The organism is Actinomycetospora sp. NBRC 106378, assembly GCF_030269685.1.
Classification (GTDB): domain Bacteria; phylum Actinomycetota; class Actinomycetes; order Mycobacteriales; family Pseudonocardiaceae; genus Actinomycetospora.
In genome coordinates, this window is the sequence record NZ_BSTT01000006.1 from 1 (window position 1) to 56,059 (window position 56,059).

Annotated in this window: 58 protein-coding genes (1 of these 58 cut by a window edge); 34 read left to right on the top strand and 24 right to left on the bottom strand. The window is 72.9% G+C overall.

What is annotated here, in order from left to right; genetic code table 11:
* Positions 1–128 precede the first annotated feature (128 nt).
* Both QSK00_RS15045 and QSK00_RS15050 read right to left on the bottom strand, forming a co-directional pair.
* On the bottom strand, positions 129–923 hold the full coding sequence (locus QSK00_RS15045) for an enoyl-CoA hydratase/isomerase family protein (RefSeq protein ID WP_285591903.1): 795 nt from the start codon (positions 921–923) through the stop codon (positions 129–131).
* Complete coding sequence (locus QSK00_RS15050) at positions 920–2,188, bottom strand: cytochrome P450 (protein ID WP_285591904.1); 1,269 nt, start codon at positions 2,186–2,188, stop codon at positions 920–922. The genes QSK00_RS15045 and QSK00_RS15050 overlap by 4 nt, the downstream gene beginning before the upstream one ends.
* A gap of 69 nt (positions 2,189–2,257) precedes the next feature.
* Here QSK00_RS15050 and QSK00_RS15055 point away from each other — a divergent pair, with 69 nt between their 5' ends.
* The 4 genes from QSK00_RS15055 to QSK00_RS15070 all read left to right on the top strand — a co-directional run bounded on the left by QSK00_RS15055 (position 2,258) and on the right by QSK00_RS15070 (position 5,672).
* Positions 2,258–3,052 carry an SDR family NAD(P)-dependent oxidoreductase gene (locus tag QSK00_RS15055; RefSeq protein WP_285591905.1) on the top strand — a complete coding sequence of 265 codons (795 nt, stop codon included), beginning with the start codon at positions 2,258–2,260 and terminating at the stop codon, positions 3,050–3,052.
* Between the two features lie 33 nt (positions 3,053–3,085).
* Entirely contained in the window at positions 3,086–4,285 is a 1,200-nt protein-coding gene (locus tag QSK00_RS15060) for an acyl-CoA dehydrogenase family protein (RefSeq protein WP_502872042.1), read from the top strand.
* A gap of 13 nt (positions 4,286–4,298) precedes the next feature.
* Positions 4,299–4,928 carry a TetR/AcrR family transcriptional regulator gene (locus tag QSK00_RS15065; protein WP_285591908.1) on the top strand — a complete coding sequence of 210 codons (630 nt, stop codon included), beginning with the start codon at positions 4,299–4,301 and terminating at the stop codon, positions 4,926–4,928.
* 414 nt (positions 4,929–5,342) lie between these two features.
* Positions 5,343–5,672, top strand: coding sequence for a hypothetical protein (locus QSK00_RS15070; RefSeq protein ID WP_285591909.1), 330 nt, complete (start codon positions 5,343–5,345; stop codon positions 5,670–5,672).
* Positions 5,673–5,706: 34 nt separating this feature from the next.
* Here QSK00_RS15070 and QSK00_RS15075 read toward each other — a convergent pair whose 3' ends face one another.
* Entirely contained in the window at positions 5,707–7,989 is a 2,283-nt protein-coding gene (locus QSK00_RS15075; protein ID WP_285591910.1) for an MMPL family transporter, read from the bottom strand.
* 207 nt (positions 7,990–8,196) lie between these two features.
* On the opposite strand from QSK00_RS15075, the gene QSK00_RS15080 reads away from it, so the two are divergent.
* The 3 genes from QSK00_RS15080 to QSK00_RS15090 all read left to right on the top strand — a co-directional run bounded on the left by QSK00_RS15080 (position 8,197) and on the right by QSK00_RS15090 (position 9,872).
* Positions 8,197–8,649 (top strand): MaoC/PaaZ C-terminal domain-containing protein, encoded by a 453-nt coding sequence (locus QSK00_RS15080; protein WP_285591911.1) that lies wholly within the window; start codon positions 8,197–8,199, stop codon positions 8,647–8,649.
* A gap of 222 nt (positions 8,650–8,871) precedes the next feature.
* Entirely contained in the window at positions 8,872–9,480 is a 609-nt protein-coding gene (locus QSK00_RS15085) for a hypothetical protein (RefSeq protein ID WP_285591912.1), read from the top strand.
* Between the two features lie 143 nt (positions 9,481–9,623).
* A complete protein-coding gene (locus tag QSK00_RS15090) occupies positions 9,624–9,872 on the top strand; it encodes a hypothetical protein (RefSeq protein ID WP_285591913.1) in 249 nt (82 codons plus the stop codon).
* A 65-nt stretch (positions 9,873–9,937) separates the two neighbouring features.
* On the opposite strand, the gene QSK00_RS15095 is transcribed toward QSK00_RS15090, so the two are convergent.
* Positions 9,938–11,101 carry an alpha/beta hydrolase family protein gene (locus tag QSK00_RS15095; RefSeq protein WP_285591914.1) on the bottom strand — a complete coding sequence of 388 codons (1,164 nt, stop codon included), beginning with the start codon at positions 11,099–11,101 and terminating at the stop codon, positions 9,938–9,940.
* 152 nt (positions 11,102–11,253) lie between these two features.
* On the opposite strand from QSK00_RS15095, the gene QSK00_RS15100 reads away from it, so the two are divergent.
* The 3 genes from QSK00_RS15100 to QSK00_RS15110 all read left to right on the top strand — a co-directional run bounded on the left by QSK00_RS15100 (position 11,254) and on the right by QSK00_RS15110 (position 13,260).
* Positions 11,254–11,817 carry a TetR/AcrR family transcriptional regulator gene (locus tag QSK00_RS15100; RefSeq protein WP_285591916.1) on the top strand — a complete coding sequence of 188 codons (564 nt, stop codon included), beginning with the start codon at positions 11,254–11,256 and terminating at the stop codon, positions 11,815–11,817.
* A gap of 69 nt (positions 11,818–11,886) precedes the next feature.
* Positions 11,887–12,786: an SDR family NAD(P)-dependent oxidoreductase gene (locus tag QSK00_RS15105; RefSeq protein ID WP_285591917.1), complete on the top strand. Its 900-nt coding sequence runs from the start codon at positions 11,887–11,889 to the stop codon at positions 12,784–12,786.
* A gap of 123 nt (positions 12,787–12,909) precedes the next feature.
* The gene (locus tag QSK00_RS15110; RefSeq protein ID WP_285591918.1) at positions 12,910–13,260 is read left to right on the top strand and encodes an antibiotic biosynthesis monooxygenase family protein; all 351 of its coding nucleotides are present in this window, start codon (positions 12,910–12,912) and stop codon (positions 13,258–13,260) included.
* A 33-nt stretch (positions 13,261–13,293) separates the two neighbouring features.
* Here QSK00_RS15110 and QSK00_RS15115 read toward each other — a convergent pair whose 3' ends face one another.
* The gene (locus QSK00_RS15115) at positions 13,294–14,196 is read right to left on the bottom strand and encodes a LysR family transcriptional regulator (protein WP_285591919.1); all 903 of its coding nucleotides are present in this window, start codon (positions 14,194–14,196) and stop codon (positions 13,294–13,296) included.
* A gap of 147 nt (positions 14,197–14,343) precedes the next feature.
* Between QSK00_RS15115 and QSK00_RS15120 the strand changes: the two genes are divergently transcribed.
* Positions 14,344–15,066 (top strand): SDR family NAD(P)-dependent oxidoreductase, encoded by a 723-nt coding sequence (locus QSK00_RS15120; protein WP_285591921.1) that lies wholly within the window; start codon positions 14,344–14,346, stop codon positions 15,064–15,066.
* A 13-nt stretch (positions 15,067–15,079) separates the two neighbouring features.
* Positions 15,080–15,859, top strand: coding sequence for an SDR family NAD(P)-dependent oxidoreductase (locus tag QSK00_RS15125; protein WP_285591922.1), 780 nt, complete (start codon positions 15,080–15,082; stop codon positions 15,857–15,859).
* A 79-nt stretch (positions 15,860–15,938) separates the two neighbouring features.
* Here QSK00_RS15125 and pdxR read toward each other — a convergent pair whose 3' ends face one another.
* Entirely contained in the window at positions 15,939–17,390 is a 1,452-nt protein-coding gene (gene pdxR, locus QSK00_RS15130) for a MocR-like pyridoxine biosynthesis transcription factor PdxR (protein ID WP_285591923.1), read from the bottom strand.
* Between the two features lie 175 nt (positions 17,391–17,565).
* Here pdxR and QSK00_RS15135 point away from each other — a divergent pair, with 175 nt between their 5' ends.
* Both QSK00_RS15135 and QSK00_RS15140 read left to right on the top strand, forming a co-directional pair.
* Positions 17,566–18,528 carry an NAD-dependent epimerase/dehydratase family protein gene (locus QSK00_RS15135; protein ID WP_285591924.1) on the top strand — a complete coding sequence of 321 codons (963 nt, stop codon included), beginning with the start codon at positions 17,566–17,568 and terminating at the stop codon, positions 18,526–18,528.
* An 80-nt stretch (positions 18,529–18,608) separates the two neighbouring features.
* A complete protein-coding gene (locus QSK00_RS15140) occupies positions 18,609–19,202 on the top strand; it encodes a hypothetical protein (RefSeq protein WP_285591926.1) in 594 nt (197 codons plus the stop codon).
* A 51-nt stretch (positions 19,203–19,253) separates the two neighbouring features.
* Here the strand turns inward: QSK00_RS15140 and QSK00_RS15145 are convergent, their stop codons facing one another.
* Both QSK00_RS15145 and QSK00_RS15150 read right to left on the bottom strand, forming a co-directional pair.
* Complete coding sequence (locus tag QSK00_RS15145) at positions 19,254–19,700, bottom strand: nuclear transport factor 2 family protein (RefSeq protein WP_285591927.1); 447 nt, start codon at positions 19,698–19,700, stop codon at positions 19,254–19,256.
* Positions 19,701–20,010: 310 nt separating this feature from the next.
* Positions 20,011–21,414, bottom strand: a complete 1,404-nt coding sequence (locus tag QSK00_RS15150) for a UbiD family decarboxylase (protein ID WP_285591928.1) — start codon at positions 21,412–21,414, stop codon at positions 20,011–20,013.
* Positions 21,415–21,648: 234 nt separating this feature from the next.
* Between QSK00_RS15150 and QSK00_RS15155 the strand changes: the two genes are divergently transcribed.
* The gene (locus QSK00_RS15155) at positions 21,649–22,584 is read left to right on the top strand and encodes a LysR family transcriptional regulator (RefSeq protein WP_285591929.1); all 936 of its coding nucleotides are present in this window, start codon (positions 21,649–21,651) and stop codon (positions 22,582–22,584) included.
* Between the two features lie 31 nt (positions 22,585–22,615).
* Here QSK00_RS15155 and QSK00_RS15160 read toward each other — a convergent pair whose 3' ends face one another.
* From QSK00_RS15160 to QSK00_RS15175, 4 genes are all read right to left on the bottom strand, one after another.
* Complete coding sequence (locus QSK00_RS15160; protein WP_285591930.1) at positions 22,616–23,224, bottom strand: UbiX family flavin prenyltransferase; 609 nt, start codon at positions 23,222–23,224, stop codon at positions 22,616–22,618.
* A 61-nt stretch (positions 23,225–23,285) separates the two neighbouring features.
* The gene (locus tag QSK00_RS15165) at positions 23,286–24,062 is read right to left on the bottom strand and encodes an SDR family NAD(P)-dependent oxidoreductase (protein WP_285591931.1); all 777 of its coding nucleotides are present in this window, start codon (positions 24,060–24,062) and stop codon (positions 23,286–23,288) included.
* A complete protein-coding gene (locus QSK00_RS15170; protein ID WP_285591932.1) occupies positions 24,059–25,477 on the bottom strand; it encodes an MFS transporter in 1,419 nt (472 codons plus the stop codon). The genes QSK00_RS15165 and QSK00_RS15170 overlap by 4 nt, the downstream gene beginning before the upstream one ends.
* The gene (locus tag QSK00_RS15175; RefSeq protein WP_285591934.1) at positions 25,474–26,376 is read right to left on the bottom strand and encodes a ribonucleotide-diphosphate reductase subunit beta; all 903 of its coding nucleotides are present in this window, start codon (positions 26,374–26,376) and stop codon (positions 25,474–25,476) included. Before QSK00_RS15175 ends, QSK00_RS15170 begins: the two co-directional genes overlap by 4 nt.
* Positions 26,377–26,917: 541 nt before the next feature.
* Here QSK00_RS15175 and QSK00_RS15180 point away from each other — a divergent pair.
* The gene (locus tag QSK00_RS15180; RefSeq protein ID WP_285591936.1) at positions 26,918–27,682 is read left to right on the top strand and encodes an alpha/beta fold hydrolase; all 765 of its coding nucleotides are present in this window, start codon (positions 26,918–26,920) and stop codon (positions 27,680–27,682) included.
* 52 nt (positions 27,683–27,734) lie between these two features.
* Here QSK00_RS15180 and QSK00_RS15185 read toward each other — a convergent pair whose 3' ends face one another.
* Together QSK00_RS15185 and QSK00_RS15190 are read right to left on the bottom strand one after the other, a co-directional pair.
* Entirely contained in the window at positions 27,735–28,298 is a 564-nt protein-coding gene (locus QSK00_RS15185; protein WP_285591937.1) for a hypothetical protein, read from the bottom strand.
* Positions 28,299–28,724: 426 nt separating this feature from the next.
* Positions 28,725–29,030 (bottom strand): hypothetical protein, encoded by a 306-nt coding sequence (locus QSK00_RS15190; RefSeq protein ID WP_285591938.1) that lies wholly within the window; start codon positions 29,028–29,030, stop codon positions 28,725–28,727.
* A gap of 216 nt (positions 29,031–29,246) precedes the next feature.
* Between QSK00_RS15190 and QSK00_RS15195 the strand changes: the two genes are divergently transcribed.
* The 3 genes from QSK00_RS15195 to QSK00_RS15205 all read left to right on the top strand — a co-directional run bounded on the left by QSK00_RS15195 (position 29,247) and on the right by QSK00_RS15205 (position 32,117).
* Positions 29,247–29,942 carry a winged helix-turn-helix domain-containing protein gene (locus QSK00_RS15195; protein WP_285591940.1) on the top strand — a complete coding sequence of 232 codons (696 nt, stop codon included), beginning with the start codon at positions 29,247–29,249 and terminating at the stop codon, positions 29,940–29,942.
* A complete protein-coding gene (locus tag QSK00_RS15200; protein WP_285591942.1) occupies positions 29,939–31,321 on the top strand; it encodes a sensor histidine kinase in 1,383 nt (460 codons plus the stop codon). The genes QSK00_RS15195 and QSK00_RS15200 overlap by 4 nt, the downstream gene beginning before the upstream one ends.
* Before the next feature lie 445 nt (positions 31,322–31,766).
* Positions 31,767–32,117, top strand: coding sequence for a hypothetical protein (locus QSK00_RS15205; protein ID WP_285591943.1), 351 nt, complete (start codon positions 31,767–31,769; stop codon positions 32,115–32,117).
* A 390-nt stretch (positions 32,118–32,507) separates the two neighbouring features.
* Here QSK00_RS15205 and QSK00_RS15210 read toward each other — a convergent pair whose 3' ends face one another.
* Positions 32,508–33,368 carry an alpha/beta fold hydrolase gene (locus tag QSK00_RS15210; RefSeq protein ID WP_285591944.1) on the bottom strand — a complete coding sequence of 287 codons (861 nt, stop codon included), beginning with the start codon at positions 33,366–33,368 and terminating at the stop codon, positions 32,508–32,510.
* Between the two features lie 104 nt (positions 33,369–33,472).
* On the opposite strand from QSK00_RS15210, the gene QSK00_RS15215 reads away from it, so the two are divergent.
* Positions 33,473–34,045, top strand: a complete 573-nt coding sequence (locus QSK00_RS15215; protein ID WP_285591945.1) for a TetR/AcrR family transcriptional regulator — start codon at positions 33,473–33,475, stop codon at positions 34,043–34,045.
* Positions 34,046–34,122: 77 nt separating this feature from the next.
* Here the strand turns inward: QSK00_RS15215 and QSK00_RS15220 are convergent, their stop codons facing one another.
* Positions 34,123–34,908, bottom strand: coding sequence for an SDR family NAD(P)-dependent oxidoreductase (locus QSK00_RS15220; protein WP_285591946.1), 786 nt, complete (start codon positions 34,906–34,908; stop codon positions 34,123–34,125).
* Between the two features lie 394 nt (positions 34,909–35,302).
* Between QSK00_RS15220 and QSK00_RS15225 the strand changes: the two genes are divergently transcribed.
* The 3 genes from QSK00_RS15225 (at position 35,303) to QSK00_RS15235 (ending at position 37,159) form a co-directional block, all read left to right on the top strand.
* Positions 35,303–35,980 carry a GPR1/FUN34/YaaH family transporter gene (locus QSK00_RS15225; RefSeq protein WP_285591947.1) on the top strand — a complete coding sequence of 226 codons (678 nt, stop codon included), beginning with the start codon at positions 35,303–35,305 and terminating at the stop codon, positions 35,978–35,980.
* 47 nt (positions 35,981–36,027) lie between these two features.
* On the top strand, positions 36,028–36,336 hold the full coding sequence (locus tag QSK00_RS15230; protein WP_285591948.1) for a putative quinol monooxygenase: 309 nt from the start codon (positions 36,028–36,030) through the stop codon (positions 36,334–36,336).
* A 118-nt stretch (positions 36,337–36,454) separates the two neighbouring features.
* On the top strand, positions 36,455–37,159 hold the full coding sequence (locus tag QSK00_RS15235; RefSeq protein ID WP_285591949.1) for a hemerythrin domain-containing protein: 705 nt from the start codon (positions 36,455–36,457) through the stop codon (positions 37,157–37,159).
* A gap of 52 nt (positions 37,160–37,211) precedes the next feature.
* Here QSK00_RS15235 and QSK00_RS15240 read toward each other — a convergent pair whose 3' ends face one another.
* From QSK00_RS15240 to QSK00_RS15250, 3 genes are all read right to left on the bottom strand, one after another.
* Positions 37,212–37,361, bottom strand: coding sequence for a hypothetical protein (locus tag QSK00_RS15240; protein ID WP_285591951.1), 150 nt, complete (start codon positions 37,359–37,361; stop codon positions 37,212–37,214).
* Between the two features lie 335 nt (positions 37,362–37,696).
* On the bottom strand, positions 37,697–38,476 hold the full coding sequence (locus QSK00_RS15245; protein ID WP_285591952.1) for an IclR family transcriptional regulator: 780 nt from the start codon (positions 38,474–38,476) through the stop codon (positions 37,697–37,699).
* A gap of 47 nt (positions 38,477–38,523) precedes the next feature.
* Entirely contained in the window at positions 38,524–39,798 is a 1,275-nt protein-coding gene (locus tag QSK00_RS15250) for an MFS transporter (RefSeq protein WP_285591954.1), read from the bottom strand.
* Positions 39,799–40,131: 333 nt separating this feature from the next.
* Between QSK00_RS15250 and mhpA the strand changes: the two genes are divergently transcribed.
* The 4 genes from mhpA to QSK00_RS15270 all read left to right on the top strand — a co-directional run bounded on the left by mhpA (position 40,132) and on the right by QSK00_RS15270 (position 45,498).
* A complete protein-coding gene (gene mhpA / locus QSK00_RS15255; protein WP_285591955.1) occupies positions 40,132–41,778 on the top strand; it encodes a bifunctional 3-(3-hydroxy-phenyl)propionate/3-hydroxycinnamic acid hydroxylase MhpA in 1,647 nt (548 codons plus the stop codon).
* Between the two features lie 58 nt (positions 41,779–41,836).
* Positions 41,837–42,826: a gamma-resorcylate decarboxylase gene (tsdA, locus tag QSK00_RS15260; protein WP_285591956.1), complete on the top strand. Its 990-nt coding sequence runs from the start codon at positions 41,837–41,839 to the stop codon at positions 42,824–42,826.
* 123 nt (positions 42,827–42,949) lie between these two features.
* Positions 42,950–44,872: a maleylacetate reductase and hydroxyquinol 1,2-dioxygenase domain-containing protein gene (locus QSK00_RS15265; protein ID WP_285591957.1), complete on the top strand. Its 1,923-nt coding sequence runs from the start codon at positions 42,950–42,952 to the stop codon at positions 44,870–44,872.
* Positions 44,873–44,964: 92 nt separating this feature from the next.
* Positions 44,965–45,498, top strand: coding sequence for a glutathione peroxidase (locus tag QSK00_RS15270; RefSeq protein ID WP_285591958.1), 534 nt, complete (start codon positions 44,965–44,967; stop codon positions 45,496–45,498).
* Between the two features lie 590 nt (positions 45,499–46,088).
* Here QSK00_RS15270 and QSK00_RS15275 read toward each other — a convergent pair.
* Positions 46,089–47,408, bottom strand: a complete 1,320-nt coding sequence (locus QSK00_RS15275; protein ID WP_285591959.1) for a PP2C family protein-serine/threonine phosphatase — start codon at positions 47,406–47,408, stop codon at positions 46,089–46,091.
* 236 nt (positions 47,409–47,644) lie between these two features.
* On the opposite strand from QSK00_RS15275, the gene QSK00_RS15280 reads away from it, so the two are divergent.
* Positions 47,645–47,905, top strand: coding sequence for a hypothetical protein (locus QSK00_RS15280; protein WP_285591960.1), 261 nt, complete (start codon positions 47,645–47,647; stop codon positions 47,903–47,905).
* Here QSK00_RS15280 and QSK00_RS15285 read toward each other — a convergent pair.
* Positions 47,885–49,165, bottom strand: a complete 1,281-nt coding sequence (locus QSK00_RS15285) for an MFS transporter (RefSeq protein WP_285591961.1) — start codon at positions 49,163–49,165, stop codon at positions 47,885–47,887. The two genes, QSK00_RS15280 and QSK00_RS15285, sit on opposite strands and share 21 nt — an antisense overlap.
* Before the next feature lie 260 nt (positions 49,166–49,425).
* On the opposite strand from QSK00_RS15285, the gene QSK00_RS15290 reads away from it, so the two are divergent.
* Positions 49,426–49,899, top strand: a complete 474-nt coding sequence (locus QSK00_RS15290) for a hypothetical protein (protein WP_285591962.1) — start codon at positions 49,426–49,428, stop codon at positions 49,897–49,899.
* Positions 49,900–49,912: 13 nt separating this feature from the next.
* Entirely contained in the window at positions 49,913–51,100 is a 1,188-nt protein-coding gene (locus QSK00_RS15295; RefSeq protein ID WP_285591963.1) for a DUF2254 domain-containing protein, read from the top strand.
* Between the two features lie 20 nt (positions 51,101–51,120).
* On the opposite strand, the gene QSK00_RS15300 is transcribed toward QSK00_RS15295, so the two are convergent.
* Positions 51,121–51,918: a DUF4232 domain-containing protein gene (locus tag QSK00_RS15300; RefSeq protein ID WP_285591965.1), complete on the bottom strand. Its 798-nt coding sequence runs from the start codon at positions 51,916–51,918 to the stop codon at positions 51,121–51,123.
* A 34-nt stretch (positions 51,919–51,952) separates the two neighbouring features.
* Here QSK00_RS15300 and QSK00_RS15305 point away from each other — a divergent pair, with 34 nt between their 5' ends.
* Positions 51,953–52,255 (top strand): hypothetical protein, encoded by a 303-nt coding sequence (locus QSK00_RS15305; RefSeq protein WP_285591966.1) that lies wholly within the window; start codon positions 51,953–51,955, stop codon positions 52,253–52,255.
* A 77-nt stretch (positions 52,256–52,332) separates the two neighbouring features.
* Here the strand turns inward: QSK00_RS15305 and QSK00_RS15310 are convergent, their stop codons facing one another.
* Positions 52,333–52,491, bottom strand: a complete 159-nt coding sequence (locus tag QSK00_RS15310; RefSeq protein ID WP_285591967.1) for a hypothetical protein — start codon at positions 52,489–52,491, stop codon at positions 52,333–52,335.
* 72 nt (positions 52,492–52,563) lie between these two features.
* On the bottom strand, positions 52,564–52,839 hold the full coding sequence (locus QSK00_RS15315; RefSeq protein WP_285591968.1) for a hypothetical protein: 276 nt from the start codon (positions 52,837–52,839) through the stop codon (positions 52,564–52,566).
* Between the two features lie 192 nt (positions 52,840–53,031).
* Here QSK00_RS15315 and QSK00_RS15320 point away from each other — a divergent pair, with 192 nt between their 5' ends.
* The 3 genes from QSK00_RS15320 to QSK00_RS15330 form a co-directional block, all read left to right on the top strand.
* Complete coding sequence (locus QSK00_RS15320) at positions 53,032–53,718, top strand: winged helix-turn-helix domain-containing protein (RefSeq protein WP_285591969.1); 687 nt, start codon at positions 53,032–53,034, stop codon at positions 53,716–53,718.
* The gene (locus QSK00_RS15325; RefSeq protein ID WP_285591970.1) at positions 53,715–55,097 is read left to right on the top strand and encodes a sensor histidine kinase; all 1,383 of its coding nucleotides are present in this window, start codon (positions 53,715–53,717) and stop codon (positions 55,095–55,097) included. Before QSK00_RS15320 ends, QSK00_RS15325 begins: the two co-directional genes overlap by 4 nt.
* A gap of 261 nt (positions 55,098–55,358) precedes the next feature.
* Positions 55,359–56,059, top strand: partial view of a BCCT family transporter gene (locus QSK00_RS15330; protein WP_285591971.1) — the 5' portion only. Its footprint extends 1,078 nt past the window's final position; only the first 701 of its 1,779 coding nucleotides appear in the window; it begins with the start codon at positions 55,359–55,361; its stop codon lies off the right edge, out of view.

A 56,059-nucleotide genomic window follows, 5' to 3' on the forward strand; every position in this document is an offset into this window, starting at 1 on the left:
GCATTACGGTGCGACACCGAGGGCCTCCGGTGGTCGAGCTGGATGCGTCAGACACACCCACCTCGCCTCGGAGGCCCTCCTCGATCAACCCGACACGCCGCCGCACACAACGTCTCGGGTCACGACATCTAGTTCCCGACGAACCTCGGGGGCCGCCGCTCGATGACGGCGGCGAGCCCCTCGAGGGAGTCGGCGGTGCCGGACAGCTCGGACACGGTCCGCGCCTCCTCCGGCAGCTGCGCCTCCACCCGCGACCCGAGCCCCGACCACAGCAGGCGCTTCGTCGCGGCCAGCGCCAGCGGGGCGCCGTCCACCAGGCGGTCGACGAGCTCGTCGACCGCCGCGTCGAGCCCGTCGTCGGGAACGACCCGGGTGAGCAGGCCCAGGTCGAGCGCCTCCGCAGCGGTGAGCACGGGGTTGGTCAGCGCGATCTCCAGCGCCTTCCGCAGCCCGACCAGCGCCGGGAGGGTGACCGTGGTCCCGGCGTCGGGAGCCATGCCCACGCGGGTGGCGCCGCCCAGGAAGGACGCCGACTCCGCGGCGACGACGAGGTCGGACGCGCAGACGAGACCGAAGCCGCCGCCGCCGGCGGCGAACCCCTGCACCTTCGTGACGACGGGTGCGGGCAGGGCGAGCAGCCCCTGCACCACGATCTGCAGCCACGACGTGGCCTCGCGCAGGTAGTCGGGCAGGCCCTCGCCCTTGCTCGCGAACGTCTTGACGTCGCCGCCGGCGCAGAAGTGCCGCCCCTCCCCCGACAGGACGAGGACCCGCAGGCCGGGTCGGCTGTGGCAGGCCATGACCGCGTCGTAGAAGGCGCGCAGCAGCGGCACGTCGAGCCCGTTGCTGGCCTCCGGGCGGTTCAGCCGCAGGCGCGCGACGCCCCGCTCGTCGACGTCGAGCAGGACGGGTGAGTCACTCACGCGGACCTCGTCAGGGTGTAGGGCATGGACTTGATCGCCTGCATGAAGTTGCCGGCGAGGTAGACCGGCTCGCCGGCCTCGAGCCCGGGCGCACGGGTCAGCAGCTCGCCGACGATCGCGCGGAGCTGGGTCTTCGCGAGCTGGTTGCCCAGGCAGAAGTGGGGCCCGCCGCCGCCGAACCCGACGTGCGGGTTGTCGGCGCGGGTGACGTCGAAGCGCATCGGGTCGGTGAAGACCTCGGGGTCGCGGTTGCCCGACGCGTAGAACAGCACCACCCAGTCACCCGCGCGGATGTGCCGGCCGTGGAGTTCAACGTCGCGGGTGGCGGTGCGCCGGAAGGTCATGACCGGGGTGGCCCACCGGACGAACTCGTCGATCGCGGGACCGATCCGCCCGTCGAGGTCCGCGGCGAGCAACTCTCGCTGGTCGGGGTACCGCGTGAAGGCGCGGACGGTACTGGAGATCGTGTTGCGCGTGGTGTCGTTGCCGGCCACCGAGAGCAGCACGAAAAAGGCGGCGATCTCGTCGTCGGTGAGCCGCTCGCCGTCGACCTCGGCCTGGACGAGGTTGGTCATGAGGTCGTCGGCCGGGTGGGACCGACGGGTCGCCGCGTGCTCGTGCGCGATCCGGGTCAGCCCCATCAGGGACTCCCACAGCAGCTCGGCGGGCGCGCGCCCCTGCCGGACGTCCTCGTCCGCCCAACTGACCATGCCGTCGGCCGCGGTCGTGGCGAGCTCGCGGGTCTCCTGACCCTCGAGACCCATCATCTCGAAGATCGTCCACTGCGGGAGGCGGCGCGAGACCTGCGCGACGAAGTCGCCGCGCTCCGTCGTCAGCAGTTCGTCGACCAGTCGGCGGGCCTGATCGCGGATCTGCGCCTCGATCGTCCGCACCCGCTTCGGGGTGAAGGCCGCCGAGACGAGCCGGCGCAGCTGGGTGTGCCGGGGCGCGTCGGTGGCGAGGAACGAGCTGGCCGCCTCGAGGATCTGGACGGGCACGTCCTCCATCTGGATCCCCTGGCCCGAGCAGAACGTCTCGGGGTCCTTGCTGACGGCGACGATGTCGGCGTGGCGGGTGACGGCCCAGAACCCCGTTCCGTCCTGCGGCGGCAGGAGCGAGCCCTCCGCGGGCGGATGCCAGCTGATCGGGCGCTCGCGGCGCAGGACCGCGAAGTCGGCCTCCCGCTCCTCCGGGGACTTCGCCCAGAACGACAGCGGGGAGAGCGAGACCTCGTCGTAGGCGGGCCGGTCGGTCGCGGTCGTCATCGCACACTCCCTCGGGGCGGTGGTCTAATCTAGATTAGAAGAAGTGGCGGCGGGACGGAAGGACGGCCGGTGGACCTCGGACTGGGCGATGCCCGTGTGATCGTCACCGGCGGTGCCTCGAACATCGGGCGCGGCATCGTGCACGGCTTCGCCCGCGAGGGCGCCCGGATCGTGCTCGCCGACCGGGACGCCGACCAGGCCGCGCGGGTCCACCGCGAGGCGCTCGACCTGGGTGCGGCCGAGGTGCGCGAGGTGATCGGCGACCTGACCGCCGAGGGCGCCGGGGGCCGGGTCGTCGCCGACGCCGTCGAGGCGTGGGGCGGCGTGGACGTGCTGGTCAACAACTGCGGGTGGAGCGTCCCCGGGTTCCTCACCGAGCAGACCGACCGGACGCTCTGGCAGCGGACGATCGAGACCAACCTCTACACCGCCATCGACGCCACGCAGGCCGTCCTCGGGCCGATGACCGGGCAGCGCGACGGCGCGATCGTCTTCATCTCCAGCGACGCGGCGTTCGGGGCCGTCCGCCAGGGGATCTACGGCACGACGAAGGCCGGCCTCATCGCGCTGGCCCGCACCACCGCCCGCGAGCAGGGACGGCACGGGGTGCGGGCCAACGTCGTCTGCCCGGGGCTCGTCCTGCCCGACGAGGGCGGGGTCGGCGCCGACAGCCTGTGGGCGGCCGGGCGGGACGCGATCTTCAACTCCGACCAGATCGAGTACGTGACCCGCCAGACCCCGCTGCGACGTCTGACCAGCCCGGAGGACGTGGCCGCCGCCGTCGTCTGGCTCGCCTCCCCGACCGCCGCGCGCCAGGTCACCGGTCAGGTCGTGGCCGTGGGCGGCGGCTCGTCGATGCCGTGAGCTTGACCGGCAGGTCGCCGTTTTTTACTCTCGATGAAATTCACTCGCTGGGAGAGCCCCGTGAACAAGTCCTCGATCGTCCCGGAGACCGACGAGCGCGCCGCGCTGCGCGGGGCCGTCACCGCGCTCGTGAGCCGCTACGGACACGACTACTTCGTGGAGAAGGCCCACACCCACGCCGAGCCGACCGAGCTGTGGAAGGAGCTCGGCGCCGCCGGGTTCCTCGGCGTGCACCTGCCCGAGGAGTACGGGGGCGGCGGGGGCGCCCTCGGCGACCTGCTGGTCGTCGTCGAGGCGGCGTCGGCGGCGGGGTGCCCGCTGCTCATGACGGTGATCTCCCCCGCCATCTGCGGGACGATCCTCGCCCGCCACGGCTCGCACGCGATGAAGCAGCGGTGGCTGACCGGGATCGCCGACGGCTCGCTCAAGATGGCCTTCGCCATCACCGAGCCCGACGCCGGGTCGAACAGCCACGAGGTCACCACCACCGCCCACCCCGACGGCGAGGGCTGGCGGCTCTCCGGCACCAAGTACTGGACCTCGGGCATCGACGAGGCCGACGCCGTCCTCGTCGTCGCCCGCAGCGGCAGCGCTCCCGCGAGGGGCGACCGCAGGCCGCTGTCGCTCTTCGTCGTGCCCACCGACTCCCCCGGCCTCACGTGGCAGCCCATCCCGGCCGCGCTCACGCAGCCCGAGCAGCAGTTCACGGTGTTCTTCGACGACGTCCCGCTCGGGCCGGAGGCGCTCATCGGTGACGACGGCAACGGGCTGCGGCAGGTCTTCTCCGGGCTCAACCCCGAGCGGATCACCGCCGCGGCGATCAGTAACGGCATCTCGCTGTACTCGCTGGAGAAGGCGACGGCCTACGCGAACGAGCGGGCCGTGTGGAAGGGCGTGAAGATCGGGGCGCACCAGGGTGTGGCCCACCCGCTCGCCGAGTGCTACATCGCCGTGGCCCAGGCCCGGCTCATGGCCCAGCGCGCGGCGGACCTGTTCGACGCCGGCGAGGACGCCGCCGAGGCCTCCAACATCGCGAAGTTCGCCGCCGCCGACTCCTCGCTGCGCACCCTGGACCAGGCGATGCAGACCCACGGCGGGAACGGCATGTCCCTCGAGTACGGGCTGGCCGACCTCTGGTTCCTCGCGCGCATGCTCAAGACCGCGCCGGTCAGCCGGGAGATGGTGCTGAACTTCGTCTCCCAGCGTTCGCTCGGGCTGCCCGCGTCGTACTGACTACGCTGGCGCCGTGCCCCCTCCCCCCACGCCGTCGAGCGAGGGGACCGGCCGCGGCGCGAAGTCGGCGCGGACCCGCCGTCGGGTGGTGGACGCCGCGGCACACGTGCTGGTGCGCCGCGGGTACGCCGGGACGCGGCTCTCCGACGTGGCCGAGGTCGCCCAGGTGCAGGCCCCGGCGATCTACTACTACTTCTCCTCGCGGGACGAACTCATCGAGGAGGCCGTCGCGGTGGGCCTGGCCCGGGCCCGCACGCTCGTGGAGGAGGCCCTCGCGGAGGCGAACGGGTCGCCCCTCGACCGGCTCCGGGTCGCGGTGGCCGCGCACCTCAGCACGCTGCTCACCCACTCCGACCACGCCCGCGGCGCCATCCGTACCGTCCCGCAGCTGCCCGAGTCGATGCGGGCCCGCCACCGCCAGGCGGAGCGGGACTACATCGACATCTGGCGGGGCCTGGTGGCCGACGCCCGTGCCGCGGGCGAGATCGACCGCGATCTCGAACCCGGGGTGGCGCTCATGGTCGTGCTCGGCGCCCTGAACTGGACCGCCGAGTGGTGGGACCCGGAGCGCGGCTCGCTGGAGGGCGTGATCGCCACCGCCCAGCGCCTCGTCGTCGACGGGCTCTCCGCCGACCGGAGCTGAGCGCCGCTCTCCGCCCACCCACCCGATGGGCTGAACAGGACCGCGACCCCGTGTACGACGGCGCTCCACCGGGTTCTCGACACGTCAGAACGACATTCCGTCGCGCGCTGGCGCGCGGATGTCCCCTCGACCCGGGAGCTCCTCCGTGACGGCGACACCCGCGATCGAGCCGGCTGGCGACACGAGCGACACGACGGGGCGCACGAGCCCGGTCGGCATCGGTTCCTGATCGACCGCGAGGCGCGGCCACGGACCGACGACGAGATGCGGGGGTCGGCCGCCTGCGAGCCCGGCCGGCCACGCCGTCACCGGGCCGGCCGACCGACCGTCACCCCGAGGAGCCGTGGCCGGGATCGATGGCGTACGGACGCCGGCCTGGAACGGCGCCGGCTCCGCTGCCTCTCCTCGGCCCTGGTGTCCGGCTTCGGTCTCCTCACCTCCGGCGTCGACGAGGCCTTCGCGAACACGTCGGCCGCCGGGGTCGTGATCGCGACGGCCCTCGTGGCCATCACGCTTCCCACCTGGGTGCTGCTCCTCGACCCGCCCCGCGCGACGGACCTCCCGACGACCTGGCCCGGGCCTACCGCGACCGCTCAGGGCTGGGGACCGTCGACCGTGGTGGACCTGGGCTCATCGCCAGACGTCGAGGAGATCGACGAGGTCGGTGGCCAGGTGCCCGGCCTCCGGAGCCCCGTTCAGCCCGAGCAGCGCGGCGAGGGCGAACGCGTGCGCCCGGCATCGTGACGCGCGACGTGGGTCCGTAGCCATCGCCTGGCGGTCACGTGGCCGGCGTCCGGTCGGGACGGAGGCGGTGGCTCGGCCAGGCGCTCGCCGGGCCCACCCAGGTGATGAACGCGGGGATGAGGAACTTCCGGACGACGAAGGTGTCGAGCAGGACCCCGAAGGCCATGGCGAACGCCAGCTGACGGAAGGAGTCGAGCGGGACGATCGCGACCAGGCCGAAGCTCGCGGCCAGCGTCACCCCGGCGGCACCGATCGCGGTGTTCGAGCGCGGGACCGCGACCGACAGGGCCTCGCCGAGCGGGCGGGTGCGGGCCTCGGACCAGACGTCGCCGATCCCGAACACGGCGTAGTCCGAGCCGAGGGAGGCGAGCAGCGCCCCCACCGCGAACGGCACGAAGAAGATCAGACCGCTGCTCTGACCGAAGAGCAGCGTCGTCAGGCCGAGCGAGGCACCGACCACGAGGGCGCTGCAGAGCAGCAGGTAGAGCGGCGCGACCACCGCGCGCAGGAACAGCACGAGCAGGAGCAGGTCGACCAGGGCGACCACGAGCGCGACCCGGACGAGATCGCCGCGGGCGCTGTCGACGAGCCCGAGCCCGATGGCCGTGTCACCCGCCGTCGCGACCTGGACCCCGCCCAGCCCGACACCCGTGAGCATCGCCGGCAGCCGTTGCTCCAGGTCGCGGAGCTCCGCGATGGCCTGCGCCCCCACCGGGTCGGTATCGAGGACCACGAGAACGCGCGCCGCGTCGCCGTCGGCGGCGGTGAAGACGGAGAACGGGGCGTCGGGGCGGCGCAGATCCACCGTCCCCGGTCCGATCACCCCGGCCACACCGGGCGTGGCGAGCAGGGCGCGCTGGAGGGCCACCAGCTCCGCACGGCGGTCGGCGAGCCCGGGACCGGTCAGCACGAGCTGCGTCGGCGAGAGGATGCCCGGCGCGAAGCCGGCTGCGGCGTCCTCCCAGGCGGTCCGGACGGGGTCGTCCGCCGGCAGCGAGCGCATCGGCGACACCGACTCCCGCAGACCGGCCAGCGGCACGGTGGCCAGCGCCAGGACCACGACGACGAGCGCCACGGTCACGGGCGCCACCCCGGGGCGCCGACGCAGCAGCTCGACGAACCGGCTCCGCGGTTCCGCGGGCTCCCCCGTCGGGGGTCGCCGGAGACCGGGCCAGAACATCACCCGCCCGAACAGTCCCATGAGGGCCGGGACGAGCAGGACCGACACGACCAGCGTCGTCGCGACCGTGAGCGCGAGACCGGGTCCGAAGGCGCGGAACACCGACGTCTCGGCGGCGGAGAGGGCGGCGACCCCCGCCACCACGGTCACCCCCGCGACCAGCACGATCGTCAGGTAGTCCTCGGTCGCACCGCGGGCCGCCTCCGGCCCACCCTCCGCCCGACGGAGCCGGGCCCGTTGTCCCGACAGGAAGAGGATCGAGTAGTCGGTGCTGACGCCGAGCGTCAGCGCGACGAGCACCGGTTGCAGCTGACCGGGGGCACTGACGCCCGACAGTTCCGCCGCGAGCCCGACCACCCGATCGGCCACCAGGTAGGAGGCGCCGGCGGTCACCAGCGTGACCAGCGGAGCCGCGAACGACCGGAACACCACCGCCACGACGAGGGCGACCGCCAGCACCGACGCGATCTCCACGGCGGTGAGGTGCCGGTTGACGACGTTGCCCTGCTCGAGCTGGAAGGGGATCAGCCCGCTGACCCCCGACAGGTGGTCGTCGGGCCGGTCGATCCGGGCGGCGTAGTCCCGCGCCACCTGCTGCTGGACGTAGGGGTTCGCCGTCGGATCCGTGAACAGGTACGTCACGACGGTCGTGGGGCCCCGGGCCCCGGGTGGGGGCAGGGTGTCGAAGGCGCGGCCCAGTGCCTCCGAGTCGGGGGCGATGCCGGCCGGCAGGTTCGCCGGAACACCGTCGACGAGCGGGAGCGCGAAGAGCAGCGGCGGGGCCGGTCGACCCGCCAGCGCGGGCTGCGAGGCGTCGAGAGCCCGACGGACCGCCCGGTTCACCGCCTCGGGCGACAGCCCGTCCGGGTCACGCTGCACCACCGCGATCCGGGTCAGGACGGGCAGTCCGAAGATCTGCAGCGCCCGAGCCTGCGCCTCCACCGCCGGGGCGTCCTCGCCCACGAACGAGACCCCGCCGTCGCCGCCGACCGAGGCGAGCGACGGGAGCTGCGTGACGGCCAGCCACACGCCCACGACGACGAGCGCGAGGACCGCCCACCAGCCGCGGGTCGTCGCCGCCGCGAACCCGCGCACCGGCCACGGTCGGCGGCGGGCGTCCTCGGGCCGTTCCGCCATCGGGCGCTCCTCCGCGTGGGGTCGCCACGCGACCGGACGCACCCGCCGTTCCCCTGCCCCGCCCGCACCAAACGGCGGCCCGCACGGGCGGTCGCATCGCCGCCGTGCACGGACACCACGGCCGCCCGCTCACGCCGTTCCTACCCGCGTCGTCGATGACCCCGCGCGTCATTGTCCCCGGCGCTCGCCGGCTCCATGATCGTCGGCGTGAGCCTCTACGCCGACGACCTCGAACCCGGCCGGCGCTTCGACTTCGGCCGGTACACGGTCTCGGAGGCCGAGATCGTGGACTACGCACGACGATGGGATCCGATCTTCATCCACGTCGACCCGGAGGCGGCCGCCCGTGCCGGCCTCGGAGGAGTCATCGCCAGCGGCCTGCACACCCTGGCGATCTACCAGCGATTCGCCGTCGAGACGATCTGGTCGCAGGCCGCCGGAGGTGTGGGCCGCACGATGGACATCGGCTTCCGACGGCCCGTCCGTCCCGGCACGACCCTGACCGGGCACGCCACGGTCCACGACGTCACGCCCCGTCCGGCACGCGGCGATGCGGTCGTGACGATCCACGGTGAGCTCGTCGACGGCGAGGCCGTGGTCCTCACCGTCGTCAACGAGTCGGTCCTGCCGCTCCGAGCGGCCGCGGGCGACGTCTCCTGAGCGCGGCGCCACCGCGCAGCAGGCCCGGCGCCCGGAGCCTCACCGGACGGTCGTCCGTCGCGGCGAGGTGGCGCCGATCACGTGGATCGGAGCATGACGAATCCGCTCCCGACGACGTCCTACGGGTGAACCATCCGATCCGGCCGGGCCTGCTCGCGGGCACGACCTCCGACCTCGTGCCCCGGTATGCCCGGCCGCCGCCTCCCCGGAGGTGAGCCGCCCGTGTCCCCCGACCTCGACTCCCTGCGCCTGCTCGCCCTGACCGTCGCCGGGGTGAGCCGCCTCGCCGACCACCACGACGGCATCGAGCGTCCCGCCCACACGACCTCGCACGGCGCACTGCGGGTGTTCGACGACCGCGTCGAGATCGACATCGTCCTCGCCTCCGGGCACACCGTGACCGCGGCAGCGGGCGCGCTGCGCACGGTCCTGTCCCCGCTCTTCCCCGGGCGGGACATCCACGTCACCGTGACCGACGTCGACGCCCCGGGTCCGGACGCCCGCCGCGAGTCACCCGGTTCCCGGCCCGTGTCACGGAGGACCGCCGTCGGCGAACCCCTCGACCGCGCACGCGCCGCAGCCCGCGCGGTCCTGGCCGAGGTCGACGCGCTGGCGGTCGAAGGACTCTCCGACACCGGTCGGAGTGCCGCCACCGGTCTCTGCCGGATCCTCATCGCCTTCGACGTCGACCCCGTCTCGCGCGGCGTGCTGGTCCGCCGACTCCGGGAGCACCTCACCACCGCCGGCGGTCCGACCGGCCGACGTCTGGTCGACCGACTCGACGCCATCGAGGACGTCGAGGACGTCGAGGACGTCGAGGACGCGCACTGATCGCTCTCCGGCCGCGTGTGCCCGGAGACGGCCGCCCGTCGTGACCGGTCGGCGGTCCGGACGCGACACAGCTCCCACACCCCACCGACGAACCGAGCGGGTCACATCCCGTGGCGGAGTGGAGGTTCACGATGCCGAACGACGTGGACGAACCGAGCGGTCTGGAGCGGTTCCTCCAGCGGCGCGCGGACGAGTGCGATCTGTCCGTCCCGCTGTTCACCGCCGACCGTTTCGTGGTGGTCGCCTTCGATCCGCAGACCGGCGAGGTGGACTCCTACGGCCCCTACGACGCCCGCGCCGCGGCCGCGGAGCTCAGTCGACGGCGAACCGCGTTCGACGAGGGCGACCTCGAGGACGTCGTCGTGGTCGTGGTTCCCCTGTGGCGGGTGTGACGGGCCGCCGGGAACGGGCGCGCGTCGGCGGCGTCCCGGTCGAGGTCGAGGACCTCGGGCGTGGCTCAGCCCGCGAGGGTCGTGTCGAGCCAGTCGAAGGCGACCTGGTGGAACCGCAGGGTGGCGCCTTCGTGGCAGTGCTCGCCGCCGCCCTCGGCCTCCGGGAACGCGATGAGTTCCTTGGGGCAGGTCAGGGCGTCGTGGACCCGTTCGGGCTGGCCGCGGAAGAACTGGTCGTTCTCGGCCTCGAGCACGAGCGTGGGGCAGGTGATGTGCTCGGCGACGCCGTCGAGGGTGTAGGGCCGGGTGGCCTCGAGCAGGTCGTCGAAGGTCGCCACGCCGTAGGTCCAGCGCCCGTTGTTCACCATCCAGCGCGCCGAGGTGCTCGTGGCCACGAGGGCGTCGATCCCGCCGACGGCCTCGGCCCCCGCCGCCGCGTCGGCCACGGTCCGGTGCATGTCCCAGACGCCGTCGTGGAGCACGCAGGCGGCCAGTCGGTGCTCGAAGGCGGCGGCGCGGGCCGCGAGGTAGCCCCCGAGGCTGGTGCCGACCAGGACGATCCGGTCGGTGTCGACCTCGGGCAGGGTGACCGCGACGTCGACCACCGGGGTGACCGCGGCCTCCCAGTCGGGGCGGAAGTGCAGCCCGGCGCGCACGTTCTTGCCCTGGCCTGGGCCGTCGAAGGCGAGCACGTTGTAGCCCCGGCGCAGCGCCCCGGCGGCGAGGGCGAAGTAGTCCTCCTCCAGGGTCGAGTCGTACCCGCCGTGGTAGATCACGGTCGGTCGCGGGGCGCCCGAGTCGTCGACGGCGAACAGGTAGGCGGGCAGCGTGGTGCCCTCGTAGGGGATCTCCAGGGGCCGGGCAGGCGTGTCGAGCAGCGCGGCGGCCTCGGCGAAGGTCGCGCGCGAGGCCGTCTGCAGCCGCACCGACTCCTCGTCGCGGGCCGGGTCGTCGCGGCGGTAGAAGTCGGCGGTCCGGTAGTAGTTCGACGCCCGCAGCAGCGCCTCGCGAGCGCTGACGCGGTGACCGGCGGCCAGCGCGTCGCGGCCGATCCGCTCGACGCGCGCGGCGGTCGCGGCCCACTGCGCCGACCACGCCGCCTCGTCGCCCTCCGGGATCGCCCGGCAGGTGACCAGGACCTCGCCCAGCTCGGCGCCGGCGTACGGGGCGTAGCCCGCAGCGCGGAGTGCCTCGAAGGAGAAGGACTCGTCGTCGTACAGGAACTTCATCAGGGCCTCCCACTCGTCGGGACGGAACGGTTCCGTCTCGTTCGACAGTAGCAAACGGAACGGTCTCGTTCCATGTCGGTTGGACGGTCCCGAGCACTCCGCTCGACGCCGCTCCTGCATGACTGAGCAGTCACTCTGCTACCGTCGTCGACGTGCCCCGACCACGCAGCGACGACAAGCGGGCCGCGATCATGGCGGCTGCCACGCGCATCATCGCCGTGCAGGGTCTGGGTGCCGCGACGGCGGGCATCGCCAAGGAAGCCGGCGTCTCCAACGGGTCGCTGTTCACCTACTTCGACACCAAGGCCGACCTGCTCAACCAGCTCTACCTCGAACTCAAGACCGAGATGGGAGCAGCCGCCGGCCCCGGCCCTGCCGAGGCAGACGTCCGTGAGCAGCTGCGCCACATGTGGACCGGGTGGGTGCGCTGGGCCGCCGGTCAGCCGGAGAAACGTCGGGCGCTCGCGCAGCTCGGCGTCTCCGACGAGATCACCGCCGCCACGCACCGGAGCGCGAGCGCGGCGATGGCGAGCGCCGCAACGGTGCTCGATCGAAGCCGCGAGCACGGACCGATGCGCGACGAGCCGTTGGCGTTCGTGCTCGCGCTGGCGACCGCGCTCGCCGACGCCACCATCGACTCCGCGATCATCGACCCCGCGAACGCCGAGGCCCGGTCCCGAGCCGGCTTCGATGCGCTCTGGCGAACGCTGAGCTGAGCGACGTTCCACCACCGGCCCTGATCTGTACCCGTTGATGACTGACCAGTCAGACAGACAAGGACGAGCATGACCCACCGTGCCTTCGTCATCACCGGCCCGACCGCCGGCATCGGCTACCGCACCGCCCTGGAGGTGGCAGGCCACGGCGACGTCGTCCTGGTCGGCCGCGATCCCGCCAAGCTCGCGGCTGTGCGCGAGACCATCGGGCGGTGGGGCGGCACGGCCCTGCCGGTGGTCTGCGACCTCGCCGAGCCGGCGAGCGTGCACCAGGCCGCCGAGGAGATCCTCGCCCTCGACCTCCCGCTCGCGGGCCTGCTCAACAACGCGGGCGTCTCGCCGACGCGTCCGTCCACCAACCGGGTCGGGTGGGACACGACGTTCGCGACCAACCACCTCGGACCGTTCGCACTGACCGAGGCGCTCGTGCCGCGCCTGCCCGATGGTGCGAACGTCGTGTTCATCTGCTCGGCGGTCGAGGACCCCGGACGCCGGTTCGCGACGATGGCCGGGTTCCGGGGCGGCCGGTACATCTCCGCGGAGGCGAGCGCCCGCGGGGAGTGGGAGCCGGGCGGTTCACCGCTCGCCGGCGGGGACGCCTACGCCACCTCCAAGCAGTGCAACCTCGCGACCGTCCTGGCGCTCGCCCGCGAGACCCCGCGCCTGCGGTTCAACGCCGTCGAGCCGGGCTTCTGCCCCGGCAGTGATCTCGGCCGCGACGCCAACGGCGTCCTGCGAGCCGTGCTCAAGTACGTGGTCTCCCCCGTCGCGCCGCTCTTCCCGCTGTGCAGCAACCCCGGGACCGCGGCGCGGATGATCACGACCGTGCTCACCGCCTCGACCGGCACCGGCATCTACTACGACGAGAACGGCCGGCCCATGCACGGCTCCGCACTGGTCCACGACCCGGACTTCCAGGACCGCGTCGTGGCCGAGACCCGCACCCTGCTGGCCACGGTCACCACCTAGGCCCGCTGCTCGCCGCGGCTCGCCGATCCGGCAGCACTTCGACATCATGTCAACCAATTGACATGACCACCGGCTGCGCCTAGCCTGATGTCAACACCTTGACACCAAGCAGAGGAGACGGCGATGCCGAACCCGACCTCGACGATCACCATCACGGCCGGCACCGCGGGCGTCACCCTCATCAACGTCTTCACCGTGGAGCCGGGTCGCCAGGACGAGCTCGTCGACGCCCTCGACCGCGCCACCGCCGAGGTCTTCACCGGGGTCGCCGGCTTCATCTCCGCGAACCTGCACGCCAGTCTCGACGGGACACGCGTCGTGAACTACGCCCAGTGGGCGAGCGAGGAGGCCTACACGGCCGCCCTGGCACGTCCGGAGGTCCGCCGGCACGTCGCCGAAGCCGCGGCGCGGGCGCTCTCCTACGACCCGACCCTCGCCCAGGTCCGCGCCATCCACCACGCCGCCGAGGGATAGCCCCTCGCCACGACGTCGGCGGTCGGCCGCCGCTCACCGCCCGGAGCGCTCGACCGCGGACCGCCTCCAGTCCTGGCGCAGGAGGTGATCGAGCAGCGCGGTCTCCGCCCGGCCCGGGACCCTCCGCACGCCGGCGAGCACCGGCTCGGTCAGGGCCGGCCGCAGGGTCCGGGTGAGGCCTTCGCAGCCGTCGGGGATCGCGGACAGCGGCACCACGGTCACACCGAGGCCCTCCGCGACGAGCCGGACCGCGGTCGAGACCTGCGAGGCCCGGCCGACGGTCCGCGGGGCCAGACCGTGATCGGCGAAGAGGCCCGCCAGGTAGTCGTCGAGCTTGCTCCCCCGCCGGAAACGCACCCACCCCTCGTCCGCGAGATCGGCCAGAGCGAGCGGCTCGTCGCGATCCGAGAGCGGGTGGTCCGGCGGCAGCACCGCGACGTAGGACTCCTCCCCCAGCTCGCGGACGTCGAACAGGCACCCGGACGGGATCTCGTGCACCAGCACCATGTCGAGCGTGCCCTGGCGGGCGAGCCGCTCCATCTCCGCCGGGTCGGGCTCCTCGTGGATGGTCACCTGCAGCCGGGGATGACGCCGGCGCAACTCCCCCAGCGCCCGCGGGAGCTGGCGGGCCCCGAGCCCGAGGTGGACGGCGATCACGAGTTCACCCGCGAGCTCCCCGTCGGCGGCCCGCGCCGCCGTGAACGCGCGTCGGGAGGCCGTCGCCGCGACCTCCGCCTGAGCCAGGAAGGCCCGCCCCGCCATGGTCGGCCGCATGCCCTGCGGGGTCCGGTCGAACAGGCGCACCCCGACCTGCTTCTCCAACGTCCCGATCTGTTGGGACAGCGACGGCTGCGCCATGCCCAGCCGGTCCGCGGCCGCGGTGATGCTGCCCTCCTCGGCCACCGTCAGGGCGTACTCGTACTGCCGCAGGTTCACACCGCGCTCCCCATAGGTCGACCCTATGCTCAACATAGCGCGCACGTCATTGTGCCTATGACAGGCCGGTGCGACGGTTCCGTCATGCGTCGCAGCGGAACCAGCGGAGAAGGAACGGGAAGGCGTCTCGACGGCAGGATCGCTCTCGTGACCGGCGGCGGCGCCGGTCTCGGCCACGCCATCGCCTCGAGATTCGCGGCCGAGGGCGCCCACGTGTACATCACCGGCCGCCGGGCGGACGTGCTCGACCAGGCGGCCGCCTCGACGGACGGCCACGTCACGGCGGTTCCGACGGACTCCACGTCGAGCTCCGACCTCGCGAACCTGGCCGGGACCATCCGGCGGGAGAGCGGGCGCCTCGACGTCGTCGTCGCCAACGCCGGGATCATCGAGCGGGCAGACCTCGGCGAGATCACCGAGGAGCACTTCGACCGCATCTTCGACACCGACGCCCGCGGGACGATGTTCACCGTCCAGACGGCGCTCCCCCTGATGCCGGTCGGCGGGTCCATCGTCCTGGTCGGCTCGATCCAGGGCACCAAGGGACTTCCCGGATCGACCACCTACAGCGCCGCGAAGGCAGCCGTGCGGTCCTACGCCCGGGTGTGGGCCGCCGAGTTCGGTGGCCGCGGCCTCCGGGTCAACGTGCTCAGCCCGGGGCCGTTCGACACGCCCATCATCGACGGGCAGGCCGCCTACTTCGGTCGGGACCCCGTGCAGCTGCGCGCCGAGATGGCGACCCACGTCCCCCTGGGCCGCCTCGGCCGACCCGACGAACTCGCCGCCGCAGCACTGTTCCTCGCCTCCGACGACAGCAGCTTCATGACCGGAGCCGAACTCTGCGTCGACGGCGGGATGGCCCAGATCTAGAGAGGTCGCAACGATGACGAACGAGAGTTCCCGCAGGTTGCACGGCAAGGTCGCGCTCGTGACCGGGGCGTCCAAGGGCATCGGGGCCGGCGTCGCCCTGGAGCTGGCGGCAGCCGGAGCCCGGGTCGCCGTCAACTACGCCACCGACCTCGACGGCGCCACGAGGGTGGTCACCCGCATCCGGGACGGCGGTGGCGCTGCGTTCGCGGTCCGGGGCGACGTCTCCCCATTCAGCTCCTCCGGAGCGCGGACGACCGCACACGAGCGCCGGTCGTGGCACGTGCGCCGTGCCCGGAGAACATCGTCGACCGCCGGTGACGGGTGCGACAGCGCCGCGATGTCGCGGACCGGGTCCGACGATTCCATCATCCGTAGCAACGACACGCAGCCTCCTCCGCGGCCGGGCATGGTGCGGGCACCGGCCGACGGGTGGCACAGTTCCGCCGTGGAACGCGTGCTCGGGATCGGTGGTCACTTCCTGCGAGCGACCGATCCGGACGGCCTCAGGTCCTGGTACCGCGACGTCCTCGGGCTCGACGCCGACGAACACGGCACCTGGCACCAGGAGCCCGGTCCGACCGTGTTCGCGACGTTCCCGGCCGACAGCCCCCACCTCGGTGGCGGCACGACCATGCTGAACTTCCGCGTCCGCGACCTCGACGCCATGCTGGCCCAGCTCCGCCGGCACGGCGCCGCGGTGGACCACGAGGTGCAGGACATGGACGGGGTCGGCCGATTCGGCTGGGTGACCGACCCCGAGGGCAACCGCATCGAGCTCTGGCAGCCCGCCTGACGGGCGGCTCGGGAGAAGGTCGTCCTCACGAGAGGCGAGTCCGCCGAGCGGCAGGTCCCGGGCGTGATGCCGGACGATCTCAGCGGGCGAGCGCCGTGGTGAGGAATCCGCCGAGGGCGTCCAGTGCTGCGCGGTAGCCGTGGCCCGGCGGGCGGGTGTAGCCGATCACGAGCGCGGCCACCGAGGCATCCGGGTCCGGCGGGGTCCGGTAGTGGGAGAGGCCGGTGAGGGCGATGTCGTGGCGGGTGGCGGCACGGACGACGGTGGTCTCGGCCTCGGCGGAGCGTGCGGGGAGATCGATGAGGACGTGGAGTCCGGCGCCGATGCCGCGGGGCACGGCAGGCAGCGAGCGGTCGGTGAGCATGGCGAGCAGGTCGTTCCGTCGTCGGCGGTAGGCCAGGCGGGCACGGCGGACGTGCTGGTCGTAGTCGCCGCAGCGGAGGAACTCCTCGAGGGTGAGCTGTTCGAACACCCCGGTGTGTCCGTCGCTCACCTCCTTGGCCCTGACGACGTCGGAGAGCAGACCGGGCGGGCAGACGAGCCAGGCCAGCCCCAGACCGGGGGCGAGACTCTTGCTGGCGGTGCCGGCGTAGGCCACGAGGTCCGGGGCGTCGGCCTGCAACGCGGCCACGGGTTGGCGGTCGTAGCGGAACTCGCCGTCGTAGTCGTCCTCGATGAGCAACGCGCCGGTGCGGCGGGCCCACCGCAGCACGCCCAGCCGTCGTCGGCTCGAGAGCGCCACCCCGAGCGGGAACTGGTGGGCGGGGGTGAGCAGCACGGCGTCCTCCCCGGCGAGCAGGTCCACCCGGGCGCCCTCCCGGTCCACCGGGACCGCCGTCGTGTCGAGACCGGCAGCGGCGATGACCCGGCGGTGGCGGGGAAGGCCGTGGTCCTCGACGGCGATCCGCGTGGCATCGCGGCTCCGGAGCACCCCGGCGAGCAGGTGGAGAGCCTGGGTGAATCCGGAGCAGATGACGATGTGTTCGGCGTCGGCCCGAACCCCACGTGCCCGTGCGAGGTACTCCGCGAGTGCCTCGCGCAGACCGGGCAGCCCGCGCGGGTCGGGGTAGCTCAGGGCTCCGTGGGGGGCGCGCGCCAGGGCACGACGCGCGGCTCGCTGCCACCTCTCGCGCGGGAAGCGGGAGAGATCGGGAGTGCCGGGAGTGAAGTCGAACCGGAGCCGGGCGGAACCATCGGGGTCACGACCCCGGGCGGGGAGCCCCGCCCCGAGCGCGGGGTGGTCGGCGACGCGGGTCCCCGAGCCCTGCCGGCTGATCAGCCAGCCCTCGGCCACCAGCTGCTCGTACGCGGCGGCGACGGTGTTGCGGGCGAGGCCGAGCTCGGACGCGAGTGTGCGCGTCGAGGGCAGCACGGCACCGGCGTGCAGGCGGCCGTCGCGGGCAGCCGCACGCAGGGCGTCCCCGAGCGCCTTGCGTCCGGGAGCACCCCGCAGATCCAGCAGCAGGTCCACTCCGAACTCGGCGCGACGCGGACCCGGCCCGCCCCGGTCGTCACCGGCATCGTCGGGCACCTCGACCTCCTCGGTCGCACACCGGCGAAGTGGCCCATCCCGAAGACCCGGAAGTGGTCCGCGCGCGGGACGTGGACGAACCTAGCGTCACGGGTATGCCACGACAACGACCTGAGCGGAGCACACCACCGGGCGGCGGGCTCCAGCCCGGAACGGTCGTTCTCGGGACCCGGTCGTGACGGCGAGGAGGTCGGCGGTCCTCCTGGCCGGCGCGACCGGCGTGCTGGGTCGTCGGATCGCTCCGCTGCTCGTCGGCCGCGGCCACCGCGTCGTCGCCCTCGTGCGTGACGTGCGGGCCCCGCATCACGGCGAGGTGGTCCGCGATCTCGAGGGTCTCGGCGTCGAGATCGTGGAGGGCGACGTCCTCGACGCCGAGGTGGTGGCGTCGGCGGTGGCCGCCGCCGCGCCCGAGGTGCTGATGCACCAGCTCACCGATCTGCGTACCGGGGACAGCGCCTCCAACGCCGTCCTGCGGCGCCGGGCCACTGCTGTGCTCGCCTCGGCCGCGCGGGCCGCCGGGACGCCGCGCGTGATCGCGCAGAGCATCTCCTGGGCGTACGCGCCCCTCGACCGACCGGCGACGGAGGACACCCCCCTCGACGTGGATGCCGTCGAGCTCGGGCGCCGCCGGACGGTGGGTGCGATCGCCGAGCTCGAGGCAGCGATCAGCGTGGCTCCGACGGCGATCGCGTTGCGCTACGGCGTGCTCTACGGGCCCGGCACGTGGTTCGCCGCGGACGGCGACCGCGCCGCCGACGCGTTCGCCCGGCGCCTGGTCGCCGACGACGCCGTGACCAGCTTCGTCCACGTGGACGACGCCGCCCGCGCCGCGGTCGACGCGCTGGACTGGCCGTCCGGCCCGGTCAACATCTGCGACGACGAGCCCGTCGCCGCACGCTCCTGGGTGCCGCTCTACTGCGCTGCCCTGGGAGCGCCCACTCCCCCGGAGGCCGACCGCACGGATCGGGCCGGTCCTCGCCGGCCCACGGGCCACGGCGCGGACAACGGTCGCGCCCGCAGGCTCGGGTGGGACCCCCTGTACCCGAGCTGGCGGACGACGCACCTCGCGTCCCCGAGTTCGTCCGCCGCTCCCCCGGCGGGGCATGCGCCGGACCCGACGGTGCAGCGACGGCGTTGACGGCGGAACCCGCCGACACAGGTCTCCGACGCGCGCAGCCGGCGCGCGATCCCGATGTCGTCCGCGGACGGAGCTCACCGATGTCCTTCTGTGCAGCACGCCGCCGCTGGCGGCGGCGGGTCGGCGAGGCCGCTCGGGCGCTGGTCACCCACCAGCAGCCGGCCGGGACCTCGCCTCCGTGCGAGCTCGCCGCGGTGAGCTCGCACGTCCCGGCCCTGGGCCTCATCGCCGCCTACCGGGTGCGGGGCGGGGCCGGCGACGCCGTCGTCGAGTGGCTCGACCGGCACCTCGCCGCGCGTGGACATCGGCTGGTGCCCGCCGCCGCGCTCCCGGATGCGACCGCGCACCCGGAGGCCCGGTCAGGGATCGTGCTGGTCCAGCCGTTGGACGGCCGCGACCCACCGCAACCCATCGCCTGGCCGGCAGCGGTCGGGCCCGGCTGCGTGGTCGGGCTGGTCGGCTACGGCCCGCGCCGCTCCCACTCCCGCGGGCTCGGCGACCGCGACGAACAGATCGCGGCACGCGGCGCGCGCACGGCACGCGAGGTCGTCCTCCTCGACGTCGATGCGCTCCGGACGGAGGGAGTGCCCACCCCGTTCGAACGGATCGCGCTCGACACGCTTCTCGATTCGCTCATCCCGCCGGCACAGGAGAACCGATCTCCCCGAACCTGACGTGGGCGGCGGGATGACCGCCGACGAGCCCGGGTCCGGCGGACCGCGCCTTCACTCCCCCACCCGCGGCGACGGGGATGCCGCCGACGCGGTCAGGGCCCGTCCGACCGTGCCGGGATGACGGGACAACACTACGGTCAGGCGCAGGACGAACAGGACGAGCGCCGGCAGGGGGCGGAGGTGCGGCCGCAACGTCCGGATTCCGCCCTCGGGGTCGACGTCGACGGTCATCGCGTCCCCGATGCGCAGGGGGCCGATGAACCCTTCGCCCACCAACACCCACCGGTCCCCCGCGCCGAGCGCGGTGTGCCACCGCCATTCCCGCAGCCCGGCGTAGACCGCCTCCAGGACGACCCCGACGTCGTGTCGTCCTCGGAAGGTCAGCCGGTCGGACACGGGCGAGATCAGGCGGACATCGGGCGCCAGCGTCTGCACCAGCGCGTCGATGTCCCCCGCCTGCGAAGCTTCCCGGTAGGCGGCCACGGCCCGGTCGGTCATCGGAGCCCCTTCGTCGAACGGTCGCGGCGGGACGTCTCCAGCGCGATCGGCCGTGGACTCCACGGTGCCCGCAGACATCGGCGACGCTCCGGCCCGACGAGGTGACCCGGGCCCTGGCCCGCCCTGCGTCCCGCCCTCGACGGCGACGCTACGCCGCGCACCGGAGCCGCCGTGGGCCAGTTCGGGTCGCCGGAGATGGGCCACCTGCCCGGGCGCACGTCATGATCGACGGGCTCGGGTCGAACACCCGGGGCACGTCGTGACGGCCTGCCGCGAGGACCGGATCGGCCTCACCGGCAGAGTGGGCACGTCATCGACGAGGCGCCTGGTACAGGTCCTCCTGCCAGTGCGGGGACGCGGCCGAGACGGCGGTCGAGAGGTCGATCTGCTCCTCACCGGGCACGCGGATGCGGGTGAAGCGCATGGACTCGGCCGCGAGCGGGACGGTGGCGTCGAGCCCCATCTTGGCCCCGACCCCGTCGTCCGTGGACGGGTCGAGCTTCGAGCCCTGCGCGCCCGGGACGACGACGAGGTCGCGGTCGGCCTGGAACCGGGTGGCGACGGCCCACTCCACCTCGGCCGGGTCGTGGACGTCGACGTCGGGGTCGACCACGACGACGTGCTTGACGTCGTAGTGCACGGCGAGGGCCCCGAGGATGACGTTGCGGGCCTCGCCGTCGGAGCCCTTGGCGATCTGTACGGCGAGGTGGTACCGGCACGTCCCGCCCCGCGAGAGGTGCAGGTCGCGGACCGAGGGGAAGCTGCGACGCAGGTGGGAGAGGAACGACGCCTCGCGGGGCACGGCTCCGAGCAGCAGGTGCTCGCCGCCGCCGCCGACGATGGTGTGGAAGATCGGCTCGTGGCGGTGGGTGACGGCGTCGACGGCGATGACGTGGCGATCGGCGCGCGGACCGTAGTACTGCGGGAACTCGCCGAACGGCCCTTCCGGCTCGCGGGTCCGGGCCAACAGCCGACCCTCGACCACGATCTCGGCCCCGGCCGGCACGCGGACGTCGTTCGTGACGCATCGAGTCACCGGCAGCGGTGAGCCGCGCAGGGCACCGGCGATCTCCAACTCGTCGTGATCGACGGGGACGATGGCCTGGGAGGCGAGCAGGGTGATCGGGTCGTTGCCGATGACGACCGCCACCGGCAGGTCCTCGCTCCGGGCCTCGGCGTCGCCGAAGAACTCGAGCGTGTGGCGAGGCAGCAGCAGCGCCCCGAGCCGGTCCGGTCCGCTGACCTGCAGCCGATGGATGGCCACGTTCTGCACCCCCGTGCCCGGGCGGCGGGTGATGAGCAGCCCGGCGGTGATGTAGGGCCCGTGATCGTGCTCGTTGTGGGTGGGGACCGGGAGCAGGCGGGTCAGGTCGACCTCCCGGTGCACGACGCCCTGACAGGGGGCGGTGTCGGTCTCGGTGCACGGCATCGGCTCGCGCGTGGCCCGCTCGAAACGCTCGAGCAGATCGTCCTCGCCGCCCCCGAGGGCTTCGGCGACCCAGGAACGTGCGCCGAGGACCCCGGCCAGCACCGGCACCGGGTGCCCGTCCGGCGCCGGGAAGAGCGTCGCGGCGGTGCCGTCGAGTCGGTTGGCCACGGCCGCGACACCGTGGCGCAGCGCGGCCCCGGGCCGGGCGACGGCGAGACGGCCGGTGCGTCGGAGGTGGTCGAGCCAGGTCCGCAGGTCCGCCCCGGGTGGCGGCGCAACGCTCATCAGCTGTGCTCCTTCGTCGCGACCGGTCCAGGCCGGTCTGCCCCGCCCGACCTCGCACGGCGGCGGCGGCGGTGCCGCAGGTGGGACTTGCTGTGTCGCGCGCCACGCCGTCGTGAATGATACGAAACGTATGGTTCACCTGGCACGGTCGTCTACGACCTCCTGCCGATACCTCCCATACGGACCGGGAATGGCAGGAGGCCGGGCGCGAGCCCGCACGAGTCCGGAGGAGCGATGGAGCTTCACCAGTTGCGCTACGTGCTCGCCGTCTCGGAGGCCGGGAGCATCACCCGCGCCTCGGAGCGCCTGCACCTCGCCCAGCCGTCCCTGTCCACCCAGATCCGCAAGCTCGAGCGCGAGCTCGGTGTCCCGCTCTTCGAGCGCCTGGGACGCCGGGTACGGCTCACGTCGGCCGGCGAGGCCTTCGTCGCCCACGCCGAGCGCGCCCTGCGGGAGGTCGACGAGGCCCGGCGCGGTGTGGAGGCGGTGCGCGGCCTGCGGCGGGGCCGGGTGTCGTTCGGCGTGCTGCCCAGCGCCGGCGCACGACTCGTTCCCACGGTGTTGGCCCGCTTCGTCCGCGAGCACCCCGGCGTCGAGGTGCACCTGCGCGAGCAGAACGTCTCGGGCGCGTTCGAGCAGCTCGTGCACGCCGGCACGCTGGACCTCGCGGTCATCCGGATGCCGCACAGCCGCGACGGGCTCGAGGCCACGCCGCTGGTCCGCGAGCCGATGATGGCGCTGCTGCCGCCGGAGCACGAGCTGGCCGCCGACCCGGGCCCGATGCCGCTGCGCGCCCTCGCCGACGAGCCGTTCGTCGGCATGGCTCCGGGCTACGGGCTACGGGATCTGCTCGACGCCTCCTGTGAGGCGGCGGGCTTCACTCCCCGGGTGGTCGTGGAGACCACCCAGCTCGGGACCGTGCACGGCATGGTCCGCTCCGGTGTCGGGGTCTCGGTCCTCCCCCGGCTGTGCCTGGTCCCGGACGTCACCACCCGCCCCCTGGCGGACCGGCACGCCCGGCGCGAGCTCGGTGTCGTGTGGCGCTCGGGTCCACCGTTGGAGGCGGCGCCGGCCGCCCTGCTCGAGCTGCTCCTCGCCGACGCCGCCGCTCACTCCGACGACGTCGTCACCCCCGCCGACCTCCTCGCCGAGGTACCCCTCCGGCCGTGACGCCGGCGCGGTCCGTCGTCAGCCGGCGTCGTCAGCCGGCGTCGTCAGCCGTGGCGATACCGTCGGCGCCCCCGCGTCGACCGGTCCACCGGCGGAGCTGCGGCACCTCCACGTCGAACAGGTCGAGCGCGCGGGAGACGGTGTGGGTGACGACGTCGTCGAGGGTCGCCGGGCGGTCGTAGAAGGCCGGCACCGGAGGCATGATCACCGCCCCGGACGCGTCCGCCTCCGACATCAGCCGCAGGTGACCGGCGTGCAGGGGCGTCTCGCGCAGCAGGAGGACGAGCCGGCGCCGTTCCTTCAGCGTCACGTCCGCGGCCCGCACGAGCAGCGTGTCGTCGTAGGAGTGCGCGATCCCCGACAAGGACTTGACGCTGCATGGCGCGACCAGCATGCCGAGGGTGCGGAACGACCCACTGGCCAGCGCTGCGCCCAGGTCGTTGTCGGAGTACGTGACGTCGGCGCGATCGCGCAGGTCGGCCATGGTGTGACCGGACTCCTCGTGCAGGGTCGCCCGTGCGGCCCGGGTGACCACGAGGTGGGTCTCCACGCCGGCGTCGGCGAGCATCTCCAGCGCCCGCACTCCGTAGATCGCCCCGGAGGCGCCGGAGATGCCGACGATCACCCGCCGGTCGCTCACCGCGCTCCCGCCGCGGACGGCCGGACGTCCGCCCGACCGAGCCGGGCGCCCGCGGTGGTGCTCACACGAACACCCCTCCCCCGTCGACCACCACGGTCTGTCCGCTGACGAAGCCGCTGTCGGGGCCGGCCAGCCAGAGAGCGGCACCGACCAGGTCCTCGGGGGTCATCTCCCGCGGCACGGAGCGCGTGCCCGCCACCTTCGCGATGTAGTCCTCGGTGTTGACCGCACGCGTGCCCTCGTTGCTGACCAGCCCGGGTGCGACGCAGTTGACCGTGATCCCGGCCGGTCCGAGCTCACGGGCCGCCGCCCGGGTCAGGCCCTCCACCGCCGCCTTCGAGGCGACGTAGTGGGCGAAACCGGCCGGACCCGTGCGGGCCACCGTGGAGGAGATCAGCACGATGCGACCGCCACCGCGGGCGGTCAGTGCCGGGACGACCGCGCGGACGGCCTGGAAGGCGCCGCGCACGTTCACCGTCAGCACGCGGTCCCACTCGTCGGTCGTGAGCTCGGTGAGCGGCTTCTTGGGGCCCAGCCCGGCGTAGATCGCGGCGTTGTTCAGCAGGCCGTCCAGCCCGCCGAACTCGGTGGTCGCGACCTCGACCGCGGCCGCGAGCGAGGTGTCGTCGGTGATGTCCACCGGGGTGAACACCGCCCGGCCCGGCCCCGCGGCGGTGGCCTTCTCGGCGTTCTCCGTCCCCGGGTCGGCGGTCGCGGACAGGTCGGCGGCGACGACGTTCGCGCCCGCGGCCGTGAGCGCACGGACGTAGACGGCCCCGATCCCGCCGCCGGCGCCGGTGACCAGGACGGTGCGTCCGCGGTGCCCGTTCGAGCTCATGGCTGCTTCTCCTCGGTGAGCGTGCTGCCGGCGCGGTGGCCGGCGTGGAGGTCCCCGGCGGACCGGTCGAGGTTGCCGCGGGTCTCCGGGCAGACGAACGCGCCGATCACGAACACCGCGGCGACGGCGGCGAGGGACCACATGAGCCGGGACGGGATGTCGGCGACCGTGGGGCTCGCCGCGCTCACCAACGTGGTCGTCATGCCGCCGAGGGCGAACCCGATGTTCCAGGTCAGGGCGGTACCGGTCGCGCGAATCTTCGTCGGGAACCGCTCGTTCAGGAAGATCACGACCGGTGCGTAGGCCGCGTTGGACAGCATCGCGAGCACGATCGCCACGACGGTCACGGCGACGGTGTCCTCGCCCGACAGCGTCGAGAGCACCCGGACCAGGAGCGGGAGGGCGACGAGGTTGACGGCGCCGGCGACGAGCATCACCGGACGCCGACCCCAGCGTTCGCTGAGGTGCCCGGCGAGCGTGCAGGCGGGCAGGATCGCCAGGCTGGCCCAGACCATCACCATGCCCCGGCTGGTGCCGTCCATCCCGTTGATCTTGTCGAGGAAGGTGGGGAGGTAACCCGACGTCAGGTAGTACTGCGCCGCACCCCCGAAGACCACCAGCAGGCTCGTGAGCACCACCCGCCGGTAGGTCGGGGACGACAGGGCCCGGATCCCGGTCGGTACGTCTGCGCCCGTGGCTCCGTGGTGGTCGATCGCCGGGGCGCCCGCGGCCCCGGTGTTGCTCTCGGCCCACATCGGTGACTCCTGCAGCCGGCTGAACACCACCAGGGCGAGCGCGGCGGCAGGGAGGGCGGCGAAGAACATCACCCGCCACCCCCACACCAGGAACTCGGGCCCGGGGAACACGGCCGAGACGACGAGCAGCAGCACGGAGGCGGCCAGGGCGCCGAGGCCTGCACCTCCACCGCCGACCAGGCCCGAGACGAGACCGCGGTAGCGGGACGGCACGGTCTCGGTCCCGAGGGTGTGCGACGACGCCACGACACCGCCGACCAGCAGGCCCTGGACCAGGCGCAGCAGGACGAACAGCACGGGACCGAGCGCACCCGCCGCGGCGTAGGTGGGCACCACGCCCATCAGGGCCGTCGCGAGACCCACCCCGCTGACGGTGACGAGCATCGTGAGTCGGCGGCCCCGGCGGTCGGCGAGACGACCGAAGAGCGCGCCTCCGAGCGGGCGCATGAGCAGACTGACCGCGAAGGACGCGTAGACCGACGCCAACGACAGCGTCGGGCTGTGCACGGGGAACAGCACCTGCCCGAGCGTCCCGGCGATGAAGAGCAGGATGAACAGGTCGAACAGATCGAACGCCCAGCCGATGAGGGACCCCGCCCCCGCCGAGATGACCTGTCCGCGCGTCGGCTCCCGCCGGACGGGTTCCGCGGCCGCGCTCATCGCGTGCCCCCGGACACCGCGGACGGCACGGCGACCTGCGCGACGTCGGGGCCGAAGATGTCCCGCAGGCGGCGGTTGTAGAGCTCGACCAGCTGCTCGGGACCGCGCTCCTCCGGCGGAGGCGGGACCTCACGCCCGTCCACGACGATCGACTGCCCGTAGCGGGCGAGGATGCTCGGCAGGTACTCGGCGAACACCGCACGGATGCGCTCGGCGAGCCGTCGGTCGGCCGCCGCGTGGTGACGCAGGACCGCGATGCCGAAGCCGACGTGGCGGCCCTCGTCCCGCTGGATGTTGGCGTAGCCCTCGGAGAGCCCCGGGAACAGTCCCTTGTCCGCGAACACCCGGCGGAAGATCTGGTAGCCGGCGTTCGCCTGGACGCCCTCGACGACGCCCTGGTAGTGGGCCACGGCCTCGACCCAGGCGGCGTCGCGTTCCGGCCCGGGCCGATCGAGCAGCGCCAGCAGCCGCTCGCCGCGCTCGGGCAGGGGCTCGTGCACGGGGTTCGCCAGCGCCTGGTCGGGCTCGTGCCCGAAGACGTCCCGGAAGGCGATCTCGAAGAAGTCGGTGTGCTTGTACTCCTCGAAGAGCTGCGAGGAGAGGAACGCCTGCTGGCTGAACGTCGGGGCCGCCATCACCCACGGGCCGAAGACCCGCGCGACGGTGGCCTCGGCGCGGAAGAACGCGGCGGCGAACCGGTCGAGGTAGGCCCGGCGGTCGGGGTCGAGTGCGACGTAGTGCTTCCGGTCCTCGGTGAAGTCGATGGCGGCCGGGTCCCAGGTCCCGGATCGGACCGCACGTCGCCACAGCCGCTGGGCGATCTCGTCGAGGCCGCCGTTGAGTTCGTCACGGTCCAGCACCTCCTCCGCCTCGATGCGGGGGGAGTTCACGGTGGTCATCGCGAGGTGGCTCCTCTCCGGACGTGATGCCGGGACGCGCCCGCTCGGACGCTCGGCCGACGGTACGAATCGAACGGTGGGCGAGGTAGACCCTCGTCACTCCGGTAGCCATAGCCGACGCCTATCGGACGGAGCCGCGGACCACTCTCTGCGCGAATCGGTTCCCGGTGGTCCTCCGCCTCGCGTCGTGCCCGCCAGGCGTCGAGTCACGAGGTGGGCCGGGACCCGGGAGGCCTCGTCGAGCGGGGTCGCCGGGACCGCGAGGTCCCGCCGCCTCCCTGCCTGTTCGCGTCGCGATCTCGTTCGGGCTCGTCACGCTGGTGGTCACGACGACGGATCGCGCGCTCCGCCCCAGGCGATCGGGTCGACGTCCACGTGCGCCCGGACCTCCCGCGCTCGACGGCGCCCGCTGGACGAGCAGCCGCTGCGTGGCGACGAAGGGCTCGACCCGGGGCAGTGCGGGCACCCTCGGCGACGGAGGGGTCGGCCGGGAACAGGACCGGCAGCGAGGCAGCGCTCCGAGAGAACAGGATGCAGCGTCATGACGGTGGTACTGGTGCACGGCAATCCGGAGAGCGCAGCCATCTGGGACCCGTTGGTCGCCGAGCTGGCACGCGCGGGTGTGGACGACGTCGTCCGGCTCTCACCGCCCGGCTTCGGCGTCCCCCTGCCGGCCGACTTCCCCGCGACGGTGACCGCGTACCGGGACTGGCTGATCGGCGAGCTCGAGCGCTTCGACCGGCCCGTCGACGTGCTCGGCCACGACTGGGGCGGCGGCCACGTCGTGACCGCGCTCATGGAACGCCCCGAGCTGGTGCGCAGCTGGGCCGACGACGCCCTGAGCCTCTTCGAGCCCGACTACGTCTGGCACGACCTCGCGCAGGTCTGGCAGACGCCCGGGGACGGAGAGGCCAACCTCGACGAGATGTTCGGCGGGACCCCCGGGGGCCGGGCCGAGCGGATGGAGTCGCTCGGGATCGGGCACGCCGAGGCCCTGCAGATCGCCGGCGTGCAGAACGAGGACATGAAGCGGGCCGTCCTCGCGCTCTACCGCTCCGCCGCCCAACCGGCCATGGCCGAGCTCGGCCGGGACCTCCCGACGCTGGCAACTCGTCCCGGCCTCGCGATCCTCGCCACCGCCGACCCCTTCGGAGGCTCCGAGGAATTCCGACGGCGCGCCGCGGAGCGCGCGGGCGCCGAGGTCGCGGTACTCGACGGGCTGGGCCACTGGTGGATGGCCGAGGACCCGGCCCGCGCGGCGCGCGTCCTCACCGCCTTCTGGCGCGCCCGCGTCTGGAGCCCCTGAGGGAGCACGCCGCGAGGACGACAGGATCCGATCGGCGCCCTCGCGCGCCGACTCAGCGCAGCCCTTCGCAGGCGGGGACCCGGGAGGCCTCGTCGAGCAGCGCCGCCGGGACCGCGAGGTCCCGCAACGTCGACGCCGTCGTGGTCACCGCGTTGGCCCGGACCTGCTGGAGCTGGTTCGCGATGGTCGCGGGGTCGTTGTCCGGGACCGCGGCGAGCGCCGCCCGCTCCTCGGAGAGCGTCGCGGCCTGCTTGCGCAACAGATCGACGACCGTGGCGGTGGCGCTCTGGCCGTCGTCCACCGGCGCCGGTCCTGCCGCGTTCACCTGATCCGCCGCGCGGCCGAGCCCGGCGATGCGCCCGTCGAGATAGGCGAGCATCAGCTGCTTGGACGCTGCCGGCTGACCGGCGATCGAGTCGGGCGGACCCGTCGTGGTGCGTGCCGGAGCGAGCCCGGTGCAGACCTGGGAGAGCCACGTCTCCGGGCTGGCCGGCGCGGAGGTGTTCTCCGGCGCGAACGGCCGGGACGAGGGCGTGTCCGCCGGTTCGGCGCCGTAGCTGCAGCCGGCGAGGGCGAGCAGGAGCGGAGGCAGGAGAGCGAGCAGCACACGGCGCACGGACGGCGTTCCTTCCGAGGTCGGGGTGGACGGGAAGGACATACCCGGACAGCGCGGTCGGACGCTTGCGATCACCTGACGATGCCCCGACACGGCGCCCTGCCCGTCACGCGGCATGTTTCGGTCGGCGACGACCCGTCCGCAACCGACCCCGGAGCCGCCATGAGCCTGCTCGGCGACGTCCTCCGTCTCATCGACGAGCCGCCGGAGGACCCCGACGACGAGCCGCACGACAGCACCCCGACCCCACCGCCGACCCCCGGGACGACGGCGAGGTTCGCCGTCGCGCCCGGAGCGACACCGGGCGCGTCCCTCGAGCGAGGACGTTCCCGGTCGGGACGGGGCACCGGGATGCCGACCGTCCCGACCGGGGCCGGCCCAGGCTCCCCCTCGATCGAGCCTGGGACGACGAATCCCGCGAGCGGCTCAGCGCTCCGCGGGGAGCTCGTGCACGGCCCCGGCAGGCGTGCGGTCCACGGGGACCGGGCCCGGCGGCGGGATCACCCAGCCGACCAGGAAGGCGAACCCGATCCCCACCACCCAGGGCCACAGCGGATGCTCGCCAGCGACGCGGTCGGGCGTCTCCCCGCGCCGCCACCCCGCGGTCATCGGGACGGGACGCGGCGGGTGTCCGGTCGTCAGGGACATCCCGGCGGCTGCGTGTCGAACCGTGGGCACGCCGAGCTCGGCGGTGGCGTCCTCGGCGTCGGCGCGCTCGCACCGTGGCCGCACGCCCGGAGGGGACAGTCCCGCCGACCGGCCGCCTCGCCCGCCCCGTGTCCCCCGCTGATGGATGGTGCCCTCCGCTCGTCGTCCCGCTCTGCAGGGATCATCGCCTCCGATCACCCGTCCGTGAGCCCGCGGACCTTGCGGTCTCCTGAAGGGTCCACGACCGGGCTCGGGGTGGAGCAGGCGGATGGAGTCGGACCCCTGGCGGGAGGCGAACCGATGGAACACAGCGGGTACGACGCCACGAGGGCGCTGCTCGTGGAGGACGACGACCGCATCCGGCGGGTCCTGGCCGTCGGCCTGGCCGACGAGGGCATCGAGGTCCGCGAGGCCGCCAGCGCCGAGGAGGCCCTCCCCCTGCTCGACGACGACGTCGACGTCGCGCTGATCGACCTCATGCTCCCCGGCCTCGACGGGATGGCCCTGTGTCGGTCGCTGCGGGAGCGGGGCGACCTGCCGATCATCATCGTCACGGCCCGGTCGGACACCGACGACGTCATCGCCGGTCTGGAGGCGGGCGCCGACGACTACGTGACCAAGCCCGTCGTCCCCGGCGAGCTCGCCGCCCGGGTCCGGGCCCTGCTCCGCCGGCGACGGCCGAGCGGGCAAACACGGCGGGAGCTCGTCGTCGCCGACCTCGTGCTGCGCCCCGAGGAGGGCGTCGTCACCCGCGCCGGTGAGCCGGTCGCGTTGACCCGGACCGAGTTCCGGCTGTTCACCGAGCTGGTCGAGGGCGAGGGCCGCGTGGTCTCCCGCGAGGACCTGCTCCAGCGGGTGTGGGGCTACGACTACTTCGGTGACACCCGCCTGCTCGACGTCCACGTCCGCCGCCTCCGGCGCAAGATCGAGCGGGACCCGGACTCCCCGTCGATCGTCCTGACCGTCCGCGGGCACGGCTACCGCGTGCAGCCGTGACGGCCCGCCGCACCGCCTCGCTGCGCGTCCGTGTCGCGGTCTCCTTCGGTCTGGTCACCCTGGTCGTCTGCGGCGCGCTCTCGATCGCCACGTGGTTCCTGACGACGAGCTACGCCACCGCCCAGCGCGAGAACGCCGTGTTGGCGCGGGTCTCCGCCGACGCGACCCTCGTCGCCGGGACCCGCCAGTTCCGGCCCGGCGGGCTGCCCGACCTCCTCGCGGGGCTGGGCGGGGAGCCTGACACGACCGTGCTCCTGCGGTCCGCGGGCTCGTGGGCGAGGTCCGGCCCGGCCGTCTCCCCCACCGCGCTCCCCCTCGAGCTCACCGGTCTGCGCCCCGGCGACCCGCCGGTCGTCATGCGGATCGAGGTCGGCGGGCGGGAGGTGATGGCAGGCTCGGCCGGGCTCGGCACGCCCGGTGATCTGCTCGTCGAGCTCGCCCCGGTCCGCGAGCTGCAGAGCACTCGCCGCTTCCTCGCGCTCCTGCTGACCGGCGGGACGGCCGCCGCGACGCTGGCGGGTGCGGTGCTCGGGGCCTGGACCGCCCGACGGTCGCTGCGCCCGCTCCACGAACTCACCGCAGCCGCGTCCCTCGTCGCGCGCGGCGACCTCGACGCCCGGCTCCCGGTCCGCGCCGACCCCGAGCTCGCCGGGCTGGCCACCACCTTCAACCGCACCGTGGAGGACCTCGGAGACCGCGTCCGCCGCGACGCGCGCTTCGCCGGGGACGTCAGCCACGAGCTCCGCTCCCCGTTGACGACGATGCTCGGCGCGACCGACGTGCTGCGCCGCCGCTACGACGACCTGCCCCCGGCCGCCCGGGAGGCCGTCGACCTGCTCGGGCCCGACCTGGACCGCTTCGTCGGGACGGTCGACGACCTGCTCGAGATCTCCCGGATGGACCAGCCGGTCGACGAGCGGGACCTCGATCGCATCGACCTCACCGCTCTGACCCGGGCGGTCGCGCGCCGGCGGGGCCTCGAGGACCGCGTGGACGTCACTCCCGGCGACACCCACGTGGTCGCCGACCGGCGCCGCCTCGACGCCGTCCTCACCAACCTGTGCACCAACGCCGCCCGCCACGGCGGCGGCGTCGTCCGCCTCGGCGTCGGACCGGCCCCGGACGCTCCCGGCACCGTCCGGCTCGAGGTCGACGACGCCGGGCCCGGCGTGGCCGCCGCCGACCGCGCCGAGATCTTCGAGCGGTTCGCCCGGGGTTCGACGGCCGGTCGGCGCGGCGCCGGTACCGGCTCCGGCCTCGGGCTCGCGCTGGTCGACGGGCACGTCCGACGACACGGCGGCCGGGTGTGGGTCGCCGACCGTCCCCGAGGCGGCGCCCGCTTCGTCGTCGAGCTGCCGGTCGCGGAGGACCCCGACTGACGGCGGCCGCAAGGCGATCGCAAGGTCAACTCGGCTGCGGGGGACGTAGACAGGGACGCGTCCCGATCGACGATCCCGAGGAGTGATCCCGTGTTCGACACGAAGCGCGAGGCCGTCGCGGCCACGACCCTCTGGCTCGGCGTGATCGCCGCGCTCGTCTACGGGCTGGGCCTGCTGTAGCTCCGCCCGTCCGACTGCCGGTCGAACCCGTCAGGCGGCCTGTCCCGTGGTTCTCCCAAAACGACGACGGATGGCGCGCTCCGCCGTCACGGCGAACGGGTCCGACGTCGGAGGAACCGGGCGGCGTCGGCTGGAGCGGGCGGACCGGTCGTCAGGAACTCGCAAGGTGGTCCCCCCTTCCGCGGCGGGTCGTCCCGGCGTTGCATGTCCGGGGCCGAGTCGGACATCGAACGGCTGCGAACCCGAGCAGAACGGAGTTCCGGACGTGACGTGCGACCCCGGGTCCGCGGACTTCTCCGACATCGTGTGCACGGAGACGGGGGTCTCGGTCCGGCAGGCCGCGGCCCGCGCGCTGATCGCCCGCGACGAAATCCTCGGGGAGATCACCTCCGGTCGGAACGGCGGCGAGCGGCACGACGAGATGATCGAGGACGTGCGGGCGCTGACCGGCGTCCTCGCGGCCGAGTTCGAGCTCGCGGCCGAGGACGTCCACTCCCTCCGCGACGCCGCCCGGTGGGCGACGGCCGCCCACCGGGCCACCATGCGCTCGGACACCTTCGCGCTCTACACGGCGTTCGCGATGCGCACCTACGACGACGGTCCGGCCCTGTGCTGAGCTCGCCGGCCTCCGCCGGAGACCGACGGAGGCACACGCCGGCCTCCTACCTCATCGACCGCCTCGTGCCGATCCTGCTCGGGCGCCGCTTCCACACCGACCGCCTGGAGGCCTTCCTCCACGTCGACGATCCGACCGGGACCAGCCCCGACGGACACGGCGGAGTCGGCTCCCAGGACTGGTCCTGCCTGCGGGATCCACTCGCTGCCGACGCTCCCCCGAGCCACACAAGGACCACGGCCGCGAGGTGCGGACGTGAGGTGCCGACGCCACCCTGACCGTCCCGGTGATCGCATGTTGGCGTCCTCCTTCGCCGTGAGAACCGGTCTCCGCTGACCTGGCGATCGCAGGCGTGTGCCGGCGAGGCTCCGCTGTCTCGTTGCCCCTGCCTCATTCGTCGAGGAAGGCGAGGACTTCCTGGGCGAACACCACGGGCTCCTGGAACAGGAAGCCGTGGTTGGCGTCGCGGTAGACCGACAGCTGACTGTTCGGGATCTCGCGGAAGAGGATCACGCTGTCGGTGATCGGGAACGCGACGTCGGTGTCGCCGTTGGCGACCAGAGTGGGGTTGGGGAGGTCCTTGAGCTTCTCGAACCAGCCCTGCTCGTTGGCCCAGAAGGCGCCGATGGCCTGGATCTGGGCCTGCTTGGTCTCGGACGAGGTCTTGACCGACGAGCCGGGCTGACCGGGCTTGTCCATGCGCGCGAGACTCTCGCGGCCCTTGCGCAGGCTGGTCTCGCTGGTGGTGAAGAAGATGTAGAGGATGTCGTCGTCCACGTAGCTGGGCTTCGCGGCGACGTCGAGCCAGTGTGCAGGTGAGGGCGCGGACTCCGGATTACCGGGCGGGCACGTCCCGGTCAGGACGAGCCGTCGCACCAGCTCCGGGTGGCGGTGGGCGACGATCGGCGAGGTCATGCCGCCCATGCTCCAGCCCAGGAGGTCGGCCTTCCCGATGCCGAGGGCCCGGATGAACGCCGCGGCGTCGTCGGCGGCCGCCTCCAGCGAGGACGGGGTCTCGCCCTCCGAGGACCCCACGCCCCGGTTGTTGAAGATGACGACGCGGCGTCGCGCGGCGAGGGTGTCGAGGAACAGCGGGTCCCAGTCGTCCATCTCGGCGCGGAAGCGCTGCAGCAGCACCAGCGGGGGCTCGCCGGGGCGCTCGACGCCCAGCTCACGGTAGGCGAACCGGGTCCCCTCGACGTCGACGAACTGGGTCTGTGCCTCGCGGGCGCTACTGATCGTGCTCGTCATCCTCGATCTCCCTTTTACCTGATAGACGTCATCTAACGCCAGACCGTAACGACCATCAGGTAACGTCGTCAACGGTCAGTCGGGATCGAAGCGGAGGGGTGCCGGTGAAGGTTTCGCGCGAGCAGGCCGAGAAGAACCGCGAGGTCGTGCTCACCACCGCTTCCCGGCGGTTCCGGGAGCTCGGAGTGGACGGGGCGTCCGTGGCCGGCATCTTCGCCGAGGCCGGTCTGACCCACGGCGCCCTGTATGTGCAGTTCCCGGGCGGCAAGGAATCCCTGGCGTCCGAAGCGATCGCGCGGGCCTTCGCCGAGCGTCGCGACATCTGGGAGGACCTCGCTTCGACCCGCGCTCCGGCGGAGGCGCTGGCGGCAATCGTGGAGAGCTACGTCTCCGCGGGACACCGGGACGAGCCGGGGGCCGGTTGCCCGACGCCGTTGATGGGCGCCGAGGCGGGCCGGCGTGGCGGCGCAGTGCGCACGGCCTACACCGACGGCGTCCGCGGCCTGCTGGACGCACTGGAGGACGTGGTGCCCGGCGAGTCCGCCGACGAGCGCCGGCGGGCCGCGCTGCGGGTCCTCTCGACGCTGGCGGGAGCCATGCTGGTCTCCCGCGCCGTCGACGATCCGACCCTGTCCGACGAGGTCCTGGCCGCAGCGCGGACCTCCCTCCCCTCCTAGGCGACCCGGTCGCCCTTCAGGCGCCCCTGCCGCCCGGAAGGCACCCCTCGAGTCGACGCCAGACCGGTCGAGAGCGGTCAGGCTGCGGTCCATCCCCCGTCGACCGAGAGCGCGGTCCCGGTGATGAAGCTCGCGGCGTCCGAGGCGAGGTAGAGGTATCCGCCGACCATCTCCTCGGGACTGGCGACACGACCCATCGGCGTCTGGGCCACGAACAACTCCTTGATCTCGGGGACGTCGTACACGCCGCCCAGGCGGGTGTGCACCGGTCCCGGACAGAGGGCGTTGACCGTGATGCCGTGCTTGGCGTACTGCAGCGCGAGCTCGCGGGTCAGGTTCACTACCGCACCCTTCGTCGCGTTGTAGGCCGACATCGGCGCAACGGTCGAGGAGCCCACGAGACCCCAGACCGATGCGGTGTTGATGATCCGCCCGCGACCACGGGGGAACATCACCTTCAGCGCCTCCCGGCAGCCGAAGAACACGCCATCGAGGTTGACCGACACCAGCCGACGCCAGTCCGCCGTGTCGGCCTGATGGACCGGGCCCGGAGCGGTGTCCACGGTCCCCGCATTGTTGATCATGATGTCGAGTGGTCCGAGGGATCGTTCCGAGAACGCGACGAGCTCGGCGACGTCGGACTCGTCCGACACGTCGCACCTCGTGGCCACGGCCCTGCCGCCCGCCTCGTTGATGGCGTCGACGGTCTCCTTGAGTCGGTCGACGTCGACGTCCGCGCAGCAGACATCGGCTCCCGCCGCCGAGAGCGCGATCGATGTCGCTGCTCCGATCCCACTCGCAGCGCCGGTGACGATGGCGGTCTTACCCGAGAGGTCGAACCCGGACAGGTCGCGTGCCGGCATGGTCACTCCTCGCCAAACATGATGTGCATCATGTAAAAAGGTTTAGCGTGTGCCGCGTCACGCTGTCAAGGACAGTTCGCGGAGCGAGGACCCGACGGGCCGGAGGTACACCGACGGAAGACGGCCGACCCTCGCCACCCCGGGGTGCGTTCGCTCCGGTGTCGCCACCTCGCGACCACAGGAAGCCCCACGTCCGACGACCCCCGCACGGTCGACGACCCGGCCCGCGTCCTCCCCGGGCCTCGAGCAGCGACTGCAGAGATGACTCCGGCGGCCCCCGAGTACCGGCACGTTAAGCCTGTGTGCCGATCGCACGAGACCCCTCACGTGGCTAGATTCCAATCTGGAACTATTTCATTTGCCCTCGATTCTGAGTCCAGAAGTAGGAGCGACCATGAGCGCTGACGCAGCAGCCCCGCCGGTTCACGAGACCTCCTCGTCGGCGGGACCCGCGCCAGCACCCGACCCCGGCAACCCCGCCGTGCTCGGCGTTCCGTGCGCGGTGATCGGAGTGGCGTCGCTGGGCCTCTTCCTGTTCGGCTACGCGCCGAACGGCTCGGCCGGCGCCGTGGTCCCCCTCTTCCTCGCCCTCGGCGTCGGCCTCTTCATCGCCGGGCGCTGGGCGATCGGGGCAGGAGTCGCGCCTCTCGGCGGGATCTTCGGCGTGTTCGGCGGCTTCTTCTGGAGCTTCGCCCTGCTCTACACCGGGTTCGTCAACGACTGGTTCGGGACGCACCCGACGTCGATGACCGAGACGGCGTCCGCGGCGGCCCTGACCGACACCTTCAGTGTCTTCACCCTCGCCTGGGCCGTCGGCGGCGTCGTCCTCGTGCTGGCCACGCTCCGGCTCCCCCTGGCGGTGTGGTTGGTCCTGCTGTTCTCCGAACTCGTGTTCGTCTTCGTGTTCCTGGCCTTCATCACCGGCACCTTCGCCGACGGGGGCATCCTCCGCGTCCTCGCCGGGGTCTCCTGCGTCGGCGCAGTGCTCGCGGGCGGCTGGGTGTTCTACGTGGCCATGAGCTCCAGCACCGGTGGGCCCGAGATCTCCCTCGGCCCCGCCCTCGTCGGATGACCTCGACCGACCGGGATCGGCCCACGAGAATCGGGCGCTTCGTCCGGATGCGCGCCAGACCCGGGCGCGGTGACGACGTCCAGGGCCTCCTCCTCCGCGTGACCGAGACCCTGAACCTCGTGCCGGGGTGTGAGCTCTATGTCGTGCACCGCTCGGCGACCGAGCCCGACACGGTGTGGGTGAGCGAGTGCTGGGCGGACCAGCAGGCCCTGGAAGCGTCGCTCGGAGCCTCGCCGCCCGAAGGCGTCGACGCGGTGCATCCCGGGGACGTACTCGCACTGCTCGCCGGGCCGCCGGAGATCATCGCCGTCACCCCCGTCGGAGGGGTCGGGCTGGCACCCGTCGAGCAGGGCTGATGCGCACCGGCCGACCCGGGTCGCCTGTCCCCCGCCTGCCGGTCGCCGGGCCGGAGTGGGCCGAGTACGCCGCTCCGCGCCGTGGCCGGGCCCCACTCCGTCGTCGATGATCGCGGGTGTGGAGCCCGATGCCTCGCCGTCCCGGACACCGGACGATCTGCTCCTGTTCGAGCTGGGTCGCCGCGTCCTGCGCCGCGACGTGGAACGGGTCGCCGCCTTCGTCGAGGGTCTGCATGCGGGCACCCGGCACCTCGATCAGCGTCGTCATGCCGTGTTCGCCGACCTGGTCGAGGAGCTCTGCGACGACCTCGTCGGCGAGCTCGGGTTCGAGGACGCGCTGGTGTGGCCCCTGCTCGAGCACCACGCCCCCGGCGCCCTGCCCTACCCGTCCCTGCGGCAGGAGGGAGCCGCGCTGGTCGCACTCGTCGCGGAGGCGCGACGCAGCACCCGCAGTGTGAACGCCGACCGGGCACGACGACCCGCCGCCGTGGCCACGAGCGACGACCACCGGCGGCTCCGAGGACTGGCCACCGCCTGGCGTCAGCTCGCCGATGCTCTGGGCGCCTTCTTCGCGGCCTCCACCGGGCCCGTCGTGGAGACCGTGCACGCGCGGGTGCCCGCAGGGGACTGGAGGCGGGTGCTCGACGTGGTCCGCGAGAGCCTGCCCGACGCCCGCAGCGCCGGCGCACGGGTCATCGAGCTGGCGACTCCGCAGGAGGTGGAACGACTGCGCGGGCAGTTGGGGCCGCGTCCGCTGGCGGGGTGGGAGCGCCACGGACGGCGGCTTCGCGCCCGGCAGGACGACGTGTTCGGTCGCTCCTGATCACCGCCGGACCGATGTGGCTACCGGCTCCGGACGTCGTGTCCGGCTCGGGTCACCATGACGGCAGGTCGGGCCGCTCGCCCGGGCGGCGCAGACCGGGCTCGACCTCGCCGCGGGCGAGGTTCTGGGTGATCAGCGCGTTCCCACTGCCCGGGGTGTTCGCGTCGCGGCCGTTCTCGACGGCCTTCTCGGTGGTCGTCATGATCAGGCCTCCTTCTCGGCCTCGACGGCGGCGCGCATCGTCTCGAGCCAGTACCCGTGCTGGACCGGGTAGAGGCCCTCGTCCTCGTTCTTCGCCCCGGAGGAGATGACGCCGTCCATGCCGAGCGAGGTCGCGACCTCTCCCGGGTGATGACCACCGGCTGGCGGCCGATGGTGGTGGTGCGGCTTCGACACCGCCTCCGATCGAGAAGCACCGGTACCGCGACGATCCCCGTTACTGCGATCTCGCCGATGGGACCAGCCGGTCGTGACGGGACGATGGTGCAGCACCGGGTCGGACGAGAGAGCCTCGGACATCGAGCTCGTCCCTGCGATTCAGCGCGCGCCGAGCTCGCTCGACACCGTCGCGGTGACCGAGAGGAGAGCGGCGACGACCCGGTCGATCTCCTCGCCGGTGGCGGTCCGGGCCGGGAGTGCGACGGCGACCACGAGTGGCAGCGAGTCGCCCGCGGTGAAGACAGGTGCGGCGATCGACGAGACGCCGGGGATCACGCCGCCGGAGGTCACGGCGTAGCCGCGGTCCCGGACCTCCTGGCCGATGCGTCCCGCCTCGTCGAGGTCGGCGTCCTCGGAGCGCAGGACCGGGTCGGTGAGCGTGGCGGGGAGGTGGGCGAGGTAGACCCGACCGACCGACGAGGCGAGCAGGGGCATCGTCGCGCCGACGCGGACGGTGATGGGCAGCGCGTAGGCGCCGTAGTCCCAGCGCACGATCACCGGGCCGGCGTCGCCCCAGACGGCGAGGTTGACCGCGTGGCCGGTGCGGTCCCGCAGCACGGGGGCGTACTCCGAGGCGAGGCCGACCTCGTCGACCCGTCGTAACGACTCGGCGCCGAGGCGCCGCATCGCCGGGCCCATGTCGTAGAGCCCGGAACTCGGGGACTGCGCCACGAGCCCGACCCGTCCCAGGCTGACGAGGTAACGGTAGGCCTTGCTGACCCCCATCCCGCCCGCGGCCGCCGCGATCGCGGTGAGGCTCATCGGACCCCGCCCCTGCTCGAGAGCGGTGAGGACGGTCATCGCGATCTCGACGGACTGGATGCCCTGGCGGGCCGGGACGGCCTCGTGGTCCGGGTCCGGGACGGCTGCGGGGGCCACGGCGACGAGCCTAGTCGGCCGGCCGTGCCCCCCGGTGGTGTCCGTGGTCAGGCGATCGCCTCCGGTCGACGCGACCCGTCGTCGGGAACCGCGTCACCGATCCGCGGCTCGCGACGGGCCGCGATCGTCGGGACGGCCGCGGCGAGGGCGGCGCCGAGGAGACCGGGCACGGCGAACAGGTAGAAGTTCCAGGCGACTCCGAGCCCGGAGGACAGGATGGCGGCGCCGAGGAGCGGGCCGGCGATGGCGCCGAGCCGCCCGACCGAGAGGGCCCAGCCGATCGCGCGTCCCCGCAGCTCGGCGGGGTAGTGGCCGACGATGAAGGCGTTGGTGAGCACCTGCGATCCGATGAAGCCCAGGCCCGCGACGAACATGAGCGCGAACAGCAGCACCAGCGGCGGGCGCAGGCTCATCACGACGAGGGCCGCGGCCCCCGCGAGGAAGGCGACGGTGACGACGGGCTTGATCCCGATCCGGTCCGCCACGCGTCCACCGGCGACCATCCCGAGACCGGCTCCGACCCACATGGCGGCGGTCTGCAGCAGCGACGAACCGAGCGAGTAGCCGGCGGCCTGCATGATCGTCGGGAGCCACGTGGAGATCCCGAAGACCAGCAACAGCCCGCAGAACGAGACGACCCAGAACAGCAGGGTGGCACCGCGGACGCCGGGCGCGAGCAGCGGCCGCAGCCCGAGGAGGGCGCCTCGCTCGGAGGCGCCGTCGGCGGTGTGCACGGGGCTCTCGGGCAGGAGCCGGATCGCGAGGGGGACCAGGACGAGGGCCGGGACGCCGCCGATGACGTAGGTCCAGTGCCAGCTGGCCCCACCGAGGATCGCCGCCCCGAGCAGCGGCGCGAGCAGGGCGCCCGCGGCGTAGCCGGACATCATCAGCCCGACGTCGCGGGCGCGGCGTCCGGGCGCGGAGAGGTCGGCGACGTAGGCGGTGACGGTCGGCAGGACGATGCCCAGCCCGACGCCGACGACGAATCGGGCCGCTCCGAACAGGGCGAACGAGGGTGCGGCGGCGCAGACCAGCATGGCGACCGAGAACAGGGTCGCTCCGGCGAGCAGGAGCCGCCGGCTCCCGTACCGGCGGATCGTGGCGGCGCAGACCGCCGCGCCGACGAGCATCCCGACGGCGACGAGGGCGCCGACGGTGCCCGCGGCGGCCTTGTCGGCTCCGAGCGAACGGTCGGCGAGCAGTGACGGGACGGTGACGCCGTAGCAGGCGAGGTCGTAGCCCTCGAGGGCGGCGAACGCCGCGGCGAGGGGCAGGACGGCGCGGTGGCTGCGCTCCGCACCGGTGGGGGGCACGTGGGACATGGCGGACTCCTGCGAGATGAGGGGTGGGCGGGATCAGTCGGTGGGTGCGAGGACCGGGACGCCGTCCCCGGGGCCGGCGGTCGTCCCGACGGCGGACCGCCCGCACGACTCCCCGCCGCGGGCGTCACCGTCGTCGTCGATCAAGCCCACGCTCCTTGTGAGGTTTGACACGAGCGGACAGTAGGTTTCACCATGAGGCAAGTCAATGCATGATGGTGAAACACGGCGGGGCAGCTGGGGTGCGCACGATCGGACTCGCAGAGCACGTCGTGACGCCGATCGCCGGCATGTCGTCCCGCCCGCTCGAGGTGCTCTCCGCGCCTCGGTCGGTCCGTGACCTCGTTCAGCCCGGTCACCGCGGCGGCAGGGACTCCGGAAGCAGCCGCACACGGAGACCGCCGTCGCCGTAGCCCAGCAGCAGGCCATCTCCTGGTGCAGTCCAGAAAGGCAGCCATGGATCTCGATGTCGCAATCGTCGGCTACGGACCGACGGGGATGACGCTCGCCGCCCTCCTCGGGCAGCAGGGCCGCCGGGTGGCCGTGCTCGAACGCTACGAGGGCCGCTACCACCTGCCCCGCGCCGCCGCCTTCGACGACGAGACGATGCGCACGTTCCAGAAGCTGGGCGTCGCCGAGAAGATGCTTCCCGGGATCAACATCCAGCCCGGGTACGTCTGGGTCAACGCGCAGGACGACGTCCTGCTGGACATCGAGTTCGACAATCCCGGCCGCTGCGGCTGGCCGTCGCAATACATGATGTACCAGCCCCACATCGAGGACGTCATCGATCGTCTGGTCGAGGGCACCCCGGGGATCGATGTCCGGCGGGGACTCACGGTCACCGCCATCACCGAACAGGAACAGGGCGTCGAACTGCGCGCCCGCAGGACGGACGGCACCGAGGACGTGATCCGCGCCCGCTACGTCGTGGGCTGCGACGGCGGCAACGGATTCGTCCGAAATCACCTGAACAGCCGGGTGGACGACTACGGCTTCTTCGAGAACTGGCTGGTCTGCGACTTCGAGCTACGCCACGACGTGCCTGGTCTGCCCACGTTCCGGCAGGTCTGCGACCCGGCAGAACCCATCGCGATCGTCAACATCGGCCCCCGGTACCACCGCTTCTCCTTCCGCCTCGACGCAGGCATGAGCCGCGACGAGGTGGTGAAGCCCGAGAACGTCTGGCCGCGGGTCGCGGCCTTCCTCTCGCCGGAGGACGCCGAGCTGATCCGGGTCGCCAACTACACGTTCCGCTCCCGAATCGTCGAGACGTGGCGGAAGGGACGGGTCATGCTCGCCGGCGACGCCGCACACGAGATGCCGCCCTTCCTCGCCCAGGGCATGGTCTCGGGGATCCGGGACGCCCGGAACCTGGCGTGGAAACTCGGCATGGTCCTCGACGGGCATGACGAGTCGCTGCTCGACCGCTATCAGCCGGAACGCGAGCCACACGTCCGTTTCATCACCGAGAAGGCCATCGAACTCGGCCGCGTCCAGACCATGCGCGACCCCGTGGAAGCTCAGCAGCGAGACGCCCGGATGATCGCCGCACGGACGGCGAACCACAAGCCGGACAAGCTCCGCTACCCACCGTTGCGGGGCGGTCTCATCGCCAACCACGGGGACCTCTTCCCCCAGGGCCTCGTCTCGACGCCCGAGCGGACCGCCTTGTTCGACGACATCGCAGGCACCGGGTGGCTCGTCGTCGCCACCGGTCGCGAGGTCCTCTCCCGACTGTCCCAGGACGATCACGACGCCTTCACCGCCATCGGCGGACGACAGGTCGCCTTCGGCATCGCCAGCATGTTCGGCGGCGCCGAGATCTCCGACAGCGGCGGCGTCTACGCCCGTTGGTTCGCCGAGACCGGCAGCGTCGCGGCGGTGGTGCGCCCCGACAGCTACGTCTTCGGTCTGGCTCGCGACGCGGAGGAACTCGTCTCCCTGATGAAGGAACTACTGCGCGCGCTCAGCCGCGACTAGCCGCATCCACCACCTCGACCTCCACATCGGCAACGAGCAACCAGGGAGCCCGGAAGACATGAACGGCAAGGTCGCCCTCGAAGAACACTTCGCCATCCCCGACACCCTCCAGGACTCCGCAGGCTTCGTCCCCGGCCCGTACTGGGACGAGCTGCAGTCCCGCCTCCTCGACATCCAGGACACGCGCCTGAAGCTGATGGACGAGCACGGGATCGACATCATGATCCTGTCGCTCAACGCACCGGCCGTACAGGCGATCACCGACCGGACCCGCGCCATCGAGGTCGCACGACGCGCCAACGACACGCTGGCCGAGGAGTGCGCCCGCCGGCCGGACCGCTTCCGCGCCTTCGCCGCCCTCCCGCTGCAGGATCCGGAGGCCGCGGCGCAGGAGCTCGACCGGTGCGTCACCGAGCTGGGCTTCGTCGGCGCGCTGGTCAACGGCTTCTCCCAGGACGCCGAGCAGGGCGACGGCCAGGACCTCCTGTACTACGACCTGCCGCAGTACCGCCCCTTCTGGGCCGAGGTCGCCCGCCTGGACGTGCCCTTCTACCTGCACCCGCGCAACCCGCTGCCGCAGGACGCCCGCATCTACGACGGCCACCCGTGGCTGCTCGGCCCGACCTGGGGCTTCGCGCAGGAGACCGCGGTCCACGCCCTGCGCCTGATGGGGTCGGGGTTGTTCGACGAACACCCGACGCTGCAGATCGTCCTCGGCCACATGGGCGAGGGCATCCCGGCCATGCTGTGGCGGGCCGACCACCGCAACGCCTGGGTCACGGTTCCGCCCGCCCACCCCGCGAAGCGACGGTTCGTCGACTACTTCACCGAGAACTTCCACATCACGACGTCCGGGAACTTCCGCACCCAGACCCTGATCGACGCCGTCCTCGAGCTCGGATCGGAGCGCATCATGTTCTCGACGGACTGGCCGTTCGAGAACATCGACCACGCCGCGGACTGGTTCGACGCCGCGACCATCTCCGAGGCCGACCGGGTCAAGATCGGGCGCACCAACGCGCGTCGCCTGTTCAAGCTGGACCGGTAGGGGCGTACACCCCTCCGGTCCACCGCGGCGGGGGCTCCACAGCTCCCCCGGTGCCGACCGACCACCTCGCCCCTCCCCGACGACGGGTCCGGAACCCGCCGTCGGGACAGGAAGGAGCTCCCGTTGGATCGCTTCGACTACACCGCACGCCCGGCCCGCATCGTCTTCGGTCCCGGACGCCTCGACGACGTCGCCGACGAGGTGTCCCGGCTCGGCCGGACCCGCGCCCTGGTGCTCGCCACCCCCGACCTGGCCGCGTTCGGCGACCGGGTCGAGAAGGCCCTCGGCGACCTCGCCGTCGGACGCTTCGACGGCGCCGCGATGCACACCCCCGTCGAGGTGACCACCCGCGCGCTCGAGGAGCTGCAGCGCGCGGGCGCGGACTGCGTGGTGGCCGTCGGGGGCGGGTCGACGACCGGGCTGGCCAAGGCGCTCGCTGTGCGGACCGGCGTCGACCAGGTGATCCTCCCGACCACCTACGCCGGCTCCGAGGTCACCGCGCTGCTCGGCGAGACCGAGAACGGGCAGAAGACGACCCGCACCGACCCCGCGATCCTGCCCGAGACCGTCATCTACGACGCCGAGCTCTCCGCTGAGCTGCCCCGCCCGATCGCGGTCACCAGCGCGGTGAACGCCCTGGCCCACGCCGTCGAGGCCCTCTACTCCCCCGACGCCAATCCCGTCGTGGACAGCATGGCCCTCGACGCGGTCGAGGTCCTCGCCGCCGGCCTGCGCCGGCTCGCGGCCGGGACCGACGACCTCGAGGCCCGCTCCGACCTGCTGCGCGGCGCCTGGCTGGCCGGCACCTGCCTCGGCGCGGTCAGCATGGGCCTGCACCACAAGCTCTGCCACACCCTGGGCGGCAGCTTCGACCTCCCCCACGCCCCGACCCACACCGTCGTGCTGCCCCAGGCGATGGCCTACAACGCCGGCGCCGCCCCGCAGGCGATGGCCCGGATCGCGACCCGGCTCGGCGTCCCGGACGCCCCGACCGCCGTGTACGACCTCATCGTCGCCGCGGGCGGGCCCACCTCGCTCCGTGAGCTCGGCATGCCCGAGGACGGCGTCGACCGCGCCGTCGAGCTCGCCACCGCCCGGCCCTACCCCAACCCGGCTCCACTCACGACCGACGGCATGGCCGAGCTCCTGCGCCGCGCCTGGGTGGGCGAACGCCCGCCCTCGGGCGCACCGTTGGCGTCCGCGGTCGCCGAGCTGACCGACCGGGTCCGCCGCTCGTTCGACACCACGGCGAACCCGCGCCTGGCCGGACTGCTCGCCGACCTGGTCGGGCGTCTGCACGGATTCGCCCTCGACAACGACCTGCGCCAGGACGAGTGGCAGGCCGGGATCGACTTCCTCACCCGCGCCGGGCACATCACCACCGACGTCCGCCAGGAGTTCGTGCTGCTCTCCGACACCCTGGGCGTCTCCAGCGCGGTCGACCTGCTGACCAACTCCCGCACCCCGGAGACGACCTCCTCGGCCGTCCTCGGACCCTTCTACGTCCAGGGCCCGCCGGAGCTGGCGCAGGGCACCGACATCTCCGGGGGCCTGCCCGGCACGCCGTTGCACGTCGACGTCACGGTCACCGACACCGACGGGCGACCGGTCGCGGACGCGCCGGTCGACGTCTGGCAGTCCAACGAGGACGGCTTCTACGACGTCCAGCTCCCCGACGTCGACGGCCCGGTGCTGCGCGGACGGCTCCGGACCGACATCGACGGCAGGCTGCGGTTCTGGTCGATCCTGCCCTGCGAGTACCCGATCCCCGCCGACGGCCCGGTCGGGGACATGCTCACCGCGACCGGCCGCCACCCCTACCGGGCACCACACCTGCACTTCCTCATCGACGCCCCCGGCCACCAGCAGCTGATCACCCAGCTGTTCGTCCGGGGCGGCCGCTACCTCGACTCCGACGCCGTCTTCGGGGTCAAGGACGACCTCATCGTCGACTTCACACCCCGGACCGGCCCGGCCCCCGACGGTCGCGACGTCGACGGCGAGTGGCGCCGGCTGGAGTTCACCTTCCGGCTCCGTCGACTCTGAATCCGTTGCCCCCTCCTCGTGCCGCGCGCGGTCGTGGCCGTCTCCGCGGCGGGAATCGCCCGCGGAAGCTCGACAGCGGCACACTCGGGTCGGTGACCACCACCCACGACTTCAGCGTCTCGGACGCGACGGGCACGACCACGTCCCTCGGGCAGTACGCCGGACGGGTCCTGCTCATCGTCAACGTCGCAAGCAAGTGCGGCCTGACCCCGCAGTACGAGGGCCTCGAGACCCTCCACCGCAGCTACCACGAGCGCGGGCTGACGATCCTCGGCTTCCCCTGCAACCAGTTCAAGGGCCAGGAGCCGGGCACCGACGCCGAGATCCAGGAGTTCTGCCGAGTCAGCTACGACGTCACCTTCCCCGTGCTCGCGAAGGTCGACGTGAACGGTCCCGACGCCGAGCCGCTCTTCGCCTTCCTGCGCGCCGAGGCACCCGGAGACTTCGGCCCCGCCTACGGCCAGTTCTACGAGGCCATCAGCCGCCTGCAGCCCGACCTCGCCACGGGCGACATCGCGTGGAACTTCACCAAGTTCCTCGTCGACCGCGACGGTCACGTCGTCCGACGCTACGAGCCACCCGTACTACCGGAGACGATCGCGGAGGACATCGAACAAGTCCTCTGACACCTGCGCTCGGTCCCCGTCAAACCGGTACCACCGCAGCACGGAGCAACCTTCTGCGTCTCGACGCACGAGCTGGCAAGCCACCGCCTCCTCGGCGACAGTCCACGATCGCGCGTTATGTCAGCCGTGAATCGGTGGAATCAGCATTGTTGAACCTCGAAGGCAGTGGCCTGCACTGCTCGAGCCCTGTGACACACATTCAGAGTGCTCGTCAGTCTCCCTACGATGATTCGCGTGCCCGACTACACGAGACCGGTCTACCACGAATTGCCGATCTCAAAGCGGGAAGTACGTGTCAGGAGAGCTTAATTGATCGACTGAAATCGCTGGAGTGCCGGCCTACTTGCTTGCCGTGCTCTGAGTTGCCGATTCTCTCGTTCTCGACCGGCTTTCGCCACAGCCCCATCTGGACCGCGGCGTGCAGGACGTTTAAGTTCGCCGTGTTCATGCCTGTCGGCAGCGCTCCGAGCTCGACGGGCAGGTGGAGGACGAGGCGACGACGATGCTTCCGAGCTCATGATGGACATCGCGTCGATCCGGAGTCGCCCAATCCAGATGCATCGCGGTAGGTGACAGGATCAGGCACCGCATCACGAATGTTGCGCCACCTCAAGCGGGCGGTCGCCTGCGCAGGTCCCGGCGAGAGCGCGGGCGACGAGCACGGCCGTGTCGTCCTGGACCAGACCCTCCGCGTGACGGAGCGCGGCGGCGCTCACGGCCTCGGCGACCGAGTCGGCCGAGCTGTCCGCAGCGAGCGAACGCAGCGCCGTGGCCACCCCGTCCTCATCGAACTGCACGCGGTCCGACTGCCGTCTCGACTCGGTCACCCCGTCGGTAAACAGGACGAGGCTGTCACCCGGCGCCAGGTCCACCGACTCGACCGCGACCTTCGCCTCGGGGAGGAGCCCGAGAACGCGTCCGCCGTCCTGCAGTGCGGTGACCATGCCCGCGCGGCCGAGCACGAACCCGGCCGGATGCCCGGCACTCGCCACGGTCGCCACGAAGCCGTCCCCCCGGGGCCGGAGAGTGGCGTACACGGCCGTCACGAAGCTGCGCCGGTCGCCGAACCACTCGACGAGGACCTCGTTCAACGCGCCCAGCACCGCCTGCGGGTCCTCCTCGGCGTGACCGAGGGCGCGGACGGTCGACCGCGCGAGGGCCGTGGTGCGCGCGGCCGTCACGCCCTTGCCGCAGACATCGCCGAGCACGAGGCCCCAGCCGCTCGGGATGGGGAACACGTCGTAGAAGTCGCCGAGGACCTCGGAGCCGCCGGCGCCGGCGCGGTACCTCGACCCGAGGTCCAGCCCCGGCGTGCGCGGCATCGATGTCGGTAGCAGCGACTCCTGCAGCGTGCGAGCGAGGTCGGCGGCCTCCTCGGCGCGCTGCTGGGCACGCCGGGTCTCGCGCCGCGCGGCCGAGGCGTGGGCGTCGGACTCCCGGGCGTGCGCCTCGGCGAGTCCCCTCGCCTCGGCGGCCTCCCAAAGCGCGAGTCGCAACGCGATCTCGCTGCTCGCGGCCTCGGCGATGTGTCGCAGCAGCGTGATGTGCTCGGGTGTCCAGCGCCGGTTCGCGCGGTCGACGAGGCATAGGGAGCCGACCACCTCGCCGTCCGGACCCCGCACGGGGAAGCCGGCCCAGGACGCCGCCTCGAGTTCCTTGGTGGTCGGCAGGTCGCGCAGCAGCGGCTCGGCCTCGACGTCGTCGACGATCCACTCCGCACCCCGCGCGACGACGAACTGGCAGAACGAGTCGCCCACGGGCACCTCGTCGGGGGAGAACGTCGGCGGCATCCCGCGCGCGCTGAGGAGCCGGGCCCGGTGCTCGTCGGCGAGGGTCACGACGGCGACCGCGACGCCCGTGAGGTCCACGGCCATCGCCGTCAGGCGATCGAACGCCGGGACCGCTGCCATGCCAGCCGTGGCCACTCGCGCTCGCGCCTCGACGAACTCAGGTCCGGCCTCTCGTCCCGTTCGATCCACCCGCACGCTCTCCGCCCTGTTCGAAACCCGCTCTGCACGGTAGATGGCCGACGATGATCAACGGTGGTCGATCGATGAGCGGTCAATTCGATCGCCCACGATGCGCACTCGGATGTGAGGATGCACCGGCCTTCCTCGGGCGAGACCGGCGACCATCGGGAGTACGCGTGCACCAGCCACGTCGGGACGCCCGGAGGCGCCGCCCCGTGCTGACCTCGCCGACCTTCTACATCACCTATCGCATCGTCCCGGTGGTCCTGGGGCTCCTCCTGGCCGGCCTGGTCATGTGGCGGGGCTGGCGCGCGATGCTGCGCGACGACCGCGACACCGGTTCGGTGGTCCTCGGCTGGCTCGTGCTGGGAGGGACGGCGGGCCTGGCGCTCTGGGGTATCTGGATCGGGATCACCTCACCGGTCCGGTTCTTCTGAGCCCTCTTCGTCGGGCCGGCGTCGGACCAGCAGCAGCGGCACCGCGAGGAGCACCGCCGGCCCGATCACGAACCACATGGCGTCGTACCCGTCCGTCGACGGGAACAGCGGTCCGGCCACGCTCACCGCGAAACCGACGAGCAGGGGCCCGGCGAGCGATCCCGCGCCCCGGCTGACCAGGAACAGGCCGGACGCCGCGCCGTGGTGCTCCCCGGGCAGCGCACGCATCAGCGCCGAGTAGTTCAGGGTCATCACGATGCCCGCAGCTCCGGCCGCGACGGGGGTGAGCGCGATCATCCAGGCGCTGTGGGACAGGCCGGCGCCCACCAGCCCGGCCCCATACACGGCCGACGCGGCCGCGAGAACCGGACGGTGGCCGACGCGGTCGGCCACCCGACCGGCCCACGGGAGCACCGCGACGAGCCCGAGCGCCACGAGCGGGAAGACCACCCCGGACACGAAGCTCGCACTGCGGCCGAGCCCGACGACGAAGAACAGGACCACGAACGCCTTCAGGCCCTGGAGCGCGAGGTTCCAGAGCAGCGTCGCTACGAGCACCACCGCGACGCCGGGCTCCCGCAGCAGGGCGAGCATCGGACGCAGCCCCCCACCGCCCGACGCGGACCGGGGCAGGCGGTGCTGCCGGTACGGCCGCACGGCGCTCACCAGCACGGCCGTGCCGACGACGACGGCGAGGGCCGACACCAGGAACACCGCCGGCTCCCAGAGGTCCAGCAGGAACCCGCCCCCGATGAGGGCCCCGCCCAGGCCCGCGAATCGCCAGGCCGAGGCCGCCGTCCGGGAGCGGCCGCTGACGTCGTCGGGCACGAGGTCGGGGTAGAGCGCCTCGTACGGCGTCAGGTACGCGAAGTGGCCGACGAAGTAGACCGCCGCACCGACGATGATCACCGCGGGCGCGACGTCGAGGGCGGCGAGGACCAGTCCCGCGACGGCGACCGGCGCGACCAGCACCACGAACCGGAGTCGGTCCCCGACGGTGCCCGCCCGACGGTCGTCGAGGAGCCCGACCAGCACCGGGACGAGGATCCCGGCCATCCCCTCACCGCCGACCACCAGCCCGGTCACCAGCGGCCCCGACGAAGCGGCGAGCAGCGTGGGCAGATAGGTCGTGAGCGCGGTGAGGGCGAACGACGTGCCGAAGGCCGGCGCCCCGAGCCGCAGCAGGAACGACCATCGGTCGCGTCCGCCGTCGGAGCCGTCGATCGCGTCGCGCGCGGGCGTCGGGCGTGACGGGGGCATCGCCCCCACCTTCCCGGACGCCCCGGCCCCCCAATCCCGGCCGGCGCGATGTGGCCCATGTCATGGCAGCGGCATTCACCCGCCGAGCGCAGTTGGTGATGCGTCCGAATGGACCAGCAACGTGCTACCCACGCGCGAATCACATCGCTCGGAGGCGACGAGCCTTGCGGGCTCCTGACGATCTCGCCGACCCGGCGGACCGCGATCACCCGCGGGCTGCGCGCCCCAGGCATGCGAGCGACGGTTCCGGGTCACTCGGCGTGGAGAGTCCCTCGGACGAGAAGGAGTCGATCCCCGTGAACGACCGGCCGCACCACGGCCGGGCGCCGCACCGCCCGGTGGTGTTCGATCCGGAGTCGGGCCGGTGGGAGGTGTCCCCGGCCTACCGGAGCAACCCGAGCATCCCGCCGCCACGCCTCTCGGAGCCCGACGACCGACCGCCGCTCGCACCGCTCGACGCGGCCGAGCTGCACACCGCGCGACACCGGCGGCCGTCGCCACCGCAGGAGCCAGGGCCGTCCCCGGCACTCGGGGCCTGGCCGACGCCAGCCGGACGACGCGTCGGCATCGCCGCCGCCTTCGTGGGGACCTTCCTCCTCGGGTATCTCCTCGGCGACGGTGTCGCCGCATCGGGTAGCCCTGGTGACCCGGACACCGGCGCGACATCCGAGAGCCACATCGGCGCCGCCGCGACCCCGGGCTCACCACGAGCCCCCTCGTCGGCGGAGTCCTAGGCCCAGGAGCGGCATGATCCCCAGCACGCGGCACACCTCCGGTCGATTCTGGGTGGTCCCCGCCTGGTGCGGTGGCGTGGCGATCGTCCTGGCGTTCGCACTCGCTCGACTCGATCGAGCCATCGGCGACGTCGACAGCGCCTTCCTCTTCCCCGGGCCGCCGGAGGGAGCTCGCAGCTTCCTCGGCGCCGTGATCACGGCGATGATCTCGTTCACCGGGCTGGTCTTCTCGATCACGGTGGTCGTCCTGGTCCTGACCAGCGGACAGTTCTCGCCGCGCGTGCTCCGGCAGTTCCTGCACGACCGGACCATCCAGTGGTCGCTCGGCCTCTTCGTGGCCAGTTTCCTCTACGCGATCTTCGCCCTGCGCGAGGTGGTGGGCACGAACGGGAACGACGCCTTCGTCCCGCGCATCTCGGTGACGGTGGCGTTCCTGCTGGTCCTCGTCGCCGTCGGTCAGTTCGTGCACTACATCCACCATGTCGTGCACATGATCCAGGCGTCGTCGATCATCGTGAGCATCGGCGAGGAGACCCGGGACCTGCTCGAGTCCCGGCATCCCGTCGACGCCCCGCCGGCAGCCGCGTCGCCCGTCCTGCCCGACGACGGCGTGCCGGTCACCGCCGAGAAGCCCGGTCTGGTGGTCTCGGTCGACCGGGACGCGATCCTTCGCCGGGCCGTCGGCGACGACGCCGTCGCTGTCCTCGCCCCGCGGATCGGGGATTTCGTGCCCGCAGGTGCCACGCTCCTGACGGTCCATTCCCGCTCCGGCGCGCCCGTGGAGCCCGAGCCCTACGCGGGGCACATTCGGACCGCGACCGAGCGCACCATGGACCAGGACCTGAGCTTCGGTCTCCGACAACTGGTCGACGTGGCCATCAAGGCGCTGTCCCCGAGCATCAACGACCCGACGACGGCGTGTCAGGTGCTCGACGTCCTCCACGACCTCCTGCGCCGGGTCGTCACCCGCCCCTGGCCCGCCGTCCGCCTGGCCGACGACGACGGCGTCACCCGGGTCTGCATACCCTCCGACGACGTCGGGGCCCTGCTGCGCATCGCACTTAACGAGATCCACCACTACGGCGCGGAATCCACGCAGGTGCCCGAGAGGATCACCCGGCTGCTCGACGACCTCGACGACGTCGCGCTCACCGAGCACCGCGAGGCCGTCCGGCACTACCGCGACCGGATCGGCCGGTGAGCATCGACCGGCGTCGTCCCTCAGTCGGCGTCCGGCCGGACCGATCGGACCCGCAGGGTCACGACGTCGCCCGCACACGAGGTCCCGGACCGGGGCACGAAGGCCGCGGTACTCTCGCCGGGCGGATACACACGCAGGCCCCGCACGGCCGTGGGATCACAGCGCCCCGGACCGAAGGCGTCGGCGGTGCGTACCGTCGCGTGCGCGGAGTCCCCGGGCGCGAGCGCGACCGGGCTCCCCGGCTCGCCCGTCTCCGCTGCCATCGGCCCGACCTGGTGACCGTCGTCGCCCGCGACGTGGGAGACCCCCGGGAATCCCTGCAGCGTGCAGACCGCGGAGCCGGTGTTGGTGAAGACGAGCGGCTGGTACGACGAACCGGCCGCACCCTCGGCCGCGCCGAGCGTCACGGCCAGCGACGCGGTGGTGCAGCGCGGTGGGTCGACGCCCGCCTGACCGCTCAGATCGCCGCGCCCCGGCAGGATCGTCCGGACCCGGATCGGGGAGATGTCGGCTGCGCAGGAGATCCCGGGGGACGGCACGTAGGCCGCTCCCTCACTCCTGGGCGGGTAGACCCGGAACCCGCGCACCTCCGTCGGGTCGCAGACGTCGCGCTCGACCAGGCCCGCATCGGTCACGCTGACGATCGAGTGGGCGGACGCCCCCGGGGCGATCTCGACCGCGTCGCCACGCGGCCCGACCCACGCCCCGGCGCGGCCGACCTGGTGCCCGTCGTCGCCGGCCACGTGGGACACGCCGGGAAAGCCCTGCAACCGGCAGGCGCTCGATCCGGTGTTGGTGAACACGAGGGGGCGGTACACGGTCCCCGAGGTCGTCCCCTCGCCGGGCCCGAGGGTGACCGACAACGACGAGGTCGGGCAGGTGGGCAGCGGCTGCCCGTCGTTCGCCGACCCGGCGGGGACGATCGGCACGAGTGTGCCGGGGGACGGGGTGCTCGACGAGGTGCTGGGCGCGGAACCCGCCGTCGACGTCGGACCGGGGTCCGACGACGTGGCCGGAATCGAGGTGGCCGGTGTCGACGTGGCCGGTATCGAGGTGATGGTGGGACCGGAGGCCGACGCGCTCGGCACGGCGTCCCCGGTCGATCCGCAGGAGGCCACGACGAGGGCCGCCAGGAGCAGAACGGGCAGGACCTGACGGGTCCGCGGCAGCAGGGACTCGCGCACGACGATCATGCCTCCGGTGGGTCGGCTCGGACCGGGATCGTCCTCCGCCTACCCCGGTCCGACGGGCCGCCATCCCGACGAGGATCTTGCGATCTCCTGACGCCTGCCCGCGCTCCCGAGGTGGACCGCGACGGCGAGCAGGACGGCCAGGACGAACAGGAAGGAGACCTCGACCAGGTCGAGCGCCACCACGGTGACGGCCGGCACGACGGAGGCGTGCGTCCCGCAGCCGGCCCAGGCTCCTCCTCGTCCGGGCCTGGGGCGCCCGTTCCCGGCCGGTCAACGACCTGCCGGGAGTTCACGCACCGCGCCGGTGGGCGCCCCGTCGACGCTGCTCGGACCCGGCGGTGGGATCACCCAACCGACCAGGAACGCGAAGACGATCCCCAGCGCCCGGGGCCAGAGCGGGTGCTGCTCGGGATGATCGGGCGTCTCGCCGGGCCTCGGAGCGGTCGCCATGGGTGTCCGGCGCCCCGTCGTCAGGGACAGCCCCGCGGCGGCGTGCGGCACCGTCGGCACGCCGAGTTCGACGGTGTCGGCCTCGGTCGGTGACACCGTCCGCCGCCCTCCGTGCCCGCCGGATGTCGCCTGCCCGTGGATGGTGCCCCCGCCGGTCGTCGTCGGTACCTGCAGGGATCATCGCTCCCGACCACCCGTCCGTGAGCCTTGCGGTCTCCTGGCGGGTCCGGCCCGGAGGTCCGGGTGGAGCAGACCGCGCTGGTCGGATCGCCCTCGGGAGGCACACCGATGGAGGAAGGCGGGCCGAAGGCCCTGCTCGTGGAGGACGACGACCGGATTCGGCGGGTGCTGGCCGTCGGCCTCGCCGACGAGGGCATCGAGGTCCGCGAGGCCGCCAGTGCCGAGGAGGCCCTCCCCCTGCTCGACGACGACGTCGACGTCGCGCTGATCGACCTCATGCTCCCCGGCCTCGACGGGATGGCGTTGTGCCGGTCGCTGCGGGAGCGGGGCGACCTGCCGATCATCATCGTCACCGCCCGTTCCGACACCGACGACGTCATCGCCGGGCTCGAGGCGGGGGCCGACGACTACGTGACCAAACCCGTCGTCCCCGGCGAGCTCGCCGCCCGGGTCCGGGCCCTGCTGCGCCGCCGGCGACCCACCGAACAGCCCCGTCGGGAGCTCGCCGTCGCCGACCTCGTGCTGCGCCCCGAGGAGGGCGTCGTGACCCGGGGCGGGGAACCGGTCGCCCTGACCCGGACCGAGTTCCGGCTGCTCACCGAGCTCGTCGAGGGCGAGGGCCGCGTGGTCTCCCGCGAGGACCTCCTCCAGCGGGTGTGGGGCTACGACTACTTCGGCGACACCCGCCTGCTCGACGTCCACGTCCGCCGCCTTCGACGCAAGATCGAACAGGACCCGGACGCCCCCTCCGTCGTCCTCACCGTCCGCGGCCACGGCTACCGCGTCCAACCGTGACGGCCCGCCGCACCGCCTCGCTCCGGGTCCGCGTCGCGATCTCCTTCGCCCTGGTCACCCTGGTCGTCTGCGGCGCACTCTCGATCGCCACCTGGTTCCTGACGACGAGCTACGCCACCGCCCAGCGCGAGAACGCCGTGCGGGCACGGGTCTCCGCCGACGCGACCCTCGTCGCCGGGACCCGCCAGTACCGGCCCGACGGGCTCCCCGACCTGCTCGCCGGCCTGGGCGGGGAGCCCGACACGACCGTGCTCCTGCGGTCCGCGGGCTCGTGGGCGAGGTCCGGCCCGGCCGTCTCCCCCACCGCGCTCCCCCTCGAGCTCACCGGTCTGCGCCCCGGCGACCCACCCGTCGTCATGCAGATCGAGGTCGGCGGGCGGGAGGTGATGGCAGGCTCGGCCGGGCTCGGCACGCCCGGTGATCTGCTCGTCGAGCTCGCCCCGGTCCGCGAGCTGCAGAGCACTCGCCGCTTCCTCGCCCTGCTCCTGACGGGCGGGACCGTCGCCGCGACGGTCGCGGGAGCGGTGCTCGGGGCCTGGACCGCGCGACGGTCCCTGCGCCCGCTCCACGAACTCACCGCGGCCGCGTCCCTCGTCGCGCGGGGCGACCTCGACGCGCGGCTCCCGGTCCGGACCGACCCCGAGCTCGCCGGACTCGCCACCACCTTCAACCGGACCGTCGAGGACCTCGGCGACCGGGTCCGCCGCGACGCCCGGTTCGCGGGCGATGTCAGCCACGAGCTCCGCTCCCCGTTGACGACGATGCTCGGCGCGACCGACGTGCTGCGCCGGCGCCGCGACGACCTGCCGGCGGCGGCCCGGGAGGCCGTCGACCTGCTCGGGCCCGACCTCGATCGCTTCGTCGACACGGTCGACGACCTGCTCGAGATCTCCCGGATGGACCAACCCGTCGACGAACGCGACCTCGAGCGCGTCGACCTCGCCGCACTGACCCGGGCGGTCGCCCGCCGGCGGGGCCTCGAGGACCGCGTGGACGTCACTCCCGGCGACACCCACGTGGTCGCCGACCGGCGCCGCCTCGACGCCGTCCTCACCAACCTGTGCACCAACGCCGCCCGCCACGGCGGCGGCGTCGTCCGCCTCGGCGTCGGACCGGCCCCGGACGCTCCCGGCACCGTCCGGCTCGAGGTCGACGACGCCGGGCCCGGCGTGGCCGCCGCCGACCGCGCCGAGATCTTCGAGCGGTTCGCGCGCGGGTCGACGGCCGGTCGGCGCGGCGCCGGCACCGGTTCCGGCCTCGGTCTGGCCCTGGTCAGCGGCCACGTCCGACGCCACGGCGGCACCGTCCACGTGACCGATCGTCCCGGAGGCGGGGCCCGGTTCCTCGTCGATCTGCCCGGCGCGGCCGACGCGGACTGACCACCGCGGCAGCGCAAGACGAATGCAAGGTCATCTGCGCCTCGGGGGCCGTAGACAGGACGGGTCCCGATCGACGACCCGAGGAGCGGTGTCCATGTTCGACTCGAAGCGCGAGGCCGTCGCCGCCACGACCGTCTGGCTGGGGTTCATCGCCGCCCTCGTCTACGGACTGGGACTCCTGTAGCCGATCGGGGTGTTTCGTCAGGGATTCGTCAGGTTCGTACGGTTCCGTGGTCCACCTCCTCGGACACCCTGGAGGACATGACCACGACCGATTCAGGCGGTTCCGGGAGCGGGACCGAGGGCGGCTCGACCCTCACCCGCTACCTCCGGACCCACACGAACCCGCCGGTCTTCCTCGTCTCCGGCATCGTCGTGCTCGCCTTCCTCGCCGCGGGGGTGATCTTCCCCGACGGCACGAGCGGCGTCTTCTCCGCGCTGCTGGACGGCATCTCGCGCTACTTCGGCTGGTTCTACATCCTCGCCGCGACCGGCTTCCTCGCCTTCGCGCTCTACCTCATGGTGTCGAAGTACGGGCGCATCAAGCTCGGTCCCGACGACGCCTCGCCCGAGTACGGCACGACCGCCTGGTTCGCGATGCTGTTCACCGCGGGCATGGGCATCGGTCTCGTCTTCTACGGCGTCTACGAGCCCGCGTACCACGCGATGAACCCGCCGACCGGCCCGGCGGGCACGCCCGAGGCCGCCGAGCGCGGCATGAACTACACCTTCTACCACTGGGGCTTCCACCCCTGGGCGATCTACATCGTGCTGGGCCTCGCGATGGGCTACTTCTGTTTCCGCAAGGGCCTGCCGATGCGGCCGGCCTCCGCGCTGTACCCGCTGCTCGGGCAGCGCGTCTTCCGGTGGCCCGGCGCCGTGGTCGACATTCTCGCCGTGTTCGGCACCCTGTTCGGTCTCGCCACCTCACTGGGTCTGGGCAGCCAGCAGATCGGCTCCGG

Coding starts and splice junctions, on each gene's coding strand:
- QSK00_RS15195 (WP_285591940.1), top strand. CDS start 29,247: ATGGAACACAGCGGGTACGACGCCACGAGGGCGCTGCTCGTGGAGGAC.
- tsdA (WP_285591956.1), top strand. CDS start 41,837: ATGAACGGCAAGGTCGCCCTCGAAGAACACTTCGCCATCCCCGACACC.
- QSK00_RS15155 (WP_285591929.1), top strand. CDS start 21,649: ATGGAGCTTCACCAGTTGCGCTACGTGCTCGCCGTCTCGGAGGCCGGG.
- QSK00_RS15285 (WP_285591961.1), bottom strand. CDS start 49,165: ATGCCCCCGTCACGCCCGACGCCCGCGCGCGACGCGATCGACGGCTCC.
- QSK00_RS15075 (WP_285591910.1), bottom strand. CDS start 7,989: ATGGCGGAACGGCCCGAGGACGCCCGCCGCCGACCGTGGCCGGTGCGC.
- QSK00_RS15125 (WP_285591922.1), top strand. CDS start 15,080: ATGACGAACGAGAGTTCCCGCAGGTTGCACGGCAAGGTCGCGCTCGTG.
- QSK00_RS15150 (WP_285591928.1), bottom strand. CDS start 21,414: ATGAGCGTTGCGCCGCCACCCGGGGCGGACCTGCGGACCTGGCTCGAC.
- QSK00_RS15230 (WP_285591948.1), top strand. CDS start 36,028: ATGCGCGCCAGACCCGGGCGCGGTGACGACGTCCAGGGCCTCCTCCTC.
- QSK00_RS15050 (WP_285591904.1), bottom strand. CDS start 2,188: ATGACGACCGCGACCGACCGGCCCGCCTACGACGAGGTCTCGCTCTCC.
- QSK00_RS15210 (WP_285591944.1), bottom strand. CDS start 33,368: ATGACGAGCACGATCAGTAGCGCCCGCGAGGCACAGACCCAGTTCGTC.
- QSK00_RS15225 (WP_285591947.1), top strand. CDS start 35,303: ATGAGCGCTGACGCAGCAGCCCCGCCGGTTCACGAGACCTCCTCGTCG.
- QSK00_RS15275 (WP_285591959.1), bottom strand. CDS start 47,408: ATGGCAGCGGTCCCGGCGTTCGATCGCCTGACGGCGATGGCCGTGGAC.
- QSK00_RS15295 (WP_285591963.1), top strand. CDS start 49,913: ATGATCCCCAGCACGCGGCACACCTCCGGTCGATTCTGGGTGGTCCCC.
- QSK00_RS15145 (WP_285591927.1), bottom strand. CDS start 19,700: ATGACCGACCGGGCCGTGGCCGCCTACCGGGAAGCTTCGCAGGCGGGG.
- QSK00_RS15175 (WP_285591934.1), bottom strand. CDS start 26,376: ATGACCACCGTGAACTCCCCCCGCATCGAGGCGGAGGAGGTGCTGGAC.
- QSK00_RS15220 (WP_285591946.1), bottom strand. CDS start 34,908: ATGCCGGCACGCGACCTGTCCGGGTTCGACCTCTCGGGTAAGACCGCC.
- QSK00_RS15165 (WP_285591931.1), bottom strand. CDS start 24,062: ATGAGCTCGAACGGGCACCGCGGACGCACCGTCCTGGTCACCGGCGCC.
- QSK00_RS15240 (WP_285591951.1), bottom strand. CDS start 37,361: ATGACGACCACCGAGAAGGCCGTCGAGAACGGCCGCGACGCGAACACC.
- QSK00_RS15060 (WP_502872042.1), top strand. CDS start 3,086: ATGAAATTCACTCGCTGGGAGAGCCCCGTGAACAAGTCCTCGATCGTC.
- QSK00_RS15180 (WP_285591936.1), top strand. CDS start 26,918: ATGACGGTGGTACTGGTGCACGGCAATCCGGAGAGCGCAGCCATCTGG.
- QSK00_RS15110 (WP_285591918.1), top strand. CDS start 12,910: ATGCCGAACCCGACCTCGACGATCACCATCACGGCCGGCACCGCGGGC.
- QSK00_RS15105 (WP_285591917.1), top strand. CDS start 11,887: ATGACCCACCGTGCCTTCGTCATCACCGGCCCGACCGCCGGCATCGGC.
- QSK00_RS15320 (WP_285591969.1), top strand. CDS start 53,032: ATGGAGGAAGGCGGGCCGAAGGCCCTGCTCGTGGAGGACGACGACCGG.
- QSK00_RS15170 (WP_285591932.1), bottom strand. CDS start 25,477: ATGAGCGCGGCCGCGGAACCCGTCCGGCGGGAGCCGACGCGCGGACAG.
- QSK00_RS15250 (WP_285591954.1), bottom strand. CDS start 39,798: ATGTCCCACGTGCCCCCCACCGGTGCGGAGCGCAGCCACCGCGCCGTC.
- QSK00_RS15095 (WP_285591914.1), bottom strand. CDS start 11,101: ATGAAGTTCCTGTACGACGACGAGTCCTTCTCCTTCGAGGCACTCCGC.
- QSK00_RS15140 (WP_285591926.1), top strand. CDS start 18,609: ATGTCCTTCTGTGCAGCACGCCGCCGCTGGCGGCGGCGGGTCGGCGAG.